Source organism: Micromonospora sp. NPDC049102, from assembly GCF_043197485.1.
GTDB lineage: Bacteria > Actinomycetota > Actinomycetes > Mycobacteriales > Micromonosporaceae > Micromonospora.
Genome location: NZ_JBICTE010000039.1, coordinates 278 through 57,948, shown reverse-complemented (window position 1 = coordinate 57,948; position 57,671 = coordinate 278). Strand labels below are relative to the sequence as shown.

The window sequence follows — 57,671 nt, the reverse complement described above, 5'->3', positions numbered from 1 at the left end:
AGCACCACCTGCGACCCCGCGCCGACCATCGCCAAGTGCCCCACCGTCATCGACAACCTCGCCACCACCGAGCAGTTCACGCCGATCTGCACCCGCCAGGGCGAGTACGTCGGCGGGAACCCCTACTGGGTGAAGGTGACGACACCACGCGGCAAGACGGGCTGGATCTCGGCCTATTACGCCGACTACAGCGAGAACCAACTGCCAGACGTGCCGAACTGCACCGCACCGACCAGCGGCACCTACACCGTCTGGACCGACGGAATCACCGTCGCCTCCACCAACGCCACATGTGAGGCATCCCCGAGCACCACCAACTGCTCCACCCCGATCGACACCCTGAACACCGGCTCCATGTTCACCCCGATCTGCCAACGCACCGGCCAGGTCGTCAGCGGCAACCCGTACTGGGTCTACGGCATCAGCTCCAACGGCCAAACCGGCTGGATGGCAAACTGGTGGATGGACTATCCCGACAACCGGATCCCGTTCCTCGCCATCTGCGGCAACTACAACGGAACCGCCGCCGGCACGGGCTGGAAGGTCTACACCAACGCACTGTTCTCCCCCGGCGACATGAACGACGACGGGAAGAACGACCTGCTCGGCATCAAGGCCAACGGCGACCTGCACGTCTACTACGGCAGCGGAAACGGCTCCACGCTCTTCACCAACCCCTCCGGCGGCACCAGGATCGGCGTCGGCTGGGGAGGCTTCAACAAGCTGTTCTGATCTACCAACGACCAGGGGGCCCGCTCGAGTGAGCGGGCCCCTGGTCGTTGTCGTGCTGGCTCCCACCGCCCGCCCAAGAAGCACGCCGCACGGGGCGAACCGACATCGCGCGGGCACGCAACACTTGACGCGCAATCAAGATCGAGAATGCCGCTCCATCCAGGACGCGAATGAAGCGGCAGCTCAGAGCGTTGTGCAACAGGCACGTCAACGGCAAACCAGCCACGCCGTTACCGCCAACAAAGATCATCCGTTACCGGATGTTACCGCCGCAACCTGAGAAGATCTTCATCTCCCCAGGTCAATCGGTCGGGACGGCCGGATTCGAACCGACGACCCCTTGTTACCAACAGTAACCAGAACAAGCTTGTCATTGCTTGCCGAAGATGGTCGTTGGGCTGCAAAGACACAGCAAGGCGCTCATCGCCTCTTGTCACTCTTCGTCAATGATTTGGCGGGGTTTTCGGGGGGGTAAACGGGGTGCGTTGTTGGTGCGATGTGTGCGTCCGCCAGCCAGTTGGTCGCCGGGCGACGCTGTTAGTTAGGTCCCGTAGGCGCGGTCCAGGCGACGGTGGGCGGTGAGCCGGGCCAGGCTCCGTTCCACGGCCCAGCGACGCGGATGCACAACGATGGATACTTCCCCGATCTGCCCACGCACTCGGAGAAGGCAGCATCGGCTCGATGCTCCCCCACTGGCATCGGGTCAGACGGGTAGCGCCGCACTCGATCCATGCCTGCCTACCGACCGAGCTGCGTCCAGCGACGGGTCCACTGTGCGACACAGTCGACCGGCCCACATTCCAAACACGCTCTTACTGGACGTTTGCTTCATCTTCGCGCGAGTAGCGGCCGATTTGCGTCTCGGGCCTCGATGGCGCAAGGCGCCCGACCTGACCGGGAAAGGACGCATCCCGGCCGATTGGGCCCTGACCGGAATCAGAGCGTTCCGCCCCGCGATCGTGTCTGATTCACTTTCACCCCGACATCGACGGACATGAAGTCCGTCACGCCCGCGTCCTCGCGCCGTACGCCTGAGTCATGACCGCACGGCGACCCTATCCGTCCGACCTGTCCGACGCCCGATGGGCCCTGATCGCACCCCGCCTCACCGCCTGGCGACAAGCCCGCACCGACGCCGGCGTCAGCGGACGCACCCCCACCCACGACCTGCGCGAGATCTTCAACACCATCCTGTACGTCAACCGCACCGGCATCGCCTGGCGCTACCTGCCCCACGACTTCCCACCCCACCCGACGGTCTACGGCTACTTCGCCGCCTGAAGCAAGGAAGGCATCTTCACCGACCTGAACTACCAGCTCACCGGCCTCGTACGCGACCACCACGGCCGCACCATCACACCCACCGCATCCATCATGGACAGCCAAAGCGTAAAGACCTCCACCAACGTCCCACTGGCCACACAGGGCACCGACGCCGGCAAGAAGATCGTCGGCCGCAAACGCGGCATCATCACCGACACCCTCGGCCTGCTCCTCGCCGTCATCGTCACCGCCGCCAGCGCCAGCGACAACACCATCGGCACCGACCTACTCGACCGGGCCACCACCACCTACCCCACCCTGACCAAGACCTGGGTCGACGCCGGATTCAAGAACCGCGTCGTCGAACACGGCGCCCACCTCGGCGTCGACGTCGAAATCGTCACCAAAGACCCACAGGTCAAAGGCTTCAGCGTGGTCAAACGCCGATGGGTCGTCGAACGCACCATCGGCTGGCTCATGCACCACCGACGACTCGTCCGCGACTACGAAACCCGACCCGACAACTCCGCCAGCATGATCACCCTCGCCATGATCGACAACCTCGCCAAACGCCTCACCACCGAAACCACCCCAACCTGGCGAGACGACTAAAACCACAACACACGCAAAATACGTGAATCAGACGTCCTTTGACGAGGCCTTCGACTTCGTCCGCGACATCCACATCGGCACTATCACACCCGGACCCTGACCGCACCCGTCACCCGTCACCCGTCAACCCCCGACGGACTTCCGGCTCGGACCACTTAGTTGACAGGCCTGGTGTGGGTGGCACTCTGGTCCGGGTTGTCGGCGATGGTTGAGGCGGATGTTGGGCGTCGTGGGCCTGGAGTGTGTGGAGTTTCTCTTCACGTGGGTGCGTTCGGGTGTGTCGGTGAGCCTGCAGCGGGGGGCGGTGTCGCCGCAGGTGTCGGGTGTGGAGCCGGTGCCTGGTTTGCATCTTGTTCATAGCGCGTCGGATGTGGTGGGGTCGGCGGTGCTCACGGCGGCGGTGTTGGCGCAGCCGTTGGGGGTGCTCGCTCGGATGGTGGACGCTCCGGTTCCGTCGGGCGCTGCTTTGCTGGATTTGGATGCCGCGATTGATCGAGCGGCCGTGTCGCGTCTGCCCGTTTACGTTCCGGGTCGGGCGTTGGCCGGTGTCGGCAGTGAGTTTGTTCTACCGTTGCGTACCAACGGGCAGCCCGCTGACGCGGACACCGCTGATTACGTCCTGGTGTTGCCGGCCAGTCATCTCGTCGCGGAACACGTTACGGCTGGACTCGACGTCGATGGTGCGTCGGTGCAGAGTCGTTCGATGCCTGACCTGCTTCGGTGGGCTGGTGAGCGTGCCGAGGTGGGTTTGCCGTTGCCGATCGTGCGGGCCCGCTACCGCGACAGTGTGTGGGAAATGGTGCCAGCCGGGCGAGCTCGACGGGTCGATGGCGGGATCAAGGGGCTGTGGCGAGCGCTGGCGGACCTGACACTCGGACAAGCCGCTCGGATCGACGCGACCACTGCCGAGGCCACCGAGTCCACCATGGTGTTGCGAGACCCTGACGGTCTGGTGCTGCTGCGTCGCACCTCGACCGGTGTCGACGCCGCCGACCTGCCCCGACACCCGAGTGCACTGCACCTGACCCCGGTGACCGTCAGCATCTCGGCTGCAGGACCACCGCTTGCTGGTGTTGGTGTTCCGGCGCTGCCGGGGGTGCATGAGGATCCGGGTTCGGTTGCGGTGCGGTTGCCCGCGGGTGGGTTGATGCTGCTTGACGCGGATATGAAGGAGCTAATCGCCGCGGCGGAGTCGTTCCGAGCTGCGGCGGATGAGTATGCGGTGTTCGTGCATGGCTCGCCGTTCGGGGCGATGGTTGGTGGTCGTCGGGTCACTCAGGAGCAACTTGGCGCGTTGATCGCCGCTGATCCCCGCTCGGTGGGTAAGAGCGTGATCCTGGTGCAGTGTGATGGTGGTGCGACGGTCGATGTCGTCGACGATTACGCCGCGAAATTGTTCGCGGTACTGCCGGTGACCACGCCGCGGGTGTTGGCCATGGGCGGTCAGGCGTGGGTTGAACCGTTGCCGGGTGACGCGGACGCTGACGCGTTGAGCGAGGTCTTGGTCACGCGGACTGAACTGCACGTCGACGGCCGTATCCGGCTCTCCCGTGGCGGTGTCTCATCTGCCGGCGGTGTCTTATCCGCAAGCGGCGTCGTGTTCTTCGACGGTGTGCGTGAGTACCTGCCCGCACCTGGGGCTGTGCAGAGCAACGGGAAGCGAATGTCGCAGGTCTTGCAGTACGGCCCAGCGTTGTCGCGGGCACGCCGCGGTCGAGGTGTGGCCCTGACCAACGACGCTGGTGTCGTCCTCACGGGCGCACAGGCCCCAGCACCGGCGGCACTGCGCGCACTCGGCTTGGCAACACACGACGACGTCTCCGCATACTCGCCCTCCATCCGTGCCGTGTCATTCCCCTACCCCGACACATACATCCAGTCGCAGGAGGGGCAGCGGATCCCCTTCAACCAGGCGTATCACGATGTCATGAACGCGCGCACCGCAGTCGACAACGCGGTGGCATCACTGCGCCAGCTAGCTACCGAGCACTCCTACACGCGCCTTCTACAAGCGATCGCCCTGTTCCAGGAAACCCGCCACTTCCACTCCGCCGACTTCTACACCATGAGCCAAGCTGACTACGATCGACACATTTGGCTCCAAAGTCGCGCCGAGAATACTCGACATGACGTGGTAGGCCTGGCTCAGGCTGCTAGCGTTGACCTACGCAGCAAAGCCGACGCTGCATCCCGCAAACTGCATGAAAAACGGAACAGTACGTGGCGGAATGGCGGGCTAAGTCGACATTTGATAGGGCTGGCGCAATCTTTTGGCGGGTCGAGCGGCAGGCTGGAGGCCGCTGCCACGGCAATGCAGGACTTGGCGGCACAGGTAGCCGATGGTAAAAGGTTCGAGGACACTTGGCGCCGCGTTTCCCGTGACCTCGCCCGCAAGATCATCACCGAGGTGCGACGACGCATCCCGACCGGCCCGGCCAACAACTACCGCGTCGGCGACATGTACGAAGATCAGGCGTGGTATCGGCTGGAGCAGTACGTCCGAAATCCGAAATATCAGCGTGATCCTGACTCGTTTGACGTACTACCATGGGTTGCTCGCACTGCTTACCTAGCCGACTATTTTGGTGTCGGGGCATGCAGAGAGTTTGGGACGCTGGCGGCTAGCCTACTCTGGAACCACCCGGAATTGTCGGGCGTGCCAATCACTCTCGCTACTCATAGAAGACAGCTAGATCATGTGTTCGTTGTGGTCGGACCGGTTGGGCATCCGAACACGCTGGTGGTGGATGCCTGGACGTGGTCTCCCAGCTCAACCACCATTGGTCACTACTTCCTGCCCCTCAGAGGGCTTGAGATTGAAACGATCCTACCCGACGCGGCGATCCCTGACCTTCTCGCGTTCGGCCGTGAGCAGGTGCAGAATCTGCCGCCCCGACCGCCCGCCTTGAGGGAGGTACCGCCGGCACAGCGGACCCGGAGCTTCCGCAGGGCTCCAGGTTTCTGGGATACGAGGTATTCGTATCGTGAAGACGTGGGCACTGCTAACAGTGATAGTGAGGGCGAGAGCGTAGGTAGACGTCCGGTCCATTTCGATGTTGATTCTTCGGTGGTTCCGGGTGTGCATGAGGATCCGGGTTCGGTTGCGGTGCGGTTGCCCGCGGGTGGGTTGATGCTGCTTGACGCCGATATGAAGGAGAATATTGCTGCGGCGGTGTCGTTCCGGGCGGCGGTGGATGAGTATCCGGTGTTCGTGCACGGCTCGGTGCTGGGGGCGGTGGTTGGTGGGTTCCGGGTCAGCGAGGAGCAGTTGGGTGCGTTGATCGAGGCTGATCCGTTGTCGGTGGGTAAGACCGTGGTTCTGGTGCAGTGTGGTAGTGGTGCGACGCTTGAGGTGGTGAACGATTACGCCGCGAGGTTGTTCGCGGTGTTGACGGCCACGCCGCGGGTGTTCGGCATGGGTGGTCAGGCGTGGGTGCAGCCGTTGGCGCCCGACGCGGGTGCCGGCGAGTTGACCGAGGTCCGGGTCACGCGCACGGTCGTGCACGCCGACGGGCGTGTTCGGTTGCTCTCCTCTGGTGGTCTGCGGGAGTACGTGCCCGCTCCGGCTGCGTCGCAGGTCGCCGGCAGCCGGGTTGCCAAGGTTGTCCAACATGGTCCGACGTTGGTGCAGGCACGCCACGGGGTGGGCGTGGCGTTGACCGATGGTGCCGGCAACGTCCTGACCGGGGATCGGGCGCCGACGCCGGCGCAGTTGACCGCGTTGGGGCTGCCGGACCCGGCGCGGGTGCGACATGAGTACGACACCGCCGTCGGCCAGGAGCCGTCGAGCCTTGCGCAGGAAAGCGTCGCGGCGGTCGGTGCGCTCGGCGCGGGGGTAGCCGCGGCGAGCCGCCCACTGCGGTTGATCGACGGCGTCAGGTCACATCCCAACGCGTACGTGGTTGCCATCGACGAGGTGAGCGAACCGCGGCGAGAGGTCGCTGCGATAGTCGAGGCCGCGGCCGGCGCCACACACCCGGTGATCGTGATGGATGCCGCGCTGCGAGGCCGCGTCGAATCCATGACGAGCATCGGGGTGGTGAACTACCTGTTGGAGCAGTTCGCCCAGCGCGGCGAGTCGCCGGTGGTGGTCACCCTCGGCGCTGCCGGCCGCGAACTCCGGCAGGTGGCAGAACGCTACGGCACGGTGGTGCTGCACCCGACGCTGCAACGAACAGGCCCCGCAGGCCACGCTCGTCAACCCGATTCCGGGTTAGCCGCTCTGCAGACCGGTCACCAGTGGAGGGCTCACACCAGCGACGAGGACATCTGGGCTGCGCTGACAACCGCAACCCTCAACGACGCGGCCCGTCGAGCCCAACCGGCCGCCGCCGTCGCTCCCGTCGACACCATGCTCGGCGACCTGATCTGGGCACCCGACACCGACACCGCCCGCACCGCCCTGGCCGCCCTGCGCTCGACCTGGTCACCCGAGCAACTCAGGCAGGGCCTGGAACAGGTCATCCAGATCAACGAACGCGTACCCGACCAGCCGCACCTGAACATGTACGCCCCCGTACTACAATTCGCCGCCGCCGGGCACGACAATATTGTCTTCGACTACGTCACCAACGAACAGACCCGACCAAAGATCCTCCTCGACTTCGTTGGTCACCTCACCAAAGCCCAGCAACTCGACGCTCCCACCGGCGACGGGCTCACCACCGCCGACCTGACGTCCATGCTCACCGCCACCGGCACTACCGACATCTCCAGCTCCATCCTCACCGTCCTTGCCGACATCAACGCCGGACGGTTCACCGACGCCACACAATTCATCGAGAACAACCGCAACACCCTCACCCTCGACCAGAGACAACAATGGGTCGAAGCGATCACCGACCTACAACACCACACCCCCAACAACGGACAACAACTAGAAAAACTCGCCGCAGCCGTCTACGAATGCGGACCCGCAGCGAAACCGGCGGCAGACGCGGGACTGACTCGCTAACCTCAACCTTCCGTTAAGACGAACGGTGCAAGTCCTGATCCCTAAGAGGGCGGTCCGCAGTAACTTGATTTGATCTATGCGTTGTGTCTGGTTGGTGGCCTTCCGACAGGTTCGCTGTGTATGGCGACAGGTCGATTGGTTGAATGTGGCTGGTCGTGACCGTCAGGCGGATGGGGCGTTAGCCCGGTCATGGGTGATCGAAAGCGGTATCCCAGTGATGTCACCGACGAGCAGTGGGAGCTGATTGGACCGTTTCTGCAGGCGTGGAAGGCCAAGCGGGTCGCGGTCTCGGTGTCGGGCCAGCCAGGCGACTACGACTTGCGGGAGATCGTGAACGCGATCTTCTACCAGAACCGGACGGGTTGCCAGTGGGCGTACCTGCCGCACGACCTGCCGCCGAAGTCGGCCACCTACTACTACTTCGCCCTGTGGCGTGACGACGGCACCGACCAGGTGATCCACGATCTGCTGCGCTGCCAGGCCAGGGAAAAGGTCGGCCGTGCCGAGGATCCGAGCGCGGTCGTGTTGGACACCCAGTCGATCAGGGCGGCCAACCACGTCCCGGCCGCGACGACTGGCAAGGACGCCGGGAACAAGGTGTCGGGGCGTAAGCGAGGCCTGGCCGTGGACGCGTTGGGGCTGGTCATCGCGGTGAGCTTCCCCCGCTTTGATGGAGGGGTGTTTACCTGCTGCCGGTCGGTGCAGGGGTGACGCTATCTGGCTCGGTCTGGCTGGTGTGTTGGTGGTGCCAGGCGGTTTCGTATTCGTCGGGGCTGAGGTCGTCCAGTTCTTTCTGGATGCGGCGGGTGTTGTACCAGCCGTCGATGTAGGCGAAGATCGCGTTCTCGGCCTCGTCGCGGGTCCGCCAGGACGTGCGGTAGACGAGTTCGATCTTCAGTGTTGACCAGAAGTTCTCCATCAGCGCGTTGTCGTAGGAGTCGCCGACGGAGCCCATCGAGGGCAGGATCCCGTTGTCCTGTAAGCGTTCCGCGAAGCGAAACGACGTGTAGTTCTTAAGTTCAAGGAGTCGTCGCAACACCGGCTGGTTGCAGCGATCTTAGGTGTTCTTCCAGGGCTTCTGCTGGCGTTCGCCAGCCCAGTGATTTGCGGGGCCGGCTGTTGAGTGTTGTGGCGATCGCGTCGAGGTCGGTGACGCTGTGTCGTGATAGGTCGGTGCCTTTCGGGAAGTACTGGCGTAGCAGCCCGTTGGTGTTCTCGTTCGTGCCCCGCTGCCAGGGGCTGTGTGGATCGCAGAAGTAGATGTCCAGACCCGTGTCCAGGCGCAGCTGGACGTGCTGGGCCATCTCAGCTCCTTGGTCCCAGGTCAGTGACCGGCGCAGCTGATCGGGCAAGGTGCTGATCTGCTCCGCGATCGCGTCGCGGACCGCTTCGGCGCCGTGCCCGGCCAGTGGCGGACCGTTCTTCACGACAGGTTGCTGGCCGTGTCCTTCCATCCGAGGCAGGTGCAGCAGCATCGTGAACCGGGTGCTGCGTTCGACCAGCGTGCCGATCGCGGACCGCTCAAGTCCGATGATCAGGTCGCCTTCCCAGTGCCCAGGCACCGCCCGGTCGGCGGCCTCCGCCGGGCGTTGGCTGATCATCACTTCCGGGCTGAGGAAGTGCTTGCCGCGGTTGCGGGTGCGGGCCTGCGGCACTCGTAACGCCCGGCCGGTGCGCAAGCATGCCGTCAGCTCACGGCGCAACGCACCGCGGCCCTGGATATAAAGCGACTGGTAGATCGCCTCGTGCGAAATCCGCATCGACTCATCATCCGGGAAGTCCACCCGCAACCGTCGGCTGATCTGCTCCGGGCTCCAGGCCGTTCCCCACCGCCGATCCGCGCGGCGCCCATGCCGACGGCCCTTCCACGGCACGTTCGGGCCCGGAATCGGCCGGCCCTCGCCGTCGATGATGGTGCCGGCGAGTCGGTCCTGCACGTAATCGCGCAACCGCTGATCCGCAGCCAGCTTGGCGGGTTTCGGGCGACGGCCACGACGTTCGGCATGCCACTGAGCGGCCACGGCACGGTAATCAAGACTGCCGCCACGAGACGCGGCGTTGCGGCGCAACTCCCGCGAGATCGTTGACGGGTCACGTCCCACCGCCCGAGCGATCTCCCGCACCCCCTTGCCCTGCGCTCTGAGCAGCGCAATCTCCTCACGTTCGGCGAAGGACAAATACCGGCCCGACATCGGGGTCAGTGACAAAGGCGGCATGCCGCCACCCTGACGAAACCAGCGCCCGCCCACCGGCTGCGACACACCACATGCCGCCGCGGCCTCATCGCTCGACAGGCCCTCAGCGATCCGCCGCCAGAACTGCCGCCGCACCTCCCGATGTTCGTTCACGCCCGGCCGACCCGGCGAACGCATCGCCGGGCGGCCCGTCACCGCCGTTACCCAACCTGCAGGTCTTCCCATGCCACACCCCTTGATCGAGGTGTTGCGACGACCACTTGAATTCGCCAACTACACGTCGTTTCGCTTCGCGGAACGCTTACAGGACAACGGGATCCTGCCCTCGATGGGCTCCGTCGGCGACTCCTACGACAACGCGCTGATGGAGAACTTCTGGTCAACACTGAAGATCGAACTCGTCTACCGCACGTCCTGGCGGACCCGCGACGAGGCCGAGAACGCGATCTTCGCCTACATCGACGGCTGGTACAACACCCGCCGCATCCAGAAAGAACTGGACGACCTCAGCCCCGACGAATACGAAACCGCCTGGCACCACCAACACACCAGCCAGACCGAGCCAGATAGCGTCACCCCTGCACCGACCGGCAGCAGGTAAACACCCCTCCATCAAAGCGGGGGAAGCTCACCCACCCGGCCACCCCCTTCTGTGGAGTCCGAGGTAGGTCCAGGACCATGGCCTCATGGATGAGGCTCGACGGCGATGGCACCAGCAGCACTCCGGGTCCTGGCTCCAACTCGTCGCCACCCTTCGCAGTGAGGGCTGGGAAGCGCAGGTGACGTGTGAGGCAGCTCCAGTGCAGGTAGAAGGGACTCTGCCAAGTGGGGAGCGGTTTTGCAGCGACATTCCGCCCGGTAACGGCGAGGTACGCAGCCGATGCGGGCCCGCTCGTTGCAGCCGCAGTTGGTCGTCATCGCCGCATGCCGCCACGCCTCCTGGGCCTCCTCGTTCAAGCCCGTCAACTCGAGCCGGCCGCCTGCGGCACGTACACGGTCGCACCAGTTCCGGCGTCACCTCCACGGTCAACTCCTAGCGTTCGATCTCATTGCCGGGGCTGCGTTCGAACAAATTCAGGGTTACATGGCGGGCAGGTCGATGGTCCGTACCACAGGCGGCAGGTCCGCTCGGTACGGGAGGAACCCAAGCCCGCGGTGTTTGACGGTCGCGGCCACCGTGACGTCCGCTCGGGCGGAAGTGCCTGCTGGCGTCTTGACCACGATGGTGAGTTCTTCGTCGCCAATCAGCGGCGCGCCGCTCACCGCTCGGAAACGCCATTCGGGGTCGCTGTCATGCTCACCCATCCCGACGACGAACAGTTTCTCGCCGCTGCCGTCCAGTGCGTACTCGATGGTTGATTCGATGATCGCGAGTTTGGCCGTAAGCGAGACACGGCCGGTCCGGGGCACGGCGTGGGAGCGCCGCTTCGGAGCGATGGACCAGGCGATCGGCTGCCGATCGGCGGGCGCGTCCGGCGCTTTCAGATGCACACCGACGGCTGCGTCGATTATTGGGTCGCTGCCAGGTGGCTGACCGAGCCGGCGGCGCGGCGGGCGCGGGATAAACCGCGGACTGCATCAGTGCATCTCACTGTCGGAGACAATCGCCAGCGATTTCCGCCGTCCGTTCTACAACGACGGCGACTCGGGCGCACCCGTCGGGTACGCCCGGTCGGCCGTCTCGTGCACTTTGCGTGTTACGGGGCGACGATGATGTCGCGGACCAAGGGCTTAAAGGCGGAGCGCCCACCATCGTCGACCGCGACGACCACACGCACTGAGTCATCCAGATCCGGCAAGGCGTATGTCACCACGTTGTACTGCGTGCCGTCGGCACCAGTAACGACGGTCTTTTTATTGTCGTCGAGCAGCGGTTCAATTTCAGCGAAGGGCAGTTGCTGCAACTCCGCCAGAGCTTGCTCGGCGATCCCCTCCGCCACCTCAATGTTGAGTGTCATGGCTTCTTCCTATCTGCTGCCGCCTCTGCAGCTGGTCAGGCTACCAGAACACCGGGATTCGCCAGGTCCGATGACTTCCCTTCGTCCCCGGCCGCCACCAGTCAACTTGGAAGTGCTTCCGATTTCCTAGGCGCCCGAAGGGGTGCGGCTTACGGTCGTAGCCGACCCGCCAGCCCGCCTTCTTCCCCTTGTACTGCAGACGCTTGTTCTTCCAATTGGTTCCCTTGAATCGGGCCTTGAACTTCACACCCTTTGCTATTGCACGAGCAACGAACCCGGTGGCCGTACGGAGCTGCCAGTTGCTGAACCGACTGTGCGCCTTGGAGATTCCTCGAGCCGCCCAACCGATGGTTTTGGCGCACCAATTTTTGATGCGGCAAAGCTTTCTGACCTTCTTGCCATCCAGGTCTTCGTTGTTGACCGGGTCTGCGCAGGCGTACTCATAGGCGTTGCAGCTTCCCTCGTCCACCGGGTCGACCTGGAGGAACCGGCCCAACTCTGGGCTGTAGAGCCGGACACCCATCAGGATGACACCGGCCATCGCCTCGCCGGAGCGCTGCTTACCTCCCAGCCAGCCATACCGCTGGTCGGCCTGCCCGGCCACCACATTGCCAAACTCGTCGTAGTCGAAGAACTCGGGCTCGGTCAGCGCGATGTCCACCGTCGCCGCTACATCACCGTGCAGGTTTGTTAACTGCAACACCACGTCGCCATTCGCGGACGTGGTGGCGGCCAGGTCGCCATCTGGGCCGGATACCAGGCGGGTGATACTGCCCAGCGTGGTGTCCTCGACGACCCATCGTGGCTCGTCAGAGTCGTCGCTGTAGTGGTTCAGTTTCGAAGTGCCGGAGATCCAGTTGTCGTTAACCAGCGTTTCCGTGGTGAATGCACGGAATCGGTGCGTCGGATCCAGCGTCCAGGTCTGCCTTGCCTCGCCCATCTGCTGGCGTTGTACCAGGTCATTCGCGAAATAGCTGTTGACAAGGCCTCCGGAGGTTTTCGTCGTCCGACCAAAGGCGTCGTAGACGTACCCGTCATCGGTTAGCCGGTCGCCGGTGTCGTACGCGTGGCTCTGAATTGCGGTCCTTGTCGACTCTTCGCAGCTTCCGTCGGCTGCCGGAGCAAAGGTGTCGCTGTCAGTGCGGTTCGTCCGGTCGTCGTAAGCATAGGTGCGGGTGACGCACCCCTCGGTGATCGCGCTGTGGTGCTGGGCTTTGACCAGCCGGCCAATCCGGTCGTAGCCGTAGGTTTTGCTGCCACCGGTGTAGCTGTGGTTCACCCACTGGCTGGCGGTGTTCTCTACTGCTGACTCAGAGAAGATCACGGTGCCGTCCGAGTCGCGGGTGTAGGTGCGCTCCACCGGTTGCAAGTTGGCGTCCAGCCGATCGCTGCGGGTGAGACCACCCGGATATTTCAGCTCGGTCAACTGCCCGTCAGGGGCATACCTCGCCGAGAACGTGCCGGCGACACTGTCAGTGACGCTGGTCAGAAGGCCACGAGGCTCGGCCAGCCGATCGTAGCTGAAGCTAACGACCCCGGTTGGATCGGACACCTTCACGGACTTGCCGAAGCGGTCGAACTCATTGACTGTGGTCGCACCATCAGCGTCTGTGTACGAGGCTAGGCGGCCCAGCAGGTCGTACTCTCGACTGATGGCGGCTCCGCCCGTGTGGGTGACCGTGGACTCGCCTGAAGTCGAGCTGTACTCGGTGTTGACCGTGTCGACGGTCGCGCCTTCCTCGGAGGTGATCGCTTCGCTGATCACCCGGGCCGCAGGGTCGTACACGCTGGTAGTCGTCCGGGACTTACCCCCTGCGGTCTCTGTCACTACGGCCTCGTTGCCGTAACGGGTGTATTCAGCGACGCGACGGATTGGCAGGGTGGTGGTCATTCGGGCTGGGTCGTGGCCGGTGACCGACCCGGCCGCCCGGGTGGCACAAGTTTGGCCCGCCCACTCCGGTTTGCCGCCACACGCACTGTCCTGGCTGTTGGGGCCGGCGGTGTAGTAAACGGTTTCCTGTGTCCTGGCGTCATTTCCGGAAGACCCGATTCCCACCGACTTCAAGATCCGGCCGGCGGTGTCATACACCGCGCCCGAACTGAGGTTCATTCCGCCAGCACTCGCGTCGGCTATCTCCCTGGTCGGCTTCTTCAGCGTCCAGCCGGACACGCCGCCATACTCTGCGTTGTAGTTCTTCCGGCTGATCCGCACGTCGGCGTCTGGGTAGCCGACCACCTGCACGCCCTTCGTCTCGGTGCTGACCAGGTGGTACGCAGCGCCATCCGGCTTACCCTCGTCGTACTTGTTGACGATGTGAGCACGCCCGATGACGGTGGCGCCAGGGGACTTGGCTTCCAACGGACCAGTGCCGTCCGGATCCGCCAAAGCGTTCTCAAGCACCAAAGTCTGCGTAGGGCCGAGCACGTCGACTAGGTCGATACCGTCGGAGGCGTAGGTGTTGATGGTCGACAGGGCGAGGGCCCGGGTCGCGGTGTCCGAGCCCGGCAGGCCCAGTTCGGCCAAGTAGGCTTCGGCGCCGGGTAGGGTGCCTAGAGCCAACGCCCGATCGGTGGCCTCCAACGTTCGGATGACGTTGCCGAAGCGGTCGTACTCCTGGGTGTCGATGTGGCCGCCAGGTGTCGCGGTATTGGCTTCCTTGCCGCCTCCCGAGAGGTAGTGGACGGTGGCGTAGCGATAGCCGTTGGTGCCTGGTGCAGCCGGGCTGGCGCTGCTCCGGCCAGGGTTGTCTTCCGGTCCGAACACAGCCGTCGCGTCGGTGGGCAGGTCGACCTGGCCCCAAGTGGAGATGGCGGCTGAGTCGAGGTTGTATGGGCCGCCTGCGGCCTGGGTGAGTGGCACGTTGTAGACGACGGTGGTGGCGATCTCCCCGTCGGTGGCGGTCTTCGAGCCCTGTTGGAGGGCAACTCGGCGTACCTTGAGCAGCTTGCCGGCGCTCTCGTCGCCGGCCAGGTCGGCGACTTGGGCGTCGGTGAGGGCCTTGCCGTAGACGCGGACGTCGTCGATGCCGCCGTGCCAGATGTTCGCGGCGGCGCCGGCCCACTTGCCTCGGCCGACGACGTAGCCGCCGGTGGCGTTCCAGCCGCCGACGGCGGCGCTGGTGGTCTGCGGAACGCCGTCGACGTAGAGCTTCATCCGGCCGCTGGCGGTGTCGTAGACGCCAGTCAGATGCGTCCATTTGCCGAGCACGGGCGAGGTGTTCGAGGTTGCCCTAATGGGGGTTGCACTGTCGCTGTCGGCGCTGACCCGGGAGAACGCCCATCGGTCGTCGGCGGCAACGTAGTTGAGGAACATGCCGCTCGTGCGCGATCCGTCCTTGGACACGGCGGTCCGGTTGGCGGACTTGTCGGTCAACCGGACCCACGCCGAGACGGTGTACGAGGCGGTGTTGGACAGAGCGCTGCCGGCGACGCTGATCTGCTGGCCGGTGCCGCCAGTCAGGGTGGCGGCCCGGTCGGCCGGGTTGTCGGGGTCGTTGCCCTGCGTCCAGTACACGCCGGAGGCCATGGCGCCGGTGCGACCGCCGCCGGAGGAGTCGATGACGCTGGTGCCGGAGCCTGCGTCGAGGTCCCAGCGGAGGGCGGCGGAGTCGACGTCCGGGTTGCCGTAGTCGAGGTGCCAGGGTAGCTGGCCTGGCGGTGTGGACTTGGTGATCCGACCGCCGCCGTATTCGTAGGTGGTCTTAAGTGCCGGGCTAATCCGCGGGTCCCACACCTCTCGGAGCTGGCCCTGGTCGTCGTAGGCGTATCGAGCCAGGTGTGTCTCGGTCATCGCGGCGGTCTCTGGATCCCACGCCCACAGCTTCACGCTGGCGACCCGGTCGAGGTAGTCACCGAAGGTGGTCTGGCTCAGGCCGGGGGTGGTGGAACTGGCGTACTCGTACTCCAGTACCTCACAGCCGCGGGCCGGGCTGGCCGCAGAGCAATCACCGACTCCTGGCTCGACCGGGTTGATGATCTTCTTAAGTAGCAGCCGGCTGCCCGTGGTGTCGTAAATGTAGCGGGAGGTTGTGTCCGACTCGGCCGTCCAAGACGACGTCGCAGCCCAAACACCGCTCTGCTGGGTGAATTCGGTAGTTGTGCCGTCTATATCGGTGAGGCGGTAAGCGGTGGTGCCGACCTTGCTCAACACCAGACCTTCCGAGCCTGGTTCAGGTGTGAAGGTGGTGCCGTCGGGGTTCTTGGCGAAGGTGATCCAGCTTCCGTCGATGGTGTTCACCCGGGCCAGCGATGGCTCGGGCAGCGTGACGGTGGTGTAGTCGACATCGGCTGCGCCGCCGGTGGCGCCGCCGGTCCAGGACGGGCCGAACGGGGCGACGATTTCGGTGACGGAAAGGTTGTCCCAGTAGACCTTGCGGCCGGAGCCGCCTTGCATGCCGTTGTAGAGCCGGAAGAACGCTTCGGTGGCCCCGGCGGGGACAGTCATGTCGACCGAGAGTTCCTGCCAGCCGTCGGTGTAGCCGGCCATCGGGGAGGGGACCTCGGTGTAGGTGGTGCCGACCTTGTGGAAACCGACGATCCGCAAACCCCGCGCGGTGTGCGCGGGCACCAGGCCGGTGGCGGACGGCACGTAGATCCAGCCGGTCATCCGGTACGTCTTGCCGGGGCTCATGCTCAGCCGCATCCCCCCGTCGTCGCCGCCGACCGCCACATAGGTGTCGTTGCTGGTCGTGGTGACCGGGGTGATCTCCAGCGAGTCGGCCGGCGTGGTCTCACCCTGACCGCGGGCGGTAGAGCGCAGCGCGGACGACGTGGTGGGAACAGTGAAGCCGGTCAGGTCGGTGGAGACCTGCTGCTGGTTGGGGGTGAGGCGCTGCGCCATCGGCTGGTATCCGTCGGCCGGGTTGCGCGAGGAGGCCGCGCGGGTGACCGACAGGCCCAGTTCCTCGGCGTCGGTGGAGGAGAGCGAGTAGTCGCCGGTGAGCAGGTTGACCGAGCCGGGGCCGACCTCGTCGTCGGCGGCGCCGTCACCGCTGGAGTCAACGCTGACCCGGACCCACGGGATGGTGTATGCGGGCGTGGTGCCGGTGGCGGTGTAGAGGTGCGCCCGGACCTCGACGACGCCGCCGATCAGGCCGAGGGTGTCGGTGGCGTTCCAGATCGCGTATCCGCCGAGTGTCGACAGGGCGACCGGGCTGGCGGCGGTGGCGGTGATCGGCGCGCCGGTGGCGGAGGTGAGGTTCGCCGACGGCACCGGCAGGGTTGCCCCGCCGGGGCCGCGCCGGTACTCGAAGTACGTGCGGGTGTAACCGGCGACGGGGGTGGTGATCCGCAGCTTGGTGCGCTTGACGATGGTCGCGCCGGGCAGCGGCTCGGCGAGCGCGGCGTTACCGGCGTCGAAGACGTACTGGTTGGGGTTGGACAGGTTGCCCGCGGAGTCCTTCGCCTGCACGGTCAGCGTGCGATGGCCGTCGCGGGGCGTGAGGGTCACCGACTTCGCGCCGGTCGCGGCGACGGTGGTCGCCGCGCTGTCGTAGTCGAACTTGTAGACGAACGCGGCGAGGTCGGTGCTGCCGCTGGCCGGGGTGAAGGTGAACGTGTCGGGCTGGGCGGCGCCGCCGTGCGGCTGTCCATCGTCGAGGTAGATCGCCGCCGAGACGAACGGCACGCCCGGCTTCTCGGTGTCCACCGTCAACGGCGTCCACGCCGTCCACCCGCCGTAGTTCCACGGGTCCTTGGCGCGGACCTGCCACTCGTACTGAGAGCCGTTGACCAGGTCAACCGGCACCGACCACGAGGCAGTCGAGCCGTTCGACCAGGCCGGGCTGCCAGAACGCAGTCCAGACGAGCTCACCACCGCCTGGGTGGCCTTGTTACGCACCACGAACTCGGCCTGCAGAGTCTGACCGGCGTTCGCGTCGGCGAGCTTCGCCGACAGCGTCGGACGTAGCGACGAGGTCCGGGCGCCGGATCCGCACGCGGTGTAGCAGGGGGCGACCGCCAGGGCGGACGGCGCGGACGGGGCGCTGTTATAGGTGATGGTCACCAGCGGTGGATGGGCGCCTTCGGCGGAGTCGAACCGCTTCCAGCCGGCCGTAGAGCTCTCCGAGGTGGCCCGCAGCAACACGCTGGCGCTGCTCAGGTTGTTGTCCGCGCTGTGCTGCAACGCGCCGCCGACCTCGATGTAGACGTAGCCGTCGCCGCAGGAAGAGTTGTATCCCCGGGTCTCGGTCGAGGTGCCGACCTTCGCCCGAGCGGTCGGCTGGTTGGTCCAGCGCACCGACGAGTCGACGGTGTCGGTCCGCCAGGCCTCCCACGAGGCGGCCGTGCACGACCAGGAGTGGTAGTTCCACAGCCGCAACTTCGCGCTGACGACGCGGCTGCCGGCGAAGCCGCTGGCGTTGAACCGCAGGTAGGAGCGGGCGTAGAAGGTGCCGCCGTCGTTGGAGTAGCCCAACTTCAGGTCGCTGGACCCGGACTGGTCGCTGGAGTAGTCGTTCTGGACGAACGCGTCGAACGACGCCGACAGCGACGTCGGCGGGTCAATGGTCACGGGAAAGGTCAGGTCGGATCGGGCCAGGAACTTCGCGTCCGGGGTCAACTCCATCACGCTCCGGCCTACGCCGGCTGCCACCATGCGCAACCTGACTGGACCGCGGTTGACATGCTCACCGGAGAGAGGCGAGACCCTCGCGTCCCACATAAGCGGCGTCTGGGCCACGCCGACCTGCCGGCCACGAGCGTTTTTGAAGACCAGACCGCCACTGCCGTCGGCCGCAACGGTGAGCTTGCCGCTGAGCAGCGGCAAACGCAGCTTTCGCACCTGCGCCAGCGCTACCCGATCCTTCACGACGAGGTGCTGCTCGTAACCGGTGGAGTGGACATGGAACACCAGATCCACGCCCGGCCGCACGTCCGGGTACGTAATCGTCCGCCCGGACAGCACCGGCTCGGGCAGCGGGCCGGGCCAGACGAGCCGCGCCCGCTCGGGCCCAGTGCCAAGGGAGGCCACCTCGTGCTCCCCGGCGCCCGACGTTGCTCCGGCAAAGGCCAGGCTGCGCGGGTGCGCCTTCGGCGCGACGACGCCGTCGGACCGCCGCTCAAGGGTGAGGTCAACGGGCACCCAGGTGTTGTCGCCCTGGCGGACCCGAACCGGGGCAAAGGCCTGTTCCTCCGTCAGCGTGCCATCGGCGTTGGCGAACACCTGCGTCGTCTCGGTCCGCCGGTTCGCAACCTCCACCCGCGCACCACACAACTTTGCCGCAACGCCAGCCGACACCTCGTCGGGCCGCGCAACTGGACACGTCACATTCGGCGCGGGCGCGGGCGCCGCGGCCGCCTGAACAGGCCGGGCCGGCCGGGCCGGTAGATCAGACAGCGTCGCGACGAGCACCAGGATCAACACCATAGCCAAACGACGCGCCCAAGCCGCTGCACCGTCTCTCGTCAACAGCCTGAACACGCTGGAACGCCAAGCCCCAACCCGCACCGCAACCTCCCCGTCATGTTCAATGCCGAATGGCTAGCGGAGCGTAGGGGCGCTGATACCGACCGCACAAGATCTTGACCTGTCAGGCCGCGCCTGATACCCGGCTGAAAGCTGACTGAGCGTCGGGGTTGCAATCGAACAGGACGACCGAAAACAGACATCCCGCCTCCGTACCGGTACCGCAAGTAACGGTCGTGTGTCTTGCCGGGCGCAGGAATGACACCGACCACTTTGGAGGCTGCGTCTGCCCGACGACCACTTCGCGCCCAAAGCCCACGCTGCTTGCGAAGCCGGGATCAACGTCGCGATGGTCGACCACGACGCGTTGACCCGCGACGACCCGCGCGCGCTGTCGCAGCCCTGCCCGTCGGCGGCGTGGCGGTTACAACGGATGATTGCTCCGCAGCGACCGGTACGCCGCCCTCACCGCCCGCGGCGTGTCCCTCCGCACCATCCCCGGTTGCAGCTTGCCGGTGGGCTACGGGTCGACGCAGTACTCCGCGACCGGGAGCGCGCGACGGCATCTCCGAGGAGGGCATAGCCCAGCTAACTCGGGCTATTGAGTCTCGGCGCCGACGCCCCTCGTCCTAGTACGGCAGCCGCCGTTCGTGAGGTGACCTCGGATCGATCCCGCGGGAACGAGGACGGCCACCGCATGATCGTCTGTGTGTTGTGGACACAACATCAGACCTTGCGGTGGCCGAGAGCCACAGCGTAGAGCCTGTCCGGTGGCGACGAACCATCGACCTGGTGATCGACTCGTTCGCCGGGCGGTTCTGTCGGGTTGAGCCCCGCCGGGCGGCGGTCGGGTTCGTCACCGGACTGTTGGCCGAGTTGGAGGTCAAGACCTGCTGGCAGGTGGCGGAGCAGGTCGGGCATGCCCGACCGGATGCGATGCAAAGGTTGCTGTACCGGGCGAAGTGGGACGCCGACGCGGTGCGTGACGACGTGCGGCAGGTCGTCGTCGACCGGCTCGGTGACCCCGACGGTGTCCTCGTCGTCGACGAGACCGGGGATCTGAAGAAGGGGGTGCACACCGTCGGCGTGCAACGTCAGTACACCGGCACGGCCGGGCGGATCGAGAACGCCCAGGTCGGCGTGTTCCTGGCCTACGCGAGCAAACACGGGCACACTCTGATCGACCGGCGGGTCTACCTGCCGAAGTCCTGGACCGAGGACCGCCGACGGTGTGAGCAGGCCGGCGTCCCGGACGACGTCGTGTTCGCCACCCGATCCGAGCTGGCCGACGACATGATCACCGCCGCCGTGAAGGCCCTGGTCCCGGCCCGATGGGTCGCCGCGGACGAGGCCTACGGCAACAACACCCGGCTGCGAGGTGAAATGCGCAAACACCGCCTGGGTTACGTCCTGGCGGTCTCCTGCGATCACCTCGTGCCGATCGACGGCGCTAAGACCCGCTGCCGCGCTGACCGGCTGGCCGAGAGCCTGCCCGCCACCGCGTGGACCCGGCGCAGTGCCGGCGACGGGTCGAAAGGGCCACGGTTCTACGACTGGGCCTGGCTGGCCGACGTCGGCCCTGACGGCGACCCTGACGACGACGGCCGGCACAGCCTGCTGATCCGCCGTAACAACACCACCGGTGAGCTGGCCTTCTACCGTTGCTGGACACCCGGACCGGTCACCCTCGCCCACCTCGTGCGAGTGGCCGGAGTTCGCTGGATCGTGGAGGAGTCCTTCCAAGCCGCAAAGGGCCAAGTCGGGCTTGACCAGCACCAGGTCCGCCTCTGGACGTCCTGGCACCGGTTCACCACCCTGGCCCTGGCCGCCCTCGCTGTCCTCGCGATCTGCACCGCCGACGCCCGATCAGCCCACCGCCCGGCCCAACCCGACATGATCGAGTTGACCGTCAACGAAATCCGCCGCCTGATCAACGTCCTGCTCACCCACCCGACCCGCAGCATCGCCTACCGTTTGCGCTGGTCACGCTGGCGACGCCGACACCAAGCACGAGCCAGACGAGCCCACTACGCCCGCCGACTCACCATCGAACTCCAACCATGATCACGAACGGCGGCTGCCGTACTAGTGTCAGCGCTTGTCGGCGGACGCGGCCCACACGCCCATGCCGAAGCCCAGCTCCACCGCCCCCGGTGACCGGCCTCAGCCGGCACCGGTCGGACTGCTCCTGCCCCGAACCCACGTCCCGCGCACGCCCCGTCCGGCAGTGCCGGACTGGCACGGGCTACCCCCGAACCACCTCCCCTACCTCATCCGCCGCTACACCCAAGCCGGTGACGTGGTGCTCGACCTCGACGCGCACCCCGCCGCCACCGCCGCGACCGCCTACCTGAACCGAATACCGGCCCGGCTGTTCACCGGTCGCCACGGCCTGCAGGTGCGCCTCATGCCGCCCGCTCCCGAACGCCGGATCCGCCACGCCCTGCGACGTCCCGGCCCACGTGTCGAGCTGATCCTGGCGACCCTGCCGAAGAGCGCACAGGGCCTCACCCGAGATGGCATCGCCACAGCAATGAGCACCTGGCGGCCTCTGCTACGCCCCGGCGGTTTCCTGCTCGTCGGACTCACCGCCTCGCCGCCCCAGCCGGACGAGGTCAGCCACCGCGCCACGGTCATCGCCGCCGCCCGCGCCGCCGGACTCTTCTACCACCAGCACATCCCCGCCGTCCTCGTCCCGCTGCCCGAGCACGAGCCACGCACCGCCCCAGAACACCCCGACGAGGCCGACGACGGCCGCCGTCTACTCGCCGGCCGCCACCTGCCGACCTTCCGAGACCTGCTCGTATTCGCCACCACCGCCACCGGTGAGGAAAACGCCCGTGCCTGAGCCCCGTCCGCCGTTCCACACCGCCGGCCCCCACGACTCCGAACCGCCGCACCCCGGCGCGTCCGATCTGGCAGCCCTGCTCGCCGAGGGCTACCTCGGTGCGGTCTGGCTCACTGGTCAAACCGCATCGCGGAACCTGCGGCGCGGCCGGTACACCCCGGAGTCGTTGACGCACCCCGGCAAGATGCTGCCGACCATCCCCCGGTACGCCATCCGCACCTACACCAACCCCGGTGACGTGGTGTTCGATCCCATGGCCGGCATCGGTACCACCGTCATCGAGGCCATGCGCCTCGGCCGTCACGGCGTCGGGGTCGAGTACGAAGCGGAATGGGTCGCCAGGGCGGCGGACAACATCCGCCACACCCTCCAGACCGGGGCATCGGGCCGGGGCGAGATCTACCACGGGGACTCAACCGCGCTACCGGCACTGCTGCCGGCCAGCCTGCACGGGCAAGTCTCCTTGGTGATCACCTCACCGCCGTACGGGTCGTCCACCCACGGCCACGTTCGCACGCCCGGCCCGAGACGAGGCAAGGTCCGCAAGATCAACCACAGGTATGGCGGCGCCGACAACCTCGCCTACCGCAGTCACGGCGAGCTGGCTGACGGGTTCACCGCGATCCTCGCCGGATGCCGGACACTGCTGCGTCCCGGCGGACACGTCGTCGTCACCGCCCGCCCCTACCGCCGCCACGGCGAACTCATCGACATCCCCGGGATGGTCGTCGCCGCCGGCATCAACGCCGGCCTCGAACTCGTCGAGGAATGCATCGCCCTCATCTGCGGCGTCCGCGACAGCGTGATCATCCCCCGGGCCTCGTTCTTTCAGCAGAAGAACACCCGTGACGCCATCGCCACCGGCGACCCGCAATGGCTCGTCCAGCATGAAGACGTCGTGGTCCTCCGCGCCCCGCGGTCACCCCGGCACGACTTCACCCAGGGCCGATCAGTCAGCGCCCATGCGCACGCTGATCGGCTTGATGCCTTCACCCCGTCCCGGATGGATCGACGTGCACACCCGGCGCGCCCGGCGAACAGCAAACCCAACGGCAGCGCCACCGACACCCGGTCCCACGCGGGCCGGGACGTTGAAAGGACACCCGATCCGTGCACGCCCAACTCACAGCCCATCCCCGGGGTCGTACGGCCCGATGCAACCACCGATCCCGGCAGGCCATACCCGCAGCCCAGTTCGCCCGTCACGGCGGGTCAGTGATGACCGCCCCGACTCCCCCCGAGTGGCGGCCCGACCCTCTCCTGACCATCGATGACGTCGCCGCCTGGCTGGGCAAGCCGAAGAACACCCTCTACGCCTGGCACAGCCGAGGCAAGGGACCACGCGCCATCCGCGTCGGCAACACCCTGCGCTACCGGCGCAGCGAAGTCGAACGCTGGCTCGACGACCACACCGACGCGGAGCGCTGACCCCATGGCCCGACCTGAACTACCCATCGGCACCTGGGGCAAGATCCGCACGCAGAAGCTCGGACCCAATCGGTTCCGCGCACGAGCACGGTTCCGCGACTACGACGGCAAGACCCGCGACATCGAGGCCACCGGCACCACCGACCCGGCCGCGGAACGAGCGCTGAAGGTCAAGCTACGTGACCGCACCACTCCCAACGACGACGAGATCACCCGCGAGACCCGCCTCAGCACACTCGCCGACCTCTGGATCGAAGAGATCACCACCGAGGAACGGATCGCACCACAGACCATCCAGCGATACGAAACCAGCACGCGCAACGCGATCCTGCCCGCCCTGGGCAACCTCCGAATCAGAGAAGCCAGCGTCGGGCGCCTGGATCGGTTCCTGCGCGACATCGCCAAGGACCATCCCTCGGCGGCCAAGGGCGCCAAAGTCGTCTTGAGCCAGATGTTCGCCCTGGCCGTACGCCACGGCGCGATCCCCACCAACCCCGTACGCGACACCGGCCGGCTCCGCAAACCCCGCCGCACGGTCGTCGCCCTCACCGACGAGAACCTCCAGGCCGTCCGGACGGCCATCCGCGACTGGCAGCGACCCATCCCCGGAAAGCCTGGACCACGGCACAGCGGCGACCTGGCGGATATCGTCGACCTGATGCTCGCCACCGGCGCCCGCATCGGCGAGATCCTTGCCCTGCGATGGGAGGACCTCGACCTCGCCGCCGAACGCCCCACCCTGACGATCTGCGGCACGCTCGTCTTCGTCAAAGGCCAGGGCTTCTTCCGCCAACCCTGGACCAAGAGCGACGCCGGCTGGCGGATGGTCGTCCTACCCCGCTTCGCCGTCGGCATGATCCTGGCCCGCAAGCTCGTCGCGGCGCGGACACTCCCGAGGTGCTGCTGGCGTCGCCGCCGACAACCCCCACGACGCGATCTTCGCCTCCCGACGCGGCACCTGGCTCTCACCCAATAACGTCCGCCGTCAGTGGCGTGAAGCTCGCGCCGACACCGACCTCGCCTGGGTCACCCCCCACACCTTCCGCAAGACCGTGGCCACCCTCATCAAGGAAGAGACCGACACGAAAAGCGCCGCAGCACAGCTTGGGCACTCCAGCGAGGAAGTCACCGCCACGTACTACATCGCCAAGCCCGCCCGTGCCCCGGACGTCTCGGACATCCTCGAGCGACTCGGCACCGACCACGGAAGCCGGCAACATCCCGCACCCACCGTGCCCAACGATGCGCATGGATGACGAACCTGGTTGTCGACCCCGGTAAATGGGGGGTTTTCGGGGGGCGGTTCAAAACCCCATAGACAAACTTAAAGCCCTGACCAGCGTTTCCGCTGGTCAGGGCTTTTTGTCTGTCGGGACGGCCGGATTCGAACCGACGACCCCTTGACCCCCAGTCAAGTGCGCTACCAAGCTGCGCCACGTCCCGCCCCCGCAGAGTTCCCCCTGCGACAGCCGGTACAGCTTAGCGCAGCACTCCCGAGCCGTCCGCACAGGCCCCACCCGCATTGTCGGGGCAGCGAACCACCCCACAACCCCTGAAGCGTCCTAGGGGGGTGGGCCAGACGGTAACCGTCTGGCCCACCCGAGAAAGCGCCAGGAGTCAGCCGTGCGCCTTGCCCCGGCCGCCGGGGCCGAGCTTCTTGCGCGGGCGTACGGAGATCTCGATGGGGCTGCCCTCGTACCCGAACTCCTCGCGGAGCTTGCGCTCGACGAACCGCTGGTAGCCGGCGTCGAGCGGCCCCGTGGTGAACAGCACGAACCGCGGCGGGGCCACCCCTGCCTGCGTGGCGAACAGGATGCGGGGCGCGCGGCCGCCGCGCACCGGGTGCGGGGTGGCCTGCACGAGCGCGGTGAGCCACTGGTTGAGGTGTGCCGTCGGTACGCGCGTCTCCCAGCTGGCGAGGGCCTTGTTGAGGGCCGGGGCCAGCTTGTCGACGGCGCGGCCGGTCATGGCCGACAGGTTCAGTCGGATCGCCCAGGGAATGCGGCGCAGCTCCCGGTCGATCTCCTTGTCGAGGTAGAACCGGCGGTCGGCGTCGACCAGGTCCCATTTGTTGAACGCGATGACCAGCGCCCGGCCGGCCTCGGTCACCATCGACAGGATCCGCTGGTCCTGCTCGCTGATCGGCTCGCTGGCGTCCAGGAGCACGACGGCCACCTCGGCGGCCTCGATCGCGCCGGCGGTGCGCAGGCTGGCGTAGTACTCGGTGCCGCTGGCCTTGCCGACGCGCTTGCGCAGGCCGGCCGTGTCGACCAGCTGCCAGGTCTGGCCACCGATTTCGACCAGGCTGTCGACCGGGTCCACTGTGGTGCCGGCGACCGAGTCGACGACCGCCCGATCCTCGCCGGAGAAGCGGTTGAGCAGGCTGGACTTGCCCACGTTCGGCCGGCCGACCAGCGCCACCCGGCGCGGTCCACGCGGCCGGTTCTCGACGATCGCCGGGGCCTCCGGCAGCGCGGCGAGAATGGCGTCCAGCAGGTCGCCGGAACCGCGCCCGTGCAGGGCGGACACCGGGAACGGCTCACCGAGGCCGAGCCCCCATAGCGACACGGCCTCCATCTCGATGGAGGTGTTGTCGGCCTTGTTCGCCACCAGGATCACCGGCTTGGCGCTGCGGCGCAGCATCTTCACCGCGGCCTCGTCCACGTCGGTGGAGCCGACCATGGCGTCGACCACGAAGAGGACCACGTCGGCGGTGACCACCGCCGTCTCGGCCTGCGCGGCGATGGCCGCCGCGCGGTCCTTCGCGTCCGGTTCCCAACCGCCGGTGTCCACGACGGTGAACGACCGGCCGTTCCACTGCGCGTCGTACGGCACCCGGTCCCGGGTCACCCCGGGGATGTCCTCCACGACCGCCTGCCGACGGCCGATGATCCGGTTGACGAGGGTGGACTTGCCCACATTGGGACGGCCCACCACGGCCACCACCGGCTGCGGGCCGGTCGGCTCCTCGACGGCGAGGTCAGGCTCGCGCAGCTCGACCCAGCCGATTCCATCGCTACTCATGCCACGCCCCGCTCGGTGAGCAGGTCACGCAGCCGGGCTACGACCTGGTCGATGCCCAGCTCGGTGGTGTCCAGCACGACGGCATCCGGTGCCTGGGCCAGCGGGTTGACCTTGCGGGTCGAGTCGAGCCGGTCGCGGCGGGCCAGGTCGGCGGCGGTGGCCGCCACGTCGGAGGCGTCCTCCGCGCTACGCCGGGCCGCGCGCGCGGCCTCGGAGGCGGTCAGGAAGACCTTCAGGTCGGCGTCCGGCGCCACGACCGAGCCGATGTCCCGGCCCTCGACCACCATCCGGCCCGCGTTGACGATCATCTCGCGCTGCCGGTTGACCAGCAGCTCCCGTACCGCCGGCACGGCGGCGACGGCGGACACCGCCTGGGTCACCTCGGGGCCGCGGATGTACGCGTCCACGCCCACACCGTCGACGGTCACGGCGTACCCCTGCGGGTGGGTGCCGATGTGCAGCTTGACCTCGCCGGCGACCTTGGCCACCGACGCGGCGTCGGTCAGGTCCACGCCGGAGCGCAGCACGGCCCACGTGATCGCCCGGTACATCGCCCCGGTGTCCAGGTAGCGCGCACCGATGCTCACGGCGAGTCGCCGCGACACGGTGGACTTTCCCGAACCGGACGGCCCGTCCACAGCGACCACACATCGCTCGGTCCGTACGTTTTCCTCCACCGTGTCCTCCTCAGCCCGTACCTCGCGGATCGCCCGGTGCTGGCGCCGCAAGCGGTTGTCCATCGTCGTCCATCATGCCCGGGACCCTCGTCGGGCCCGCGCGCGTCGCCGCCCGAGGCGACCCACGCCACCTCCGGCGGCCGCTTCCCGGCCGCTGCGGAGCCTACCGGCAGCCGTACCCCGAACTCGGGGGTCAGTCACCCACCGCGCGGAACAGCGCGGCGACCTCCGCGTTGGTCAGGCGCCGGAGACGCCCGGTGCGCAGATCGCCCAACCGGATCGGTCCGATCGAGGTACGCACCAGACGGGTGACCGGGTGCCCGACCTCGTCCATCAACCGCCGGACGATGTGCTTGCGGCCCTCGTGCAGGCTCAGCTCCACCTGGGCGCTCTTGCCCAGGGTGCCCACCACCTTGAACGAGTCGACCTTGACCGGCCCGTCCTCCAGCTCGATACCGGCGAGGAGCCGCTTGCTCAGGTTGCGCGGGATCGGCCCGACCACCTCGGCCAGGTAGGTCTTCAGCACCTCGTAGGAGGGGTGCATGAGCTTGTGCGCGAGGTTGCCGTCGTTGGTGAGCAGCAGCAGGCCCTCGCTGTCCGCGTCGAGCCGCCCGACGTGGTAGACCCGCTGGTCCAACCGGTTGCCGATGAACTCGGCCAGTTCGTTGCGCCCCTTGTCGTCCGACATGGTGGTGACCACACCGCGCGGCTTGTTCATCGCCACGTAGACGAGGCGGACGTCGACCTGGAGGCGCTCGCCGTCCACGTGGATCACGGCGTTGGCCGGGTCGACCTTGTCGCCGAGCTTGGCCACGCGCCCGTCCACGGTGACCCGACGCCGGAAGATCAGATCCTCACAGGCGCGGCGGGAACCCACGCCGGCGGCGGCGAGCACCTTCTGCAGGCGTTCCGCGCCCTCGTAGACGGGGGCGTCGGACTTCGGGGAACGGTTATCGGGTCGCATCGGCAAGCTCTTCTACGTCGTCGGGCAGGAAGGGTGCGAGAGGTGGCAATTCGTCGACGGTGTTCAGCCCGAGCTTCTCCAGGAACAGCGTGGTGGTCCGGTAGAGGAACGCCCCGCTGTCCGATTCGGTGCCGCACTCCTCGACGAGGCCGCGAGTGACCAGCGTACGGATGACGCCGTCGCAGTTGACACCCCGGATGGCCGAGATCCGCGACCGGGTCACCGGCTGCTTGTACGCGACCACGGCCAGAGTCTCCAACGCCGCCTGGGTCAGCCGCACGGACTGCCCGTCCAGGACGAACCGCTCGACGTACGTAGCGTATTCCGGCCGGGTGTACAACCGCCAACCGCCGGCCGCCCGGCGCAGCTCGAACCCGTACCCGGCGGCCGTGTAGCCGGCCGCGATGTCGTCGAGCATCGGCCCGATCCGCTCGGCCGGTTGCTCGAGCACCTGGGCCAGGACCAGCTCGCTGACCGGTTCGTCCACCACCAGGAGGATCGCCTCCAGCGCGCCGCGCAGCTCGGCGTCGGGCAGGTCGGGCGCGGGCTCCGGCACGACAGCCGCCCGCCGCCGCCCCACGGGCTCCCGCCGGGGTACGCCCCGACCCGCCGCCCCAGCCGGCACCGGGCCCTCGTCGGCCCCGGTCGTCACCCGGCCCTCGTCGGCCCCAGTGGTCACCCGGCCCTCGTCGGCCTCGGTTGCCACCGCTGGTGTCGCCGCCTCTGCGGAAACGGCGGGCTCGGGCGTCTCGCTGGACCCGATCGCCACTGTGGTGTCGGCGGCCACGCTCGGCTCGGCTGGATCAGCGGCCTCAGCGAAAGCGGTCCCTGGCTCGGCGGGTGCCGTCTCTGCCTCAGCGGAGGCCTTCTCCACCCCAGCGGAAGGCGACTCCACCTCAGCGGGGGCGGCCTCCATCTCAGCGGGGGCCGACTCCACCCCAGCGGGGACGGTTTCCACTTCGGCAGGTGCGGCCTCGGCCTGGGCGGGTGCGGTGGTGGGGGCCGGCGGGCGTTCCCACGGCGGAACCCAGGCGGCGGCCTGGTCAGCCAGCGAGTCGCGGCGTTCCTCGTCACTCATCCGGCTCACCCTCCGTCGTTCCCGTCCCGGCCGAACCGCCGGCCACCCCCGCCACCACCGGCCCCGCCGCGTCCGGCCCGTTGAGCGGGTCGGGCTCGGTGGGCGGGTCGGACTCGGTGGGCGGGTCAGGCTCGGCTGCGACGCCGGCGTACTCGTCGACGTGCAGGTCGGTCTCGCCGTCGGCGGGGCCCGTCCAGCGGACGGTCAGCTCCTCCAGGGCCTGCTCCTGCACGAAGGCCACCAGACCCTCCCGGTACAGCTCCAGCAGCGCCAGGAACCGCGCCACCACCTCCAGGGTGGCCTCGCAGTCGGCGCAGAGCAGCGAGAACGTCGCCGTGCCGGCCCGGCGTAGCCGGGCGGTGAGGATCGCCGCGTGTTCCCGCACGCTGACCCGCACCATGTGCACGTGGGCGATGGACACCTCCGGCGCCACCTTCGGGGTCATCGCCTTCACGGCCAGCTTCAGCAGCCGCTGCGGGCCGATGCCGAGCACCAGGTCGGGCAGCGCCTCGGCGTAGCGGGGCTCCAGGCTCACCGCGCGGGGGTAGCGCCGGCCGCCGACCGCCTCCAACTCGGCGATGTGGGCCGCCGCCTCCTTGTACGCCTTGTACTGCAACAGGCGGGCGAAAAGCAGGTCGCGGGCCTCCAGCAGGGCGAGGTCCTCCTCGTCCTCCACGTCGGCGGAGGGCAGCAGCCGGGCGGCCTTCAGGTCGAGCAGGGTCGCGGCGATGAGCAGGAACTCGCTGGCCTCGTCGAGGTCCCAGTCGTCGCCCATGGCCCGGATGTAGGCGATGAACTCGTCGGTGACCGTGTGCAGGGCCACCTCGGTGACGTCGAGCTTGTGTTTGCCGATGAGCTGCAACAGCAGGTCGAAGGGGCCGGTGAAGTTGGCCAGTCGCACCGTGAACCCAGCGGACTGCGCACCGTCGACCACGGCCGGATCGGCGGTGTCGGGCGGGTCGAGGGGTGGCGCGGTCACCGCACGACCGTAGTCCACGAGGCGGGCACCGGGCGTTCCGGCTACCGCTCCGACTGGGCGGCGATCACCTCGCGGGCCAGCTGACGGTAGTTGCGCGCCCCGGAGGAGGCCGGATCCATCGTCGTGATCGGGGCACCGGCCACGGTGGACTCGGGGAACTTCACCGTCTTGGTGATGACCGTCTGGTAGACCTTGTCGCCGAACGCCTCGACCACCCGCTGCAACACCTGGCGGCAGTGGGTGGTGCGGCTGTCGTACATGGTGGCGAGGATGCCCTCGAGCTCCAGGTCGAAGTTGAGGCGTTCACGCACCTTGTCGATGGTGTCGAGCAGCAGGGCCACACCACGCAGGCTGAAGAACTCGCACTCGAGCGGGATGAGCACGCCGTGTGCGACGGTCAGCGCGTTGATCGCCAGCAGGCCGAGCGAGGGCTGGCAGTCGATCAGGATGTAGTCGTACTCCTTGCGGACCGAGCGCAGGACCCGGGCCAGGGCCATCTCCCGGGCGACCTCGTTGACGAGTTGGATCTCGGCGGCGGAGAGGTCGATGTTGGCCGGCAGCAGGTGCAGACCCGCGACGTCGGTCTTGATGAGGACGTCCTCGGCGGTCACGTCGTCCTGCATGAGCAGGTTGTAGACGGACAGGTCGAGGTTGTGCGGGTTGACGCCCAGGCCCACCGAGAGCGCGCCCTGCGGGTCGAAGTCGACGAGCAGCACCTTGCGGCCGTACTCGGCGAGAGCGGCGCCCAGGTTGATAGTGGTGGTGGTCTTGCCGACGCCACCCTTCTGGTTGGCCATCGCGATAATGCGCGCCGGACCGTGCCGATCGGTGGGCATCGGCTCGGGGATGGGCTTGCGCATCGTGTAGGCGGCCGGGTCGGCCGGACCCAGGTCGTTTCCGAGCGCGGCCTGCTGCTCGCGGAGCTCCGACGTCCACGTCTCGGCACGGTCACCGTTGCCAGCCATGTGCTCGTTGCCCCCTCCCGACGACCCACCCGGCGTCGGAGCCGTCCGACGTCCTTCGCGGCGCCGCTGCGCACCCCGGTCGTGTCGCCCCAGGAGGTCCGCGCCGATGCCGACTGTACGCCACCGACCAGCAGGGCGTTCGGCACCGGCCCGGCGTGTCGGGGTCGGTGCTGGCCGGGCGTCAGTCGCGGGCGCGCGGGTGGGCCGTGGCGTACACCTCGCGCAGCCGTTCGACGGTGACGAGGGTGTAGACCTGGGTGGTGGTCACCGAGGCATGGCCGAGCAGTTCCTGGACGACCCGCACGTCGGCGCCGCCGTCGAGCAGGTGTGTCGCGTACGAGTGGCGCAGGGTGTGCGGGGACACCGCCGACGGTCCGTCCACCGGCAGTCCGGCGCGGGCGGCGGCGTGGCGCAGGATCATCCAGGCGCCCTGCCGGGACAGCGCGCCACCCCGGGCGTTGAGGAAGACCGCGGGGGTGCCCCGGCCGGCGGCGGCCAGGGCGGGGCGGGCCCGGACCAGGTAGGCGCGGACCGCGTCGACGGCGTACCCGCCGATCGGGACGAGGCGCATCCGGCCGCCCTTGCCGCGCAGCAGCACGGTGCCCTCGTCAACGTCCAGGTCGTCGATGGCGGCGCCGGTCGCCTCGGAGATCCGCGCGCCGGTGCCGTACAGGAACTCCAACAGCGCCCGGTCGCGCAGCGCGAGCGCCGCGCCGTCGCCGGTCGCGGTGACCGGGCCGGCGGTCTCCAGCAGCCGGACCACGTCGTCGACCCCCAGCGCGCGGGGTAGCCGGCGCGGCGGGGTGGGCGGGCGGACGTCCCGGCTCGGGTCGGCGCCGGCCAGCCCCTCGCGCAGGGCGAACCGGTGCAGGCCGCGGACCGCGCTGGCCGCGCGGGCGGCCGACGACACGGCCAGGGGCGGATGGTCGTCGTCGCCGGCGCGCAGTCGGGCCAGGTGCGACTCGACGACGCCGGGGGCGACCGACGCGAGGTCGGCGACGCCGACCTCGGCCAGGGTCGTGAGATAACGGTCCAGATCCCGGCGGTACGAGGCGAGGGTGTTCGCGGACAGGCCGCGCTCGACGGTGAGGTGGTCGAGGTAGCCGCGCACGGCACGGCGCAGGGCCGGCGCGGGCTCGACGCCCGCACCGGCCCGTTCGACAGTGGAGTCGGTCAGCCCAGGACCTCGGCCAGCGGGAGCACGGGCATGCCGTGCGCCTCGGCGACCGGGCCGTAGGTGACCTGGCCGTCGTGGGTGTTGAGGCCCAGCGCCAACGCCGGATCGTTGCGCAGCGCGTCCCGCCAGCCCTGGTTGGCCAGCTCCAGCGCGTACGGCAGGGTGACGTTGGTCAGCGCGTACGTGCTGGTGTTCGGCACCGCGCCGGGCATGTTCGCCACGCAGTAGAAGATCGACTCGTGCACCTTGTAGACCGGGTCGGCGTGCGTGGTGGGGCGCGAGTCCTCGAAGCAGCCGCCCTGGTCGATGGCGATGTCGACGAGCACGCTGCCCGGCTTCATCCGCGAGACCAGCTCGTTGGGGATGAGCGTCGGGGCCTTCGCGCCGGGCACCAGCACCGCGCCGATGACCAGGTCGGCGTCGAGGACGGCCCGCTCGATCTCGTACGCGTTGGAGGCGACGGTCTGCAGGTGACCCCGGTAGATGGCGTCGGCCTGGCGCAGGCGGGCGACGTTCTTGTCCAGCAGCAGGACCTCGGACTGCAGGCCCAGGGCGATGGCGGCCGCGTTCATGCCGGAGACGCCGGCGCCGATGACGACGGTCTTGGCCGCGTACACGCCGGAGACGCCGCCGGGCAGCACACCTCGACCACCACCGGTACGCATCATGTAGAACGCGCCCACCTGCGGGGCGAGCCGGCCCGCGACCTCGGACATCGGCGCGAGCAGCGGCAGCGACCTGTCGGGCAGCTCGACGGTCTCGTACGCGATGCCGGTGACCTTGCGGTCGATCAGCGCGTCCGTGCACCCCTTGGAGGCGGCCAGGTGCAGGTAGGTGAAGAGCACCTGCCCCTCGTGCATCCGGTGGTACTCCTCGGCGATCGGCTCCTTGACCTTGAGCACCAGCTCGGCGGTGTCCCACACCTCGTCGGCGGTGTCGAGGATCTTCGCGCCGGCGGCGGCGAACTCCTCGTCGGTGATGCTGGAGCCGACGCCGGCGCCGGACTCGACGAAGACCTGGTGGCCGCTGCGGGTGAACTCGTTGACGCCCGCCGGCGTAATCGCCACGCGGTACTCGTGGTTCTTGACCTCGCGGGGGATTCCGACCTTCACGATGCAGACACCTCTCTTCGGGGCTGAGCTCCCCCGACTGCTCGGTGCCACGGCGGCCCCATTGCCGCCGCGGTCCACCGGTCCCGCCGGCGGCAGTCTAGGCGCGCCCAGGCCCGCCGTACGCCAGCACAGTGGCATCCGGTGCCGGGGTTACCTGACGGTGTGTCAGGGCACGGGCCGGGCCGGTGGTGGGAGGGTGACCTCAACCGTCAGGACAGTGTTCGCCCATTATCGTCCCATCTGCTGAGTGGCGGTACGGACAGCGAACGAGTGGATCACTAGTGTGTCCGCCCATGACCACTCCTCCTTACGAGCAGGGGTACCCGCAGCCCGGGTACCCCCAGGGCGTTTCCGACAAGAGCAAGGTCGTCGCGGGCGTTCTCGGCATCGTGCTGGGCTTCTTCGGCGCAGGCCGGTTCTACATGGGCGACATCAAGATTGGTGTGCTGCAGCTCGTCGTCAGCGTGTGCACCCTCGGCTTCGGCAGCATCTGGGGCTTCGTCGACGGAATCCTCATCCTCATCAACGGCGGCACGGACGCGCAGGGCCGCCCGCTGCGGGACTGACCTGCCACGACGGCATACGAAGGGGCCCCGCGGCTGACCGCGGGGCCCCCTTTGCGCGTACTCACCGATCGGCTGGACCGGCGGCGGCGATCAACGCCGCAGCGGTGCCTCCGCCCGGCGCAAAGCCGCGAAACCCGTGTCCCGGCCGCGCGCCGCCGCGAGCAGCCCGGCCACCGCGGACGCGTTGGTGATCTCGCCGGCCAGGACCAGGTCGACGGCCTCGTCCAGGTCGACGCGGACGACCTGGAGGTCGGCCTCCTCGTCGTGGCGCTCGTGCCGCTCCCCCGCCGGCACGTCGGCCAGGTCGCGGGCCAGGAAGACCCGGACGATCTCGTTGGTGAACCCGGGCGAGCTGTGCAGGTCGACGAGCACGTCGATCCGCCCGGCGGTGAGGTCGGCCTCCTCGGCCAGTTCCCGCAGCGCGGCGGCCGGCAGCTCCTCGCCGGAGACGTCCATCAGGCCGGCCGGCAGCTCCCACAGGTGCCGGCCGATCGGGTGCCGGTACTGCCGGATCAGCACCACCTGGCCGGCGTCGTCGAGGGCCACCACGGCGACCGCCCCGACGTGCCGCACCAGGTCACGCCGCCCGGTGCCACCGCCCGGCATGGTCACCTCCTCGGTGACCACCTCGAAGATCGGCCCGCGGTAGCGCTCGGTGCGGGAGCGGACCTCGTAGCGGTGCTCGCTCCCGGCGTCGCCCCGCTGCTGAACCTGCTCGCTCACGCCGACGCCTTCGACGCGGCGCCGTTGCGGGCGGCCTTGCGCGCGGACGGTGCCTCCGACGCGGCCTCGATGTCGACCGGCAACTGGTCGGCCTGCGAGTACGCCACGGCGGCCTTGACGAACGACGCGAACAGCGGGTGCGGGCGGGTGGGACGGCTCTTGAGCTCCGGGTGCGCCTGCGTGGCCACGAAGAACGGGTGCAGATCGCGGTCCAGCTCGATGAACTCGACCAGCCGGCCGTCCGGCGAGGTGCCGGAGATGTGCAGACCCGCCTTGGTCAGCGCGTCCCGGTAGGCGTTGTTGACCTCGTAACGGTGCCGGTGCCGCTCGCTGACGTCGGTGCTGCCGTACGCCTCGGCGACGATCGAGCCCTCGGTCAGCGTCGCCGGGTACGCACCGAGCCGCATGGTGCCGCCCAGGTCGCCCTTGCCGGCGACAATGTCCTCCTGGTCGGCCATCGTGGCGATGACCGGGTGCGCCGCCTGCTCGTCGAATTCCAGCGAGTTGGCGCCGTCCAGGCCGGCGAGGTGTCGGGCCACCTCGATCGTCATGCACTGCAGGCCGAGGCAGAGGCCGAGCAGCGGGATGCCGTTCTCGCGGGCGTACCGGGCCGTGCCGATCTTGCCTTCGATGCCGCGCACGCCGAAGCCGCCCGGGATGAGGATGCCGTCCACGCCGGCCAGGGCCGCCGCCGCGCCGGCCGGGGTGACGCACTCGTCGCTGGGCACCCACTTGAGCTGCACCCGGGACCGGTTACCGAACCCGGCCGCCCGGATCGCCTCGCTCACCGACAGGTACGCGTCGGGCAGGTCGACGTACTTGCCGACCACCGCGACGGTCACCGTGTGCCGGGGGCGGTGCACCCGCTCCAGCAGGTCGTCCCAGCTCGCCCAGTCCACGTCCCGGAACGACAACCCGAGCCGGCGCACCACGTACGCGTCGAGACCCTCGCGGTGCAGCACCTTGGGGATGTCGTAGATGCTCGGAGCATCCGGTGCGGCGACCACCGCCTCGCGGTCGACGTCGCAGTAGAGCGACAGCTTCTCCTTGAGCTTCTCCGGGATCTCCCGGTCGCACCGCAGCACGATCGCGTCCGGCTGGATACCGATGTTGCGCAGCTGCGCCACGGAGTGCTGGGTCGGCTTGGTCTTCAACTCCCCCGATGGCGCGAGGTACGGCACCAGCGAGACATGCAGGTAGAAGCAGTTGTCCCGGCCCAGGTCGTGGCGGACCTGACGGATCGCCTCCAGGAACGGCAGCGACTCGATGTCGCCGACGGTCCCGCCCACCTCGGTGATGACGACGTCGGGCAGGACGCCGTCGTCGTCCGGGTCCGCCATCGCCAGGATCCGCGCCTTGATCTCGTTGGTGATGTGCGGGATGACCTGGACGGTGTCGCCCAGGTACTCGCCGCGGCGCTCCTTGGCGATCACGTCCGAGTAGATCTGCCCGGTGGTGACGTTCGCCTTGCCGGACAACGCCCGGTCGAGGAACCGCTCGTAGTGCCCGACGTCGAGGTCGGTCTCGGCGCCGTCCTCGGTGACGAAGACCTCGCCGTGCTGGAACGGGTTCATCGTCCCCGGGTCGACGTTCAGGTAGGGGTCGAGCTTCTGCATCACCACGCGCAGACCGCGCGCGGTCAACAAGTTGCCGAGGCTGGAGGCGGTGAGGCCCTTACCCAGCGAGGAGGCGACGCCCCCGGTGACGAAAATGTGCCTGGTCGTCCGTGCTGATGGGGCCAAGGCCTGCTCCCGTGTCGTCTGTCGCGGTCATGCAGACCGCCGTGCTCGATCACCGAAGTGATTACGCGATCCACGGGATTCCACGGTAACACCTTCACGACGGGTACTCGCAGGCCGCACCCCGGGTGGGGACAGGAACGGGCCACCCGGGCGACGTCCGGCGGTCAGGGGGTGGCAACCTCGCTCGATGGCCGGGCCACCGGGGCGTCCGCCGGCCGTCGTTGCGCCGGAGCGGGCGGTGCCGTGGTGCCGGCGTCCGCCGTCGGGTCCTCCGGCCGGTCGTCCCCGTCGGCCACCGGGGGCTCCGCGGGCGCGCCCGGGTCCGGTTCCGGCCGCAGGACGACCGCGCGGGGTGCCGCGGCGGGTGGTCCGTTGATCGGCCGCGGGTGACCCGCTCCCAGCGGTCCACCGCCACCGCTCGGACCGTCACCCCCGCCGGCCGGCCCGTCACCCCCGGCGCCCGAACCGTCGTCCGCCTCGTCCTCGCGGGCGCGGCCCGTGCCGGGGCGCGTGCGGTCGGCGGCGTGCCCGAGAACCCGCAGGGACGTCAACGCGGCCATCGGCACCACCAGGGCGGCCGCCGCGCCGGCCACGTCCAGTGCCGCGCCGTCGAGCACGCCGCCCAGCACCGCCGCGACCGCCGTGCCGCCCAGCGCGGCCCGCACCGCCGGGTAGATGCCGAAGAGCCGCATGAGCCCGCCCCACGGCTGCAGCAGGGCGAACCACACCAGCAGACCACCGGCCAGCGCCAGCACGGTCAACGGGCTGTTCACCAACGTCTCGAAGTTCGCGGTGCTGGACCGGTGCACGGTGAACCCGCCGGTGCCGTCGCCCACCGCGGACAGGAATCGGCCGAGGCTCCCCCGCTCGGCCGCCGGCCGGCGCAGGTCCACCACGGCGAAGCCGATGCCGACCGCCAGCGCGGCCATGGTGGCCCACGCCAGTCGGCTGATGGTCAGCCAGCCGCCGGCGCTGATCGCCGCCGCCACGCTGAGCCCGGCGGTCAGCGCGATCGCGCCGACCGGGTCGCCGCCCAGGTAGGGGCTCCCGACCACCACCACGGCGAGGCCGCCCACGGCGACCATCACCGCCGGCCTCCACCGACGGTGTACGCGCTGGGCGAGCCACCCGCCGGTGACCAGAGCGCCGGCGAGGAACACCCCCAGCCCGACCGTGCTCAGCCCGGCGTAGCGGCCACCCTGCAACGCCGAGTAGCCGACCACCCCGTTGAGCTGGAGTCGGGCGCCGGTCAGCACGTCCACCCCGATGACAAGTGTCGTGAGGCCGGCCGCCGCGCCGAACGGGCCGAGCGTCTTCGCGTACCCGGGAGCGAACCGGACCGCGGCGGTGCCCACCGCGACCAGCAGCGCGGTGACCCCGCCGAAGATCCACCCCGGGTGCCCGCCCCGCCACCAGGGGACGGCGTCGGCCAGCAACGCGGCCGGCACCGTCAACGCCGCCGCGACCAGCAGCAGCTCCACCACCGCCACGACACGGGCGGAGACCGGGGTGGGGCCGGTCGGACCAGCGTGCGGTCGCGCGCGGCGCAGCAGCGGCAACACGGCCAGGGCCAGCAGCACCTGCAGCCCGGCGAGCAGCGTGAAGAACCCGCCGGAGACGCTCCGCTGGGCGGACGCCTCCCGGTCGGCGTCCGCCGGCGCGTTGATCGCCTCGGTCAGGTCTGCCGGTCGGCCGCCGGTGCTGACCGCCGGTCGGCCGAGGAACAGGCGCTCCGGCATCGGCCGCCCGAGCGCGGCCAGCGCCGTCGGCGCGAGGTCGACGAGCTGGAGGTAACCCTCACGGCCGGTGCTGGCCGAGGTGAGCCAGCCCCGCTCCCAGCCCGGCCCGTCGGCGATCGCCACATGCAACCGCGACGGCTGCTCGGTGTCGGAGATGCCGGCGACCAGCACCAACGACCGCGGCGGGCGGGCCGCCAGGACCCGGGCCAACTGGGCGTCGGCCGCCCGCGCCTCCTCGGCGCGCGCCGCCGGGTCGGTCCCCTCGATCGTGCCGAGGTCGACGATGCTCAGCACACACGAACCGAGCAGCCGACGCGGATCGGCCGGCAGACCCGCGGCGTACCTGTCGACCCGGCCGAACGGGCGGGCGGCGGCCACGGCGGCCCCCGGCCCCACGGCGACCGAGCAACGCACCGACTCCGACAGCGACCCGGGCAGGGTCCCCCACGGCAGCCGCTGCTGGTTGTACTGGACCACGCTCTCCTGGTCGGGCAGGTTCGCGCCGATCCCGTCCGGCTGTTCCACTGCCACACCGGCCGGCGGGCAGCCACCGTCGGTTCGGGTGCCGTTCCACCCGGCGAAACTGCCCGCGCCGACGGTCAGCCAGCCGTCCAACGGGCAGGTGGGCCGGTGCGCGGACCGCACCGACAGGGACCCGATCGACCCCTCCTGGGCCATCCGCCACAACGTCGGGGTGCTCTGCTTGTCGACGTCCTCCCAGCGCAGCCCCGCGACCCCGGCGAGCACCACGAAGTCGGCGGTGCGCTGCGGGGCGCCCTGGGGCGGCCGGACGGCCAGCGCGGCGACGCCCAACGCCACCACGAGCACGGTCAGCAGGGCCGGAGCGAGTCGGCGCACCATCACCGGTGTCCCGTCATCGGAGCGTCGGAGCCGGGGGCCGCCGGATGGGCGGCCAGTTCGGCGTACAGGGCCTCCAGCACGGCCACCGTGTCCGTCTCGGTGGGCCACGTCGCCGCCCGTTCGGCGCCACGCCGACCCAGCTCGGCCCGCGCCGCCGGGTCGTCGAGCAACGCGCGCACGGTCGTGTCGACCGCGTCCACGTCGACCGAGGGGATCAGGGCGGCGGCGTCACCGACCAGCTCCGGCAGGCCGCCCACCGCGGTCGTCACCAGCGGTACGCCGGCCCGCATCGCCTCCTGGGCGAACAGCTGCCGTGCCTCCCAGTCGCTGGTCACCACCGCGAGGTCGGCTCCGGCGAGCAGGTCGGCCACGTCGGTGCGGTGCCCCAGCAGGGTCACCGGAGCCCGCGCCGCCGAGATCCGGGCGGCCAACGCCAGGTACGCCGGGCCGCTGCCGGCGATCACCACGACCGGCGGTGGGGTACGCGTACGCCAACGGGCCGCCGCGTCGACCAGCACGTCGTACCGCTTCTGCGGGTGCAGCCGCCCCACCGAGAGGATCAACGGCTGCTCCGGCCGTACGCCGAACTCGGCGCGGACGGCGTCACGACGTCGACGCGGCACGGGCAGCGTCGGGGCGGCGACCGGGGCGAGGCGGGCGTCGGCGGCGCCCAGCGCGGCGGCCCGCTCGACCAGGTCGGCGGAGGCACCGAGAGCCACCCGGGCGTTGCGCGCCACCACCCGCTCGACCAGCCGCGAGACCCCGCCGCGCAGCCCGCCCGCGAGGACCGCGTTGTGCCAGGTCACCACCAGCGGGGCAGCCGGACGGGCCAGGACGGCGACGAGACCGGCACGCAGGCCGTGCGCGTGCACCACGTCGACGGGGGCCGCCGCGAGCGCCCGCCGCAGGGCGAGTACCGCCCGCGCGTCGGCCGGGGTCGGGCTGGCGGGGATCTCCACCGGTTCGAAACGCGCGCCGACGCCGGTGAAGTCGAACTGCTCCTGCGTCGCCGCCGGCCCGCAGACCAGCACGTGCGCCCCGGACGCCACGAGCCCGCGCGCCACCGAACGGACGTGTTGGCCGACGCCACCGGTGCTGGACGCCAGCAGCAGCGCCACGGAGCCCGACCAGCCGCTCGTCGCCGTCATGCCGGCCACCGCCGGTTGGTGTTGACAACGCTCACCGAACCGCCGTCTCCTTCCCGTCGCCCCGCTCCGGGGGAACCGCGCCCGGTGTCGACGTACCGGCCCGGCCCGCCTGGCCCCGCCGGAGGCGGCGCACCACCCCGGTCAGCAGCGGCCGCACGTCCCGTCGGTCGACGAACCAGACCACGACGAGGAACACGACACCGACCAGGACCCCGGACAGCATGCCCTGACCGAGCGCCACGGCCGTCGTCGGGGTGCCGCCGTCCAGTCTGTCGAGCCAGCGGCTCAGGCCCAGCCCGGCGAGCGCGGCGAGCAGCCCGGCCAGGAGACCGGCTGCGCCGGCGCGCGCCGCACCGGCCAGCGCGGGCGCGCCCGCGGCGCGCCGCACCGCGGCGACCAGCAGCACACCGAGCACCACCATGCCCACCGAGTTCGCGGACGTCACGGCGAGCACCCGGTCGGTCAACGGCAGGAGCCTGCCGAGCAGCAGGACCGCGGCGGGCACCACGAGGAAGCCGACGGCGGTCGCCACCGTCGCCGCACGGGTCTGCCCGCGCGCGTAGAGCGCCCGGGTGAGGATCGCGAAGAGTCCGTACCCGACCAGGCCCGGGGCGTACCCGATGATCGCCGCGGCGGCGGTCGGCGCGGTGGACGCGGGAAAGAAGAAGTGCCCGATCGGGCCCGCCGTCCCGACCAGGGCTGCCGCGCCGAGGCAACTGAACAGCAGCACCCCGCGCACGGCCGGTGCCAGGGTCGCCCGGTAGGAGTCCTCGTCGCCGGCCGAGCGGGCCGCCGCGAGGGTCGGGTAGGCGGCCACGGCCAGCGGCACCGCCAGCACCGCCCACGGCAGCAGGTAGACGGTCTGCGCCAGGTTGTAGACGCCGGGATTGCTGCGCGCGCCCGCGGTCACCTGGTTCAGGCTGACGATCAGGGCGATCTGCTGCGTGGTGACCGTGACCGCGCCCGCCACCGCCAGAGCGCCGACCCGGCCCCGCGCGTCGGTGGGGAAACCGAACTCGGGCCGCGCCCCCAGGCGTAGCCGGCGGACCGGGACGAGCAGCGACAGCGACAGCACCACCACGCCCAGGGTGGTGCCGGCGGAGAGCAGCACCTCGCCGCCCGGGCTCACCCCGGCGACCGTGGCGTACCGGCCCTGGGTGGCCGTGAACCCGAGGTAGACGACGATCACCGTGAGGCTGGACAGCAGCGGAGCGAGCACCGGCCAGGCGAACCGGCGGTGCGCCTGGAGCACACCGGTGAGCACGATGCCGACCCCGTACAGCGGTAGCTGCGGCGCGAAGATCCGCAGCATCCGTACCCCGCTGTGCTGCTGGGCGTCGGTGAGGTGGTGCCCGAGCGAGTCGACCACCGGACCGGCGAACAGCGCCACGAGCAGTGCGAGCGGCACCAGCAGGGCCAGTGTCCAGGTGAGCAGCGCGCCGGTGGTCCGGGCGACAGTCGTACGGTCACCGGCCTCGACCGCTCCGGCCAGGAGCGGTACGACCAGGCTCGCCAGTGCGCCACCGGCGACGATCTCGAAGATGAAGTTCGGCACGGCGTTGGCCACCACGTAGGTACCGCCGAGATCGGTATTCCCGAGACTCCAGGTGAACAGGGCGGTCCGGCCGAAGCCGGCGAGCCGGCTGAACACGGTGAGGACGGCGATGAGCGCGGCTGCCCCGGCAAGCCGGCCGACGCCGGCGAGGGGTGCGAATCTGGTCACGTCAGTCGGCGCGTCGACCCAGTGCGTCGAGTTCCCGCAGCCCCGGGGTCCGCTGGATCACCGCCGTGAAGCTGACCTTCTCGCTGGCGGCGGTGAGCCCGGCCAGCACGGCGAGCAGGCCGGCGCGGCCCAGCGGGCCGCTCCGGGCGGCCAGCGCGACGCCGAGCAGCGCGCCGAGCGCGTTCGCGCCGCTGTCGCCGACCATGACGTCCTCGGACAGGTCGTCGCCGAGCAGGCCGGCGGCGGCACCGGCGGCACCGGCGGCGATCCCGCCGTGCGGGCCACCCGCCAGCGGGGCGCCCAGCAGCAGGCCGGACTTGATGGCCCGGCCGGGCCGCAGGTCGAGCAGGTTGAGCAGGTTGGCGGTGCCCGCGATCACGCCGGCGCCGAGCAGCACGTCGACGCCCCGGCCGAACGCGCCGTGCCGCTGCCGGCGCGGATGCGCGGCGACGCGGGGGTCGGCGGCGAGCAACGCGGCGGCGCCCAGCCCGGCCGCGCCCACCCCGACGACCTTGACGAGCCCGGCGGTGACGCGGCCCTCGCGCAGCGCGGCGAGGTGCCCGGCGAAGCCCTTGGCCGCCTTCTGCTCCGGGCGCGCCCCGACCACGTCGTCGTAGAGCCCGACACCACCGGCGCCGAGGCCGGCGACCAGGGCAGCCCCACCGGAGGCGGCGCTGGTGGCGCCGAACACGCCAGCGGCGGTCGCGCCGGCGGCGAGCGCCGGCCCGGCGGCGAGGGTCACGGTCCGACCGCGGAAGTTGGTGCGTTCCAGCGCCGGACCCACCGGGGCGGTCCGCACCTCGCGCAGCGCGTACCGGGCGGCGGCAGCGCCGGCGGCGGCGATCAACAGCCGACCCAGCGTGCTCATGCCGGCACCTCGTCGATTACGGACACGGCGGTACGTCGTTCGCTCACTGGGGCAGTCTAGGCAGCAGGGACGCGGCGTTGTCGCCGACGCCGTACTGGCCGGCCTTCTTCTCGGTGAGTTGCTGCACCAGGGCCAGGCTGGTGACCAGTTGACCCTGCACGGTGTTGGCGTTGTCGACGGTCGAGATGGTCTGCGACAGCACCGGGTCACCCCGGACCACGGACACCACGTTGTCGCCAGCGGAGCCGTTGCCGCCCACCACGATCGCCCCGGTCCGGTCGAACTGTTCGGCGATCTTGACGACCGACTCGTCCCGCTTCTCGGAGTCCTTGTCGACGTACGGCTGGCCGCTGACCACGACGACCGCCTCCGCCGGGCCGGTGACCTTGTTGTTGTCGGTGGTCAGGTAGCCGGCGTTGTTGTACGCGGCGAGCACCGCCCGCCGGTCGGCGTCGCTGACCGGGGCGGTGCCCTGGGCCCGCTCCAGCAGGACGCTGGCCAGCAGCGCGCTGGACGTCTCCACGCCGTGTCCGTTGCCCGGCAGGCCGGTGGTCTGCGCGGTCGGGCGGGCGGCGGTGACGGCCAGCTCCAGCAGGTTGGAGTTGTTGTCCGGGTTGAGGAACTTGTCCTGCAGGTCGACCCGGCCGGTGATGGTGGCGCCGGCCTGCTGGAGCTTCTTGAGCACGCCCTCGGTGTGGTCGCGCCCGTTGGGCAGGCTGAGCACCACCACCCGGCGTCCGCTGAGGGTGCCCGGCAGGACGACCTGGGACATCTCCTCGGCGAACTCCTCCTCCAGGCCGAGTTGCTTCTCCATGTTGGCGACCTGCTGACGCCACTGCTGGTTGTCCTTGCGCAGCCCGGTGACCTGCTGCTTGAGCGAGTCGGCGACCGGGCCGTTGAGGGCGGCTGTGCCGACCACCAGGCCGATCGCCAGAGCCAGGAAGACCGCGGTGAGGGACACCACGTGGTAGCGGAAGTTGATCACGCTTACAGCCTCTTGATCGCTCGGGAACTAGAAGAGCCGGTACAGCTGGAACACGAAATTGTCCCACCACTCGGCGACCACACCCAGGTACGCCTTGCCGACCGTGGAGACCGCCACCGCCGAGGCCATCGCCGCGATCGCCGACAGCACCAGCAGCAGCAGCGACGAGCCGGAGATGCTCTGCCGGTAGAGCCGGCTCACGCCCTTGGCGTCGACCAGCTTGCCGCCGACCTTCAACCGGGTCAGGAACGTCGAGGCCATACCGCCGCGCCCCTTGTCCAGGAATTCGACGAGGGTGGCGTGGGTGCCGACCGCGACCAGCAGGGAGGCGCCCTTCTCGTCGGCCAGCAGCATCGCCAGGTCCTCGCTGGTCGCCGCGGCCGGGAAGGTGATCGCCGGGACGCCGAGCCCGTTGACCCGGGGCAGACCGGGCGCGCGCCCGTCGGGGTAGGCGTGCACGATCACCTCGGCGCCGCAGCGCAGCACGTCGTCGGTGACCGAATCCATGTCCCCGATGATCATGTCGGGGGTGTACCCGGCCTCGACCAGCGCGTCCGCGCCGCCGTCCACGCCGATCAGCACCGGCTTGAACTCCCGGATGTACGGGCGCAGCACGTCCAGGTCGGCCTTGTAGTCGTAACCGCGCACCACGATGAGGCAGTGCCGGCCCTGGATCTGGGTCTGGATGTCCGGTACGCCCACGCCGTCGAGCAGCAGGTCGCGTTCCTGGCGCAGGTAGTCCATCGTGTTGGCGGCGAACGCCTCCAACTGCACCGACAGCCCCTCCCGGGCGTCGGCCATCGCCTTGGCGACCGACTCGGCGTCCTGGAGTGCGCCGTGCGCCACCGGCTCCTCGCCGGCGAACACCGTGTTGCCCTCGATGCGTACCCGGTCGCCCTCGCGGATGCGCTCGAAGACGCCTTCGCCCAGATCGTCCAGGAGCGGGATGCCGGCGGCGATCAGCACCTCCGGCCCGAGGTTCGGGTAGCGCCCGGAGACGGACGGTTTGGCGTTGAGCACCGCGGCGACACCGACAGCGACCAACGAGTCGGCCGCCACCCGGTCCAGATCGACGTGGTCGATGACCGCGATGTCACCGGGACGAAGCCGGCCGACCAGGCGTTTCGTCCGGCGATCAAGGCGCGCGGTGCCGAGGACTCTGCCCGGTTCGGCGTTCCGGTTCCGGCGCAACGTGGGTAGACGCATCGTGACCATCCTGGCATGTGAGGCAGGCTTTTCTGTCGCGACATGCCTGAGCAGGGCCGCCTACCCAGGGAAGCACACGCCGGCGCGAGCCGGTGTGCTTGCGCCCACAATACGCGGCGTCACAACCGCCTCTCCTTCGCCGCGACCGCCAGAAGCTCCTCGGCGTGAGCGATACCCAGATCCGAATCGGGCAAACCGGCCAGCATGCGGGCCAGTTCCCGGGCGCGCTCGGTGTCCTCCACGACCCGAACGCCGCTGGTCGTCACCGCGCCGCCGGTGTCCTTCGCCACCACGAGATGCCGGTCGGCGAACGCGGCCACCTGCGGCAGGTGCGTGACGACCAACACCTGGTGGCTGCGGGCCAGCCGGGCCAGCCGGCGACCGATCTCCACCGCGGCCTGACCGCCGACCCCCGCGTCGACCTCGTCGAAGACGAGCGTCGGCGGGCCGCCCGAGCCGGCGAACACCACCTCGATGGCGAGCATCACCCGGGACAGCTCACCGCCCGAGGCGCCACGCTGCAACGGCAGCGAGGGCGCGCCCGGATGGGCCAGCAACCGCAACTCCACCTCGTCGCCGCCGTCGGCCGCGACGCCCACCTCGACGCCGTTGACCGTCAACGTCGGCTCGGACCGCCCCACCGGTCGAGGCAGCACGGCCACCTCGATCCGCGCGTGCGGCATCGCCAGCCCGGCCAGCTCGACGGTGACCTGGTCGGCGAAGCGGACCGCCGCCTCCTGCCGCGACACCGACACCCGGGCGGCCAGGTCGGCCACCTCCGCGGCCAACCGCTGCCCCTCCCGATCCAACTCGTCGAGCAGATCGTCGGAGGTGTCCAGGTCGGACAGTCGGGTGCGGGCCCGCTCGGCCCAGGCGACGACACCGTCGACGTCGTCGGCGTACTTGCGGGTCAACGTGCGCAACGCGGCCCGCCGCTCGTAGACGTGCTGCAGGCGTGCCGGGTCCGCGTCGAGCGTCGCCAGGTACGCCGACAGCTCCGCCGACACGTCGGTGACCAGGGTGGCCGCCTCCTCCAGGCGGGCCGCCAGCTCACCCAGCGCCGGGTCGGTGCCGGCCTGCGCCTCCAGGGTGCGCCGGGCCGTGCCGAGCAGCGACGCCGCGTCCGGTGTCTCGTCGGCCGCGTCCGCGCCGCCCGCCACGCACTGCTGGGCGAGCTGCGCGGCCGTCCGCAGACCCTCGGCGTGCTCCAGCCGCTGCGCCTCGGTCTTGAGGTCGTCGTCCTCGCCGGGCTGCGGGTCGACGCGGGTGATCTCGTCGAGGCCGAGCCGCAGCAGGTCGGCCTCCTGGCTGCGCTCGCGGGCGTTGCGCCGCCGGTCGGCCAGGTCGTCGACGATCCGCCGCCAACCGGTGTACGCCTCGCGCAGCGCGTCGAGCAGCTTCTCGTGCGCCGGCCCGGCGAACCGGTCCAGGGCGGCCCGCTGCTCGGCCGGACGTAGCAGCCGCAGCTGGTCGGACTGGCCGTGCACGGCCACCGCCTGCTCGCCGACCTCGCCGAGCATCGACACGGGCATGCTCCGGCCACCCAGGTGGGCCCGCGAGCGGCCCTCCACGGTCACCGTACGGCTCAGCAGCAGCGAGCCGTCCTCGTCGGGCTCGCCACCGGCGTCGCCGATCCGGGCGTGCACCGTGTCGGCGACGCGACCGGAGAGGCGCAGCCGCCCCTCGACCACGGCCCGTCCCGGCTGGGCACGCACCCGCCCGGCGTCGGCCCGCCCGCCGAAGAGCAGACCGAGGCCGGTGACCACCATCGTCTTGCCGGCACCGGTCTCGCCGGTGATGACGTTCATCCCGCCGGCCAACGGCAGGGTGGTGTCCTCGATGACGCCGAGTCCGGTGATGCGCAGCTCTTCCAGCACAGCACCCGACAGTAGACGCGAGGGCCGACACTTGACCAGCCGACGGGCCCCACCACCGGGTCCCGCTGCGGTCGGCACCCGTCCGACGTACAGTCTTGCCCCGTGTTGGACGTGATCGGCCTGACCCCCGCCGAGGAGGAGCTCTACCGCTGCCTGCTCCAGCTCACCACGGCCCGCCTCGACGAGTTGGCCGGTCGGCTGGGACGGCCCCGGGCGCAGGTCGTCGAGCAGGTCGAGGCATTGCGGGCCAAGGGTCTCGTGCAGCCCACCGACAACGACCCGGACGCCCCGCTGCGCCCGACCGCCCCGGACGTCGCCCTCGGCGCGACGTTGCTGCGCCGCCAGGAGGACCTGGAGGCCGCCCGCCGACGGGTCACCCAACTGGCCGAGGAGTACCGCTCCGGGCTGCGCCGCCACCACGTCGACCACCTGGTCGAGGTGATCCGCGGTGGCCGGATGCTGCGCGACCGGCTGCGTGACCTGCAGAACTCGGCCCGCGAGGAGGTGCTGTGGTTCTGCCGGGCCAACCCCCTCGCGATGGCCGGCCCGGAGAACGTCGAGGAGTTCGACGCCCTCGCCCGGGGGGTGCGCTACCGGGCCATCTACGAACGGGACCTGCTGCTCGAAGCCGGTGCGCTGGCCGACCTGGCCAAGGGGGTCGCCGCCGGTGAGCAGGCCCGTGTGCTGGACCGGCTGCCCGTCCGACTGGCCATCGTGGACGCCAGCGTCGCGGTCTGCGCGCTGGTGCCGGAGCGCGATGGCGGCGAGCCGAGTGCCGCGGTGATCGGCCGCAGCCAACTACTCGACGCACTGCTCGCCCTGTTCGAGAGCTACTGGCGGGTGGCCACCCAGCTACGGCTGGGGGAACCGCTCGCCGTCCCGGCAACCGGCGACGGACGCACGGGTCTGCCCGATCGCCCGTCCGGCGAGGGCTACCAGCCGGACGCCGACGAGGCGCGGCTGTTGTCGTTGTTCGTGGCTGGCGTACCGGACAAGTCCATCGCTTCCCAACTCGGGGTGAGCCGACGGACCGTGCAGCGACGCTTCGCCGACCTGATGGCCGCCGTCGGTGTGGACACCCGACCCGGACTTGCGTTCCAGGTCGCCCGCCGTGGTTGGCTGTGACCCCTTTCGGCGCGGCCGAGTGGATGTCGGCCGGTTACGCTGCCGGGGCGGGCCGGCGCCTGGCCGTCCCGCCCCGGCCGGTCAGCGCAGCCCGTACGCCCGGAGCACCGTCTGGTCGATGGTGTTCCCGGCCCGGTCGGCGGCGTGCACCCGCAGCGACACCGTTCCCCGCCCGGCGGGCACGATCGCGGTGTACCGGGTGCCCGATCCCTTCGTCGGCACGTTGCGCCAGGTGACGCCGTCGTCGAAGGAGACCTGCAGCGAGATGCTGGTGCCCTTCGGGCCGGTCACCCCGCCCGGCTGGCGCAGGGTCACGCCCAGCTGGTGCGGCCGGTGGCCGTTCACCGTGCTGAACAGGTCGGCCGGCACCTGGTAGTCCACCTGCAGCAGCGGCAGCGGCGTGGCGGCTTCGCCCGCCGGTCGGGCCGAGCTGAACCCCCAGGCCGTGTCCGTACGGGTGCCGTAGCGCCACTCCGCCGAAGACCGCCTCGTGCTCAGGTCCAGCCGGTAGCGGGCGCGACCCGCGGTCGTGAGCACCGGGGTCCACCCACCGGACAAGTCGGCGATCTGCTGCCCGTTCCGGCTGAGCCGAGCCTCGACGGCGTCCACCTCGTCACTCGCGCCAGCCACGCCGTAGTGGCCCTCGGCGTCGACGAACTCCGCCATCCGCAGGTCCATCGTGTCCCCGGTACGCGTGGGTGCCAACCCGCCGCGGCCGGCCGGCACGGCCGGCCGGATCACCGGGGCGTGCCAGGTCTCCGACTCTTGGACGTCGCCTGCGTACTGCCGAGGTTGTTGGGTCAGGCCGCCGGTCAGACCCCCCCAACTACTGGCCATGACCTTGTGCATGACCTGGTGCTGCCACCAGTTGTCGTCGGCGCCGACGAACTCCTGGCGGGTGGTCCCGGCACGGACGAACCGCTGGGCGTCCTCGACGGCGGACTCCTGCCACGGACGCCACCCGAACCGCTGCTCGCTGACCCACTCGCCACCGACGCCCCCGTAGCGGGTCGTCACCTCGGCGGTGTTCCGAGCGGTGACCTTGTACAAGATCCGCTCCGGGATGCGGTTCTTGGAGACCTGCCACACGTCGTACAGGTAGGGGCTCTCCACGGTCAGCTTCAGGTTCAACGTCGTACGACGCTTACGGACCGCGGCGATGATCTTCTGCCCGTCGTCGTACCCCACGACGAGCCCCGGAATGGGCATCCGATCACCGTCGTGCTGCCACGACGTCCACGGGCTCTGGTCGGCCGGCCGCACGATGAGTGCCACCCTCGCCCCGGCGGCGGCCGCCGCCGCGACCTGGTCCTCCTCGGAGGTGTCCGGCTTGGCGGTGAGCAGCGCCGCGGCGCCACGCACGCCGGCCAACTCGGCGGCGGTGCCAGTGCCGGCCCAGACCAGCGGCAGCTTCTGCCGGTCGGTTGGCCCGGGCGAGTAGCCCATCAGGTTGATGTTCAGTGCCGCGGTGACCCCGCTGATCCGGGCGTCCACCATCGGCGCGACCAACTGCCAACGGGAAGCGAACTCGAACTCACCCTCGGTGACCGGGAGGGTCGGCGTAACGTTGACCTGCTGGATCGTGCTGTAGGTCACCACACCGAAGTCGACCTTCCGGCCGTTGCCGAAGACCCGGTGCTGCATGAAGCTGATCATCGAATGCTGTTCGGAGGGCTTGGGTGTCTCGATCCGCACCGGCGTGCCCTTGCGCGGATCGAGCACGACGGTGAGATCCCGGTCGACCAACAGTTCCGGGTTGGTGACCAGGGTGATCTGCTCGTCCAGTGGAGCCCCGTGCTCGACCAGCGCCGCAACCGCGTACGAACCCTCCTCGACCTGTAGCTGAATTTCGCCGCCGACGACGCCGGTCCAGTCCGACTCGGGTTGCTCACCGGCGAGACTGAACGCCAACGAGACGCCCGGCTGCCCCTGCATGTCCAGCACCCGTGCCGTCAGGGTGTGCAACGGGTTGCTGAGCGTGAGGGCGACAGCGGTACGCACCACCACACCGTTCGTGCCGGTGGCCACCAACGATCCGCTGTGCAGACCCCGGGCCATCTTCGCCGGGTCGGCGCGCAGCGGCACGGCGACGCTGCCGCCGGCCGGCACGGTCACCTGGGTGACGCCGACCGAAACCCCATCGGTCTCGGGCTCATGGCTGTCGAGGTTGCGCAGGTCCAGGGTCAGCCGTAGGGCCTGCGGGACGGCGGTCCCGTTGGTGTACGTCACCGTCCGCTCGATCGTCGCACCACCGACATTGAGCCGGCCGAAGTCGGCGGTGGCTGAGGAGTACACCCGCTGGCCGAGCGCCCGAGCCACGTCGACGCGGCCGGTGCCCTGCTCGAAGACGGTGAGCGCCTCGTTCGACTTCGTGGTGCTCACCAGCGCGTCCTTGAGTCTGCCCGCCGCCCAGTCGGGATGTTCCTGGGCGAGGATCGCCGCCGCTCCGGACACGTGCGGCGTGGCCATCGAGGTGCCGGACGCGGCCGTGTAATCGTCGTCCACCGGCGTACCCATGGTGGTGCCGGCGGCCCGCGCGGCGATGATGCCGACGCCCGGCGCGGTGATTTCCGGCTTCAGGCCGTTGTCACCGATCCGGGGGCCTCGGCTGGAGAACCCCGCCAGGTTGTCGTCGCGGTCCACGGCACCGACAGTGAGCGCCGCGGCAGCCGCGCCGGGAGAACCGATGGTGCGCGCCGTACCCTCGTTGCCGGCGGCGATCACAAACAGCGCGCCGGTCTCGGCGGTCAGGTCGTTGACTGCCATGCTCACCGGGTCGGTGCCGTCGGTCGCATCGCCGCCGAGGCTCATGCTGACCACCCGCGCACCCGCATGGGCGGCCCATTCCATGCCCGCGATGGTGGACGAGTCTGAGCCGAAACCAGCATCGTTGAGCACCTTGCCGACCAGCAGTCGCGCTCCGGGGGCGACGCCTTTGCGCAGCCCTCCCGAAGCAGCGCCACTGCCGGCGATGGTGGCCGCCACGTGAGTGCCGTGGCCGTGCCCGTCACGGGCGCTGCCGCTGTCCGAGAAGTCCCGCATCTCCGCGATCCGGCCCGCCAGGTCCGGATGGGTGGCGTCGACGCCGGTGTCGAGCACCGCCACCTTCACACCGGTGCCGTCCCGGCCGGCGCTCCACGCCGTCGGGGCACCGATCTGCGGCACACTGTGCTCCAGCGTCGGACGGACCTTTCCGTCCAGCCAGATCTGGGCGACACCGGCACCGAGCTTGGCTTGCTCACCGACGGCGGCCCGCTGTCCGGGAGTGCCGCGCAGCGTCGTCCACACGCGACCGAGGTCACTTCTCGCGATCCGTAGCGCAGCCCCGTTGATGCTCGCCAAGGGACGCGCGTCGGTGGCGCCGGCCAGTGCACGGACCCGGCCGCCGGCTGGCTCCCGATAGCGGACGATCAACGGCAACGCGCTCTGCGCCGCATCGCCGTACCCGTCGGCGGCCAACTTCTGCACGTCGAACAGATGAGGGTCGAGTGCCCCCGTGGAAAGGTAGGGCATGACGTCGCTCGGAAGTACCCGCAGTCCGCCATCGACCTCGATCGTCTCGAAGGTGATCCGGTCCCGACCGGGGCCGGGGCGGACGTTGACGCCGACGCGGCCGGGTGCCGCCTGCACCAGGTCGATCTGGTCGCCGGTGACCAGGGTGATGCGAACGGGCGCACCGCCCGGAGCTGACGTCCCCGGAGTCGGCGCGGTAGAGCCGTTGGGCGGGTCGGCGGACGCCGGTGCGGCGACGCCGAGCACCAGCGCGCCGACGGTGAGCCAGCGTGCGAACCAGTGCATTTGAGTGCTCCTCTACTCCTTGAGGCCCGCCATCCGCAGATGAGGGCCATCCGGAGTTTGCGACGAACCTGTTACGGCTCAGCACTCGTCGGCTGCCGCAGCAGTGACATGTCGTCAGGTGGCCAATGGCCGTTTACCGGCGGTAGTCCACCCGGTCACCGGCGGCTGCCCCGCCACCCGTGCACCGGCAGGCCGAACTTGGCGACCAGCCGGTCGGTGAACGGACGCGCACGCAGCCGGACGATGCGCACCGGCAGGGCGCCTCGACGCACCGTCACCCGGGCGCCGGGCGGCAGGTCGTAGACCCGCCGGCCGTCGCAGGCGAGCACGGCGAGGGTCGTGAACGGGTCCACGGTGATCACGAACGTCGACGTGGGTGCGGTGACCAGGGGCCGGCTGAACAACGCGTGCGCGCTGATCGGCACCAGCAGCAGGGCCTCCACCTCCGGCCAGACCACCGGGCCGCCGCCGGAGAACGCGTACGCGGTGGAACCGGTGGGGGTGGCGCAGACCACGCCGTCGCAGCCGTAGCGGGACAGCGGGCGGCCGTCCACGTCAACGAGGAGTTCGAGCATCTGCGCCCGTTCGCCCTTCTCGACGCTGATCTCGTTGAGCGCCCACGACTCGATGGTCGGGCCACCGTCGAACTCGGCCGTGACGTCGAGCGTCAGCCGCTCGTGCACCGTGTAGTTGCGCTCGACGACGTCCCGGACCGCGTGGTCCAGATCGTTGATCTCCGCCTCGGCGAGGAAACCCACCTTGCCGAGGTTGATGCCGAGCAGTGGCGCCTTCGCCGGGCGGGCCAGCTCGGCGGCGCGCAGGAAGGTGCCGTCCCCACCGAGCGCGAAGACGATCTCGGCGCCCTCGGCGGCCTCGGGGCCGGCGACCGGAACCGTCCCGGGCAGGTCGAGGTCCTCGGCCTCCTCGGCGACCACCCGCACCTCGAAGCCCGCAGCGATGAGGTCGGCGGCGACCGACCGGGCGTGCTCGGTGCTGCGCCGACGGCCGGTGTGCGTCACCAGCAGCGCGGTGCGGCTCATCGGGTCGGCCGCCCGTCCGCCGCCGGACGGCACGCCGCCGCACCGGCACGTCCGCGTACCCTCGTGCGCCGCTCGCTGTACGCGTTCACCCTGCGACCTCCTCCGCCGCCACGCCCGGCACGTCGCCGGCCGTCGTCGGACCGTCCGGCCCGGCGTCCACCACGGCCCGCACCCGCAGCGGGTCTGCCGCCGGCGCGCCCCGGCGCAACCATACGAAGAACTCGACGTTGCCGCTGGGCCCCGGCAGCGGGCTGGCCGCCACGTCCGCCAACCCGAGGCCGAGCTGCGCCGCCGCGCCGGCCACGTCGAGCACCGCCTCGGCACGCAGCGCCGGGTCACGGACCACGCCGCCCGTCCCGACCCGCTCCTTGCCCACCTCGAACTGCGGCTTCACCATCAGCGCCAGGTCACCGTCGTCACGGGTGCAGCCGGCCAACGCCGGCAGCACCAGCCGCAACGAGATGAACGACAGGTCGGCCACCGTCAGGTCGACCGGACCGCCGATCGCATCCGGGACGAGGGTACGGACGTTGGTGCGTTCCAGGACCCGGACGCGCTCGTCGGTGCGCAGGGACCAGGCGAGCTGCCCGTAGCCGACGTCGACGGCCACCACCTCGGCGGCGTCGGCGCGCAGCAGCACGTCGGTGAAGCCCCCGGTCGAGGCGCCCGCGTCCAGGCAGCGCCGCCCGGCGACGCGCAGGCCCCCGAACGCGGCCAGCGCACCGGCGAGCTTGTGCCCGCCCCGGGAGACGTACTCCCGGGTCGGGTCCTCGCCGGTGACCAGCAGCGGGTCGGCGGGGTCGACCATCGCGGCGGCCTTGCGCGCGGGTACGCCGCGCAGCTGGACCCGGCCGGCCTCGACCAGCGCGGCGGCCTGCTCACGGGAGCGGGCCAGCCCGCGACGGACGAGTTCGGCGTCCAGCCGGTTGCGACGTGCCATGGGTGTTTCTCCGGTCTGTCGGGCGGGTCGCCCTGCTCAGGTCTGGTCGATGGTGGCGAGGGTCTCGCGCAGAGTCTCGTAGGCCGCCTGGTACTGCGCGATCTGGTCTGCTGGTGCGAGCGCCGCCGCGTTGTCCATGGCCCGCACGGCCGCGTCGACCGCCGGGTGACCGGCCGCGTCGTCGGCGGCGACCGCCGGATCGGGCGGCGGGCCCGGGCGGGGACCGGCCGGTGGGCTCGGCCGGGCCGCGAACGACCCGGGCGACGGGCCGGGCCGGAAGCCCCCGGACGGGCCGGGGCGGGCGCCCTCGCTCACGACTCACCGTCCGGGCGGCGCTTGCGGACGGCCTTCTTCGCCGGCATCACCGCCGGAGTCGGGGTGTCGTCAGGCGTGACAGGCGTCGGGGCGTCGGGGCCGGTCCGGCTGATCGTCGCGGGCGGCTTCCTGGCGATGGCCTTCTTCGCGACGGCCTTCTTGGCGATCGCCTTCTTCGCGACGGGCGCGGCGACCTTCTTCGCGACGGGCGCTCCGGCGGGGCCGTCCGACGGCACCAGGCCACCGCCGGGCTGCGCCGCGCTGGTCGGGTCCGGCTGCGGCGCGGGCCGCTCGGTGGGCGTGGCCGGCTCCGGGGTGGAGTGGGCCGCCGGGCCGACGGGCGGCTCGGTGGCGCGCGCCTCGCGCAGTTGCCGTTCCAGGTCGCGTACCCGCCGGGTCAGCTCAGCCACCTCGTCGGCCGTCGCCAGACCGACCGCGCCGAGGGCCCGGTCGACCTCGAAGCGGACCAGCTTGGTCAACGCCTCCCGGTTGGCGGCGCTGGTGCTGACCAGCTCCTCACCGAGCGCCTGTAGCTGGGCCGCGGTCGCCCCGCCCGTGCCGACGAGACGACGCACCGCGTCCTGGGCCTTCTTCCGGGGCGCCTCCGCCAGGCCCAGGGCCAGTTCGAGGTAGGCGCGCCACGCGTCCTGCATGCCTTCGTCCTTCCATGGGCGGGGTCTGCAGGTGTCACGCTACCGGGCACCCCGGACTGTCCTGTGCGGTACGGTGCCGGGGACGGCGTGGCGATCGGCGAGGGGGACATGTGGCCAGCGTGGACGAGTGCCGGCAGGCGTTGCGGGAGCTGGCCGCCAGGTTGGACCGCAACGCCGAGACGGTCCGTGAGCGCATCGACCTGGAGCGCACCCTTGCCTGCCGGATCACCGACCTGGACACGGCCTTCCACGGACGGATCAGCGGTGGCCGGCTGGTCGAGCTGGCCGACGGCGACGACCCGAAGGCCAAGATCGCGCTGAGCACGTCCAGCGACGACCTTCTCGCCCTGGTCCGCGGCGACCTCGACGTCACCAGGGCGGTCACCTCCCGCCGGGTGTCGATCAAGGCCAACCCGTTCGACCTGATGAAGCTGCGCAAGCTGCTCTAGACGGACGCGCCCCACCGCACACGTGAGGCGGCCGGCCGCACGCGTCGGTGGCTGGTCTCATGGCTCCGCGGCCGGCCCTCACGTGTTGGTGGCCGGCCTCAGGCGTCGGTTGCCAGCCCGAAGCTCTTCAGGGCGGCGGTCGCGTCCGGGCCCACCGGGCGGATCGTCGGCACGGTCGGGGTAGCCCAGGCCGCCGCGCACAGAGCAGCCAGCGCGTCCAGCGCCCGGCCGTCGCCGGCCAGCTCCAGCGTCCCGTCGCGGTCCGTCACGGACCACCCGCCGGCGTCCGTCGGGCCCGGGACCCGCACCGCCGCCTCCGGGTCGAAGAGCCCTGCCAGGTCCCGCGCGACGTACGTGGGCCGCCGCCGTGGCTCAGCCGCGAGCAGCTCCGGTACGCCACTGACACCGGTGAGGACGAGCAGACTGTCCAGCTCCGCTCGGCGGGCACCCTCGATGTCGGTGTCCAGCCGGTCCCCGACGACAAGCGCTCTTGCACCGTCGCCGCGCCGGGCAGCAGTCTCGAACAGTGCCGACTCGGGCTTGCCGACGACCAGGTCCGGATCCCGCTCCAGGGCGGTCCGCAGCACCGCAACCAGTGACCCGTTGCCCGGCAGCGGACCACGGGCGCTGGGCAGCGTCCGGTCGGTGTTGGTGGCGACCCAGATCGCGCCGGCCCGCACCGCGACCGACGCCTCGGCCAGCTCGGCCCAACCGACCTGCGGGCCGTAGCCCTGCACCACCGCGGCCGGGTTCTCGTCGGCGCGGCTGACCGGGTTCAGCCCGACCGCGCGCAGCTCGGCGCGCAGCGCCTCCGCACCGACCACCAGCACCGGCGCGCCCTTCGGCAGCCGGTCCCGCAGCAACTCGGCCGCCGCCGCAGCGGAGGTGAGGACCTCCTCCGGCCGCGCCGGCACGCCCATTCCCGTCAGCAGGTCGGCGACGTCGCTGGATCGGCGTGAGGCGTTGTTGGTCGCGTACGCCACCGTCCGCCCCTCGGCGTGCAGCCGGGCCACCGCGTCGACGGCGCCGGGAATCGGCCGGTCGATCAGGTAGATCACCCCGTCCAGGTCGAAGACGACCAGGCCGTACCCGTCGATCAGCCGATTCCCGGCGTCCGCGCTCACCGCTGCGTCGACTCCGACTCGTCGCCCCGGGTGGGGGCGGTTCCGTCGCCGCTCACCGCGCCGCCACCGTCGCCGGCGGGCGTGGTCGGGGCGGCATCTTCCGGGTCCGGATCGCGGACGTCGTCGTCACCGTCGACATCCTCGGCGTCGGCGTCCTGCGTCGAGCGGCCGGTGACGTCGTCGAGGACGGCGTCCTCAGCGTCGACGACGCCGTCTTCGTCGTCGTCGAAGTCCTCGTCGTCGGAGTCGTCCTCGTCGTCCTCGTCCTCGTCGTCGTCTGCGGCCAGGTCCGTGTCCGGCTGGGCCGGCACGGAACCAGGCGCATCCGGGCCGGCGGCGATCTCCTCGGTCTCGTCCTCGTCGTCACCCTCGATGAGGACGCCGTCGAGTTCGAGCAGCCGCTCGGCGGCGTCGGTCTCGCCCTCGGTGTCCACGTCGGCGGCGCGGGAGAACCACTCACGGGCCTCCTCACGCCGACCCACGGCGAGCAGCGCGTCGGCATACGCGTACCGAAGTCGCGCCGTCCACGGTGCCGTCGCCTCGTTGGTCAGGTCGGGCACCTGAAGCATCGCTACCGCGGCGTCCTTCTGGCCGAGATCACCACGCGCCCCGGCGGCGACGATCAGCAGCTCGATCGCGACGGCCTGGTCCAGCTTCGCCTGGTCAGCCCCGCGGAACAGGTCGATGGCCCGTTCCGGCCGGCCAAGGGCCCGCTCACAGTCGGCGAGCACAGCCAGGTGGCTCTGCAAGCCGGTCATCCGGTGGTACGTCCGCAGCTCGGCGATGGCGGTCTGCCACTCCCCCGCGTGGTACGCGGCGAGGCCGACCGCCTCACGGACAGCGGAGATGCGCGAGGCGAGCCGCCGGGCGGCCAGCGCGTGCGCCAGCGCCTCGGCCGGATCCTCGTCGATCAGCTGACCGGTGGCGACCAGGTGCCGGGCCACGGTCTCGGCGACGGGCTTGTTCAGCGAGAGCAGCTCGGCGCGCACGTCCTTGTCGAGGTCGGTCGCGACGATGTCGTCCGGCAGTGCCGGGGCCCCAACGCGCCCGCCCTCGGACGACTCCGAGCCCGCGCCACGCTCGTCGCTGCGGTAGTCGCCCTCACGACGTGGCCGTTCGTCGGCCCGGAACCCACCGTCACGGTCGCCACCGCGGTAGCCACCCTCGCGACGGTCGCCACCGCGGAAGCCGCCCTCACGGGGCGCGTCACCCTGTCGACGGTCACCGCCACGGGAACCGCCGTCGCGGTCGCCGCCACGGAAGCCACCCTCACGCGGTGGACCGGAACGCCCACGATCGCCGCCACCCTGGTAGCCGCCCTCACGACGGTCACCGCCACGGGAACCGCCGTCGCGGTCGCCGCCACGGAAGCCACCCTCACGCGGTGGACCGGAACGCCCACGATCGCCGCCACCCTG

At 70.2% G+C, this 57,671-nt stretch carries 39 protein-coding genes, 1 tRNA gene and 3 pseudogenes (1 of these 43 cut by a window edge); 13 read left to right on the top strand and 30 right to left on the bottom strand.

Annotated elements, in window-relative coordinates; genetic code table 11:
• The 4 genes and pseudogenes from ACGFH9_RS27585 to ACGFH9_RS27570 form a co-directional block, all read left to right on the top strand.
• Positions 1–732: the 3' end of an FG-GAP repeat domain-containing protein gene (locus ACGFH9_RS27585; protein ID WP_393224779.1), read on the top strand. It extends 1,050 nt beyond the left edge of the window; the window shows 732 of its 1,782 coding nt (coding positions 1,051–1,782); the start codon falls outside the window, past its left edge; the stop codon is at positions 730–732.
• Positions 733–1,770: 1,038 nt separating this feature from the next.
• A pseudogene (locus tag ACGFH9_RS27580) lies at positions 1,771–2,607 on the top strand (IS5 family transposase).
• Positions 2,608–2,824: 217 nt separating this feature from the next.
• Complete coding sequence (locus ACGFH9_RS27575) at positions 2,825–7,561, top strand: hypothetical protein (RefSeq protein WP_393224777.1); 4,737 nt, start codon at positions 2,825–2,827, stop codon at positions 7,559–7,561.
• A gap of 189 nt (positions 7,562–7,750) precedes the next feature.
• Positions 7,751–8,215: pseudogene (locus ACGFH9_RS27570) on the top strand (transposase); the annotation flags it as partial.
• Positions 8,216–8,243: 28 nt separating this feature from the next.
• On the opposite strand, the gene ACGFH9_RS27565 reads toward ACGFH9_RS27570, so the two are convergent.
• Both ACGFH9_RS27565 and ACGFH9_RS27560 read right to left on the bottom strand, forming a co-directional pair.
• Entirely contained in the window at positions 8,244–8,600 is a 357-nt protein-coding gene (locus ACGFH9_RS27565) for a transposase (RefSeq protein WP_393224774.1), read from the bottom strand.
• A complete protein-coding gene (locus ACGFH9_RS27560; protein ID WP_393224771.1) occupies positions 8,581–9,981 on the bottom strand; it encodes an IS30 family transposase in 1,401 nt (466 codons plus the stop codon). The genes ACGFH9_RS27565 and ACGFH9_RS27560 overlap by 20 nt, the downstream gene beginning before the upstream one ends.
• A 19-nt stretch (positions 9,982–10,000) precedes the next feature.
• On the opposite strand from ACGFH9_RS27560, the gene ACGFH9_RS27555 reads away from it, so the two are divergent.
• Entirely contained in the window at positions 10,001–10,357 is a 357-nt protein-coding gene (locus tag ACGFH9_RS27555) for a transposase (protein ID WP_393224805.1), read from the top strand.
• Between the two features lie 479 nt (positions 10,358–10,836).
• On the opposite strand, the gene ACGFH9_RS27550 is transcribed toward ACGFH9_RS27555, so the two are convergent.
• From ACGFH9_RS27550 to ACGFH9_RS27540, 3 genes are all read right to left on the bottom strand, one after another.
• On the bottom strand, positions 10,837–11,247 hold the full coding sequence (locus tag ACGFH9_RS27550; protein ID WP_393224768.1) for a hypothetical protein: 411 nt from the start codon (positions 11,245–11,247) through the stop codon (positions 10,837–10,839).
• A 206-nt stretch (positions 11,248–11,453) separates the two neighbouring features.
• Positions 11,454–11,714, bottom strand: a complete 261-nt coding sequence (locus ACGFH9_RS27545) for a hypothetical protein (RefSeq protein WP_393224765.1) — start codon at positions 11,712–11,714, stop codon at positions 11,454–11,456.
• A 40-nt stretch (positions 11,715–11,754) separates the two neighbouring features.
• Positions 11,755–19,080 carry a LamG-like jellyroll fold domain-containing protein gene (locus ACGFH9_RS27540; protein ID WP_393224762.1) on the bottom strand — a complete coding sequence of 2,442 codons (7,326 nt, stop codon included), beginning with the start codon at positions 19,078–19,080 and terminating at the stop codon, positions 11,755–11,757.
• An 834-nt stretch (positions 19,081–19,914) separates the two neighbouring features.
• Here ACGFH9_RS27540 and ACGFH9_RS27535 point away from each other — a divergent pair.
• From ACGFH9_RS27535 to ACGFH9_RS27515, 5 genes and pseudogenes are all read left to right on the top strand, one after another.
• Positions 19,915–21,183, top strand: coding sequence for an IS701 family transposase (locus ACGFH9_RS27535; RefSeq protein WP_393224802.1), 1,269 nt, complete (start codon positions 19,915–19,917; stop codon positions 21,181–21,183).
• A gap of 61 nt (positions 21,184–21,244) precedes the next feature.
• Entirely contained in the window at positions 21,245–21,967 is a 723-nt protein-coding gene (locus ACGFH9_RS27530) for a hypothetical protein (RefSeq protein WP_393224799.1), read from the top strand.
• A complete protein-coding gene (locus ACGFH9_RS27525) occupies positions 21,960–23,186 on the top strand; it encodes a DNA methyltransferase (RefSeq protein WP_393224759.1) in 1,227 nt (408 codons plus the stop codon). The genes ACGFH9_RS27530 and ACGFH9_RS27525 overlap by 8 nt, the downstream gene beginning before the upstream one ends.
• The gene (locus tag ACGFH9_RS27520) at positions 23,186–23,395 is read left to right on the top strand and encodes a helix-turn-helix transcriptional regulator (protein ID WP_393224757.1); all 210 of its coding nucleotides are present in this window, start codon (positions 23,186–23,188) and stop codon (positions 23,393–23,395) included. Before ACGFH9_RS27525 ends, ACGFH9_RS27520 begins: the two co-directional genes overlap by 1 nt.
• A gap of 4 nt (positions 23,396–23,399) precedes the next feature.
• Positions 23,400–24,651: pseudogene (locus ACGFH9_RS27515) on the top strand (tyrosine-type recombinase/integrase).
• Positions 24,652–24,764: 113 nt separating this feature from the next.
• Here ACGFH9_RS27515 and ACGFH9_RS27510 read toward each other — a convergent pair.
• The 9 genes from ACGFH9_RS27510 to ald all read right to left on the bottom strand — a co-directional run bounded on the left by ACGFH9_RS27510 (position 24,765) and on the right by ald (position 33,371).
• Positions 24,765–24,838 (bottom strand) — tRNA-Pro (locus tag ACGFH9_RS27510).
• A 174-nt stretch (positions 24,839–25,012) separates the two neighbouring features.
• A complete protein-coding gene (gene der, locus ACGFH9_RS27505; protein WP_393224754.1) occupies positions 25,013–26,419 on the bottom strand; it encodes a ribosome biogenesis GTPase Der in 1,407 nt (468 codons plus the stop codon).
• A complete protein-coding gene (cmk, locus tag ACGFH9_RS27500) occupies positions 26,416–27,096 on the bottom strand; it encodes a (d)CMP kinase (RefSeq protein ID WP_393224796.1) in 681 nt (226 codons plus the stop codon). Before cmk ends, der begins: the two co-directional genes overlap by 4 nt.
• Before the next feature lie 193 nt (positions 27,097–27,289).
• Positions 27,290–28,060 (bottom strand): pseudouridine synthase, encoded by a 771-nt coding sequence (locus ACGFH9_RS27495; protein ID WP_355248377.1) that lies wholly within the window; start codon positions 28,058–28,060, stop codon positions 27,290–27,292.
• Positions 28,047–29,138 carry an SMC-Scp complex subunit ScpB gene (gene scpB, locus ACGFH9_RS27490; RefSeq protein WP_393224750.1) on the bottom strand — a complete coding sequence of 364 codons (1,092 nt, stop codon included), beginning with the start codon at positions 29,136–29,138 and terminating at the stop codon, positions 28,047–28,049. The genes ACGFH9_RS27495 and scpB overlap by 14 nt, the downstream gene beginning before the upstream one ends.
• On the bottom strand, positions 29,131–30,117 hold the full coding sequence (locus tag ACGFH9_RS27485; RefSeq protein WP_393224747.1) for a segregation and condensation protein A: 987 nt from the start codon (positions 30,115–30,117) through the stop codon (positions 29,131–29,133). Before ACGFH9_RS27485 ends, scpB begins: the two co-directional genes overlap by 8 nt.
• A gap of 41 nt (positions 30,118–30,158) precedes the next feature.
• Complete coding sequence (locus ACGFH9_RS27480; protein ID WP_357120878.1) at positions 30,159–31,082, bottom strand: ParA family protein; 924 nt, start codon at positions 31,080–31,082, stop codon at positions 30,159–30,161.
• 181 nt (positions 31,083–31,263) lie between these two features.
• The gene (locus ACGFH9_RS27475; protein ID WP_393224794.1) at positions 31,264–32,259 is read right to left on the bottom strand and encodes a site-specific tyrosine recombinase XerD; all 996 of its coding nucleotides are present in this window, start codon (positions 32,257–32,259) and stop codon (positions 31,264–31,266) included.
• Positions 32,256–33,371 carry an alanine dehydrogenase gene (gene ald / locus ACGFH9_RS27470; RefSeq protein WP_393224743.1) on the bottom strand — a complete coding sequence of 372 codons (1,116 nt, stop codon included), beginning with the start codon at positions 33,369–33,371 and terminating at the stop codon, positions 32,256–32,258. The genes ACGFH9_RS27475 and ald overlap by 4 nt, the downstream gene beginning before the upstream one ends.
• Positions 33,372–33,664: 293 nt before the next feature.
• Here ald and ACGFH9_RS27465 point away from each other — a divergent pair, with 293 nt between their 5' ends.
• A complete protein-coding gene (locus ACGFH9_RS27465; protein ID WP_393224740.1) occupies positions 33,665–33,937 on the top strand; it encodes a TM2 domain-containing protein in 273 nt (90 codons plus the stop codon).
• Positions 33,938–34,027: 90 nt separating this feature from the next.
• Here the strand turns inward: ACGFH9_RS27465 and ACGFH9_RS27460 are convergent, their stop codons facing one another.
• The 9 genes from ACGFH9_RS27460 to recN form a co-directional block, all read right to left on the bottom strand.
• Complete coding sequence (locus ACGFH9_RS27460) at positions 34,028–34,660, bottom strand: NUDIX domain-containing protein (RefSeq protein ID WP_393224738.1); 633 nt, start codon at positions 34,658–34,660, stop codon at positions 34,028–34,030.
• Positions 34,657–36,402, bottom strand: a complete 1,746-nt coding sequence (locus tag ACGFH9_RS27455; RefSeq protein ID WP_355624748.1) for a CTP synthase — start codon at positions 36,400–36,402, stop codon at positions 34,657–34,659. Before ACGFH9_RS27455 ends, ACGFH9_RS27460 begins: the two co-directional genes overlap by 4 nt.
• A 164-nt stretch (positions 36,403–36,566) precedes the next feature.
• Positions 36,567–39,002 carry a hypothetical protein gene (locus tag ACGFH9_RS27450; RefSeq protein ID WP_393224734.1) on the bottom strand — a complete coding sequence of 812 codons (2,436 nt, stop codon included), beginning with the start codon at positions 39,000–39,002 and terminating at the stop codon, positions 36,567–36,569.
• Positions 39,002–40,150, bottom strand: coding sequence for a glycosyltransferase family 4 protein (locus ACGFH9_RS27445; protein WP_393224731.1), 1,149 nt, complete (start codon positions 40,148–40,150; stop codon positions 39,002–39,004). The genes ACGFH9_RS27450 and ACGFH9_RS27445 overlap by 1 nt, the downstream gene beginning before the upstream one ends.
• Before the next feature lie 31 nt (positions 40,151–40,181).
• Positions 40,182–41,873 (bottom strand): murein biosynthesis integral membrane protein MurJ, encoded by a 1,692-nt coding sequence (gene murJ / locus ACGFH9_RS27440; protein ID WP_393224728.1) that lies wholly within the window; start codon positions 41,871–41,873, stop codon positions 40,182–40,184.
• 1 nt (position 41,874) lies between these two features.
• Positions 41,875–42,741, bottom strand: coding sequence for a hypothetical protein (locus tag ACGFH9_RS27435; protein WP_355248407.1), 867 nt, complete (start codon positions 42,739–42,741; stop codon positions 41,875–41,877).
• A 43-nt stretch (positions 42,742–42,784) separates the two neighbouring features.
• Entirely contained in the window at positions 42,785–43,726 is a 942-nt protein-coding gene (locus ACGFH9_RS27430; RefSeq protein WP_393224725.1) for a copper transporter, read from the bottom strand.
• Between the two features lie 27 nt (positions 43,727–43,753).
• The gene (gene steA / locus ACGFH9_RS27425) at positions 43,754–44,932 is read right to left on the bottom strand and encodes a putative cytokinetic ring protein SteA (protein ID WP_393224722.1); all 1,179 of its coding nucleotides are present in this window, start codon (positions 44,930–44,932) and stop codon (positions 43,754–43,756) included.
• A 119-nt stretch (positions 44,933–45,051) separates the two neighbouring features.
• Complete coding sequence (gene recN, locus ACGFH9_RS27420; RefSeq protein ID WP_393224719.1) at positions 45,052–46,809, bottom strand: DNA repair protein RecN; 1,758 nt, start codon at positions 46,807–46,809, stop codon at positions 45,052–45,054.
• 102 nt (positions 46,810–46,911) lie between these two features.
• Here recN and ACGFH9_RS27415 point away from each other — a divergent pair, with 102 nt between their 5' ends.
• Positions 46,912–47,934: a helix-turn-helix domain-containing protein gene (locus ACGFH9_RS27415; protein WP_393224716.1), complete on the top strand. Its 1,023-nt coding sequence runs from the start codon at positions 46,912–46,914 to the stop codon at positions 47,932–47,934.
• 81 nt (positions 47,935–48,015) lie between these two features.
• Here the strand turns inward: ACGFH9_RS27415 and ACGFH9_RS27410 are convergent, their stop codons facing one another.
• The 5 genes from ACGFH9_RS27410 to ACGFH9_RS27390 form a co-directional block, all read right to left on the bottom strand.
• Positions 48,016–51,732, bottom strand: a complete 3,717-nt coding sequence (locus ACGFH9_RS27410) for a S8 family serine peptidase (protein ID WP_393224714.1) — start codon at positions 51,730–51,732, stop codon at positions 48,016–48,018.
• 155 nt (positions 51,733–51,887) lie between these two features.
• Positions 51,888–52,772, bottom strand: coding sequence for an NAD kinase (locus ACGFH9_RS27405; RefSeq protein WP_355248448.1), 885 nt, complete (start codon positions 52,770–52,772; stop codon positions 51,888–51,890).
• A gap of 85 nt (positions 52,773–52,857) precedes the next feature.
• Complete coding sequence (locus tag ACGFH9_RS27400) at positions 52,858–53,712, bottom strand: TlyA family RNA methyltransferase (protein ID WP_393224711.1); 855 nt, start codon at positions 53,710–53,712, stop codon at positions 52,858–52,860.
• A 36-nt stretch (positions 53,713–53,748) separates the two neighbouring features.
• A complete protein-coding gene (locus ACGFH9_RS27395; protein WP_393224709.1) occupies positions 53,749–54,027 on the bottom strand; it encodes a hypothetical protein in 279 nt (92 codons plus the stop codon).
• Complete coding sequence (locus ACGFH9_RS27390; protein ID WP_393224707.1) at positions 54,024–54,680, bottom strand: hypothetical protein; 657 nt, start codon at positions 54,678–54,680, stop codon at positions 54,024–54,026. The genes ACGFH9_RS27395 and ACGFH9_RS27390 overlap by 4 nt, the downstream gene beginning before the upstream one ends.
• A gap of 110 nt (positions 54,681–54,790) precedes the next feature.
• Here ACGFH9_RS27390 and ACGFH9_RS27385 point away from each other — a divergent pair, with 110 nt between their 5' ends.
• The gene (locus tag ACGFH9_RS27385; protein ID WP_393224704.1) at positions 54,791–55,129 is read left to right on the top strand and encodes an SCP2 sterol-binding domain-containing protein; all 339 of its coding nucleotides are present in this window, start codon (positions 54,791–54,793) and stop codon (positions 55,127–55,129) included.
• A gap of 98 nt (positions 55,130–55,227) precedes the next feature.
• Here the strand turns inward: ACGFH9_RS27385 and ACGFH9_RS27380 are convergent, their stop codons facing one another.
• Both ACGFH9_RS27380 and ACGFH9_RS27375 read right to left on the bottom strand, forming a co-directional pair.
• Entirely contained in the window at positions 55,228–56,253 is a 1,026-nt protein-coding gene (locus ACGFH9_RS27380; protein ID WP_393224702.1) for an HAD-IIA family hydrolase, read from the bottom strand.
• A complete protein-coding gene (locus tag ACGFH9_RS27375) occupies positions 56,250–57,197 on the bottom strand; it encodes a Replicase polyprotein 1ab (protein ID WP_393224790.1) in 948 nt (315 codons plus the stop codon). Before ACGFH9_RS27375 ends, ACGFH9_RS27380 begins: the two co-directional genes overlap by 4 nt.
• Between the last annotated feature and the right edge of the window lie 474 nt (positions 57,198–57,671).

What these genes read in the sequence shown, in the direction of transcription:
- ACGFH9_RS27575 (WP_393224777.1), top strand. Translation starts at nt 2,825, where the DNA reads ATGTTGGGCGTCGTGGGCCTGGAGTGTGTGGAGTTTCTCTTCACGTGG.
- ACGFH9_RS27560 (WP_393224771.1), bottom strand. Translation starts at nt 9,981, where the DNA reads ATGGGAAGACCTGCAGGTTGGGTAACGGCGGTGACGGGCCGCCCGGCG.
- ACGFH9_RS27545 (WP_393224765.1), bottom strand. Translation starts at nt 11,714, where the DNA reads ATGACACTCAACATTGAGGTGGCGGAGGGGATCGCCGAGCAAGCTCTG.
- ACGFH9_RS27540 (WP_393224762.1), bottom strand. Translation starts at nt 19,080, where the DNA reads ATGGTGTTGATCCTGGTGCTCGTCGCGACGCTGTCTGATCTACCGGCC.
- ACGFH9_RS27530 (WP_393224799.1), top strand. Translation starts at nt 21,245, where the DNA reads ATGCCGAAGCCCAGCTCCACCGCCCCCGGTGACCGGCCTCAGCCGGCA.
- ACGFH9_RS27520 (WP_393224757.1), top strand. Translation starts at nt 23,186, where the DNA reads ATGACCGCCCCGACTCCCCCCGAGTGGCGGCCCGACCCTCTCCTGACC.
- der (WP_393224754.1), bottom strand. Translation starts at nt 26,419, where the DNA reads ATGAGTAGCGATGGAATCGGCTGGGTCGAGCTGCGCGAGCCTGACCTC.
- ACGFH9_RS27495 (WP_355248377.1), bottom strand. Translation starts at nt 28,060, where the DNA reads ATGCGACCCGATAACCGTTCCCCGAAGTCCGACGCCCCCGTCTACGAG.
- scpB (WP_393224750.1), bottom strand. Translation starts at nt 29,138, where the DNA reads ATGAGTGACGAGGAACGCCGCGACTCGCTGGCTGACCAGGCCGCCGCC.
- ACGFH9_RS27480 (WP_357120878.1), bottom strand. Translation starts at nt 31,082, where the DNA reads ATGGCTGGCAACGGTGACCGTGCCGAGACGTGGACGTCGGAGCTCCGC.
- ACGFH9_RS27465 (WP_393224740.1), top strand. Translation starts at nt 33,665, where the DNA reads ATGACCACTCCTCCTTACGAGCAGGGGTACCCGCAGCCCGGGTACCCC.
- ACGFH9_RS27450 (WP_393224734.1), bottom strand. Translation starts at nt 39,002, where the DNA reads ATGGTGCGCCGACTCGCTCCGGCCCTGCTGACCGTGCTCGTGGTGGCG.
- ACGFH9_RS27445 (WP_393224731.1), bottom strand. Translation starts at nt 40,150, where the DNA reads ATGACGGCGACGAGCGGCTGGTCGGGCTCCGTGGCGCTGCTGCTGGCG.
- ACGFH9_RS27435 (WP_355248407.1), bottom strand. Translation starts at nt 42,741, where the DNA reads ATGAGCACGCTGGGTCGGCTGTTGATCGCCGCCGCCGGCGCTGCCGCC.
- steA (WP_393224722.1), bottom strand. Translation starts at nt 44,932, where the DNA reads ATGCGTCTACCCACGTTGCGCCGGAACCGGAACGCCGAACCGGGCAGA.
- ACGFH9_RS27410 (WP_393224714.1), bottom strand. Translation starts at nt 51,732, where the DNA reads ATGCACTGGTTCGCACGCTGGCTCACCGTCGGCGCGCTGGTGCTCGGC.
- ACGFH9_RS27405 (WP_355248448.1), bottom strand. Translation starts at nt 52,772, where the DNA reads ATGAGCCGCACCGCGCTGCTGGTGACGCACACCGGCCGTCGGCGCAGC.
- ACGFH9_RS27400 (WP_393224711.1), bottom strand. Translation starts at nt 53,712, where the DNA reads ATGGCACGTCGCAACCGGCTGGACGCCGAACTCGTCCGTCGCGGGCTG.
- ACGFH9_RS27390 (WP_393224707.1), bottom strand. Translation starts at nt 54,680, where the DNA reads ATGCAGGACGCGTGGCGCGCCTACCTCGAACTGGCCCTGGGCCTGGCG.